This window comes from Gemmatimonadota bacterium (assembly GCA_022560615.1).
GTDB lineage: Bacteria > Gemmatimonadota > Gemmatimonadetes > Longimicrobiales > Gaopeijiaceae > UBA1138.
Genome location: JADFSR010000013.1, coordinates 1 through 57,273 on the forward strand (window position 1 = coordinate 1; position 57,273 = coordinate 57,273).

Genomic DNA, 57,273 nt, shown 5'->3' on the forward strand with positions numbered 1-57,273 from the left:
TGACTACTTCGACGCGATGATGTCGCAGCTCGATGCCGGCGGGGCTGGCAACCTCCTCTACACGCTCCTAGAGCGAGAGATCAACCTCGAACGACTCAAGCACCCACCCACCACTCCGGCACTTGAGCAACAAGCGGCCGAGTCGCTGGCAGGAGAGGAGCTTTGGCTCCACAACCTGCTCGCCACGGGAGAGATTGAGGGCTCGGTCGATGGAGCGGGGCGATGCAGTGTAGCGGTCGCGGTCCTGTACGCCAGCTACCGGGAGTCTCTCTCTTCGCGCGATTACTCCATGAACGTGGAAGCCTTCGCCGGGTTCGTCCGAGATCGCCTCCAGGGGAAGGCCATGGGTCGCTGCCGGGTCACGACATCTCTCCACAAACAGGGGATCCGGTCCACCACATACAAGCTGCCCCCGCTTGCGGAACTGAGGGCCGCCTATAGTCAGCGCGGTCGCGGAGCTTCGCAGGAGTGGGACGAAACCGATGCTTGGATATCGGTGAACGACTGGGAAGACCCGGTCGAGACGTCCGCTGATGAACGGCCCGAGGCATCAGCAGAGGCCACACACGGCGAGTCTGATGTTTCCCGCTGACCTCCCCGCCGAGTGGCGCGACCAGGCTGAAGGGTTGCGGCAGTTCGGAGCCGACGCGCAAGCAAAGGCAGTGGACCGGTGCGCTGACCACCTAGAGGAAGTCCTCCGCCAAGAGGGTGACGCGCTCCTCACGCTCCCGGAAGCTGCCGAGGAGAGCGGTTATTCCTCAGATCACATCGGACGCCTCGTCCGCGAGGGTAAGATCCCAAACGCCGGGCGTCCCGGAGCTCCGCGCATCGCGCGAAGAGACCTCCCCACCAGGGCAACTTCAAGAGGATCGTCGGTGCCGCAGCACAACCGAATCAGCGATACTTCTAATGCGCAGATCGTGCAGTCCATCATCGAACAAGGAGTCGGATGATGGCACGCACGAAGAAGGACCAGTCGAGTTACTCGGCTGGCGAACGAGGCCGGAATCGCGTGAGGATCTTCCGCACGCTGAAGACCGGCAAGATCCAGATGGAGTGGCGAGAAGACGGGCGCCGGGTCACCCGGTCGTTGAAGCACGACGACTGGGGTGCGGCCAAGCGACAGGCAGACGAGTTCGCAGTGAGCTACGTCGAGCCCGATGCGGAGTCGGCACCGGAGCCGGAGCCCGAACCCGAGCCGCTCACGCTGGGCGAGCTGTTTGACATCTACGGTGAGGAGGTGACGCCCACTAAGAGCCGCCGAACGCGGCAGCACGATGCCGTCGCCATAGAGATGTTCAAGAGGTTCTTCCGGGCGGATCGCGATCCATTGACGCTGTCCTACCGGGACGCCGCGCGATTCGTGAGGGAGCGAACGTCGGGTCGGGTCGGACCAAGCGGAGAGCCGGCGGGTGCTCGCACGACCGAGAGGGATCTTCGATTCCTCTTCGCAGTGCTGAACTGGGCGACAACTGCGGGTGACGGTCGGGGCGGCGTACTCCTGGAGCGGAATCCTCTGAAGGGATTCAGACCGCCGAAGGAGAAGAACCCACTGCGAGTTGTGCTCACGGACGACGAGTACGGGGCATTGCTACGCGTGGCCGACCAGGTTGGTTGGCGTTTCCGGGTGGCGCTGATCCTCGCACACGAGACTGGTCACCGCATCGGTGCGATCCGTCAGCTCCGATGGTCGGACATCGACCTGGACAGTGGCAACATTCGCTGGCGGGCAGAGCATGAGAAGACCGGCTACGAGCACGTCACTCCAATGACGATGGACGCCAGAACGGCTCTAGAGGAAGCTCGACGCCGGAATCCGGGGATCGGTGATGCTCCGATTCTCCCAGCGCCGAGGACTCCAAGCAGCCCGGTCTCTCGCTACGTAATGAGAGACTCGTGGAAGGAGGCAGAGGAACTCGCGGGGCTGGAGCGAAAGCGTGGTCGTGGATGGCACTCGCTGCGACGGAAGTTTGCCACAGACCTCATGCACAAGCCCCTGAAGGTCCTATGCCAGCTTGGTGGCTGGAAGAGCCCACAAACGATCCTGATCTGCTATCAGCAACCAAACGAAGAGGCGCTACGGGAAGCCCTGTCGGACCGACGTAGGGTCGCGAACAGCGGGAGTTGAACAGCGGGAGTCGCCCATTTTTCAGAAAGCGAACACCCCGCACAAGGTCGTAACCTCAAGCGGGGCTCAGTGTTACATCAATGGGCGCTGCTGGACTCGAACCAGCGACCCCCTGCTTGTAAGGCAGGTGCTCTAACCAAGCTGAGCTAAGCGCCCTGAAGTACTTCTTCCAACGTTGGCGCGGGTTTCTGGCTGCGCCGATCCATCGCCCCGAACGGGATGTGTGACAAAGTGTGTGAGTTGAAGCCCGAATTACTGCACTTCTCTCAACTTCGCGGGCTCCAGCACGACTCGTAACATAGTCTCGGGGTCGCCCTGCTGGTAGGCAGTTTTCAGGGGTCCCCAACGCCTTCCAACCACCGGCCTCAGCTACGTCCACGTCGGGCAGGTGTTTCCGCTCCTTATTGGTTAGATGGTGGCTCAGTGAGGTAGGATTCGTGGATCAAGGTAGAGCTGCTCGGGGCTTCCGATCTTCAGCGTTCGGAAGTCCGGGTGAAGCGGGTTGATCAGGAAGTTGAACTCTCCTGGGACCAGAGCGCTCGGGACTTTGAGCACGGCTGACGTCATGGCGTCGAACCACCGATCCCCGACGCTCTGCGTGGCGTGTCCCGGCGGACTCGCCATCCATTCGGCGGCGAGCCTCCGCTCCTCGACTTCGGTCACCACGCCTTCTTCGAACTCCAACTTGATGAGGACGTAGGCGGGGATCACCGCGGGACTTCGCAGGCCGGCTAGGATCTCTAGGGTGGCCAAGGCCCGGGACTCTGAGACGTAGACGACCGGGCGCCCCGCGCTGTTCCACCGACCACCATGCAGCCGGGCCCCTTCTCCGTCGAACGCACGATCCGCGTAGCGGCGCTTGACGAGGCGCCAACCGGTGAGCACTAGAGCGGGATTCCGTGCTCCAGCCTGCCGATCAACGCCTCCACCTCGCGCGCTCCGACACCGGTCATTGCGAATTCGACGGGCACCTTATTGCCCAACGCGGGATGAGGCGCAAGGAGCCAAGACCGCGCCTCGGTGAGGCCTCCCTCAAAGAGCTGAAGGGCCAGTCCCACGATCCTCGCGAGCCGAAGCAAGCGGTCCGATTCGTCCGGCCGCAGCCTCTTGGCGTCCTTTCGTCGCGCGAGGGTACGCGGAGCGATGCGAATCAGCGCGGCGAAACGAGACATGGGCAGGTCTAGGACGCGGCGAAGCTTCTCGAGCGCCTCGTACGAGAGGCCCAGTTCAACCCTGCCGTGGAGCTCACTCGTTTCGTAGGTGCTCAACCCTAGGAGCGCGACATAGAAGTGCTCCCGGGGCGTGCCAACGTCGGTGAGACTCTCCCTGCAGCGCTCTACGTGTGCAAGTCTTGGGGTCGCGGTCATTCCGTACTCCATGTCAGCGTATGGCCTAACGTAATAAGCCGTATGGCATGGAACAACCCCGTCCACCCCGGCGCCCCTTGAAACCTGCGGTCATGTCCGTGCATCGGAGCCTCGCCCGGCTCGCCGCCTCATTGCGGCTCGTGGAAGTCGCGGTGAGCGGCGCCATTGCGGTGAGCAGCTTCAGCGTCCTGTCGCTCCTGGGCGGCGCCGCTGAGGGGGAGACGAGACGGTCGCGCGACGATCGGTATGTACGGAACGGGGGTCGGGACCGTATGGTTAGCCGATGCGTGTCCCTGATCTGCTCATCTGCGTAAGCGTGACGGCCCTCTGGGCGGCCGCGGCCCCACTCCACGCCCAGGAGGATACGGGCGAGTCGGTCGACTCGATCACGGTGCGCGGGGAGGTGCTCTCCACATTCGACGGGCGTCCGCTCTCGGGCGTCCTAGTGGCACTCCACGATCTCTGGAAAGTCACGCGCACCGACGAGCTCGGATACTTCGAGATCCCGAACGTGCCCCTTGGACCGCACGAACTCGGTGTGTATGCGCTGGGCTACCTTACTCTGGAGCAGTACATCGACTTCTTCCCGGACGAAGTCCTCGCGGTGAAGCTCGATGTCGCTCCGATTCAGATCGAAGGCATCCAGGTTGCGGTATTGGGGAACACCATACTGGAGTATCGCTCCTTCGGGACGCGGTACGACTTCATCGGTGGCGACCTTCTGGAGGAGTACAAGCGGAAGTACGGCTACATCACCGACATGATCCGTGCCCGCTTTCCTGGCGTCCGTGTGCACGACATGACCGGGACCGGACAAACGCTGTGTGTGCTGAGCACCCGGGAGACCAGCTCGCTGGCCGAAGGTTCGGGTTGCGCCTACATGCTTATCGACGGTCTCCAAGCGACCGGAGAGGAGGTGGCGCAACTCAATCCAGAGTTCGTGGCGTCGATCCGGTACGTCACGCGAATGGAGGGCCGCCTCGTCTATGGAGCCCTGGGTGAGAACGGCGTCCTGTTGATCGAGACCGTGTCGGGAAAGGCTCGGCGGTAGAACGCCTTTCGGCTCCCCCTGGTCGGTCGGACCACCTGTCCCCATACTGCGTCAGCGATCCAAGAGAGCAGGAGAGAGTCACCATGACGCATCCCAATCGCCGCAGCTTTCTCCGTCATGCGCTCGGCGCAGGCGCGCTACTCGCCTCCACACCTTCCAGGTTACCGGCGGCTTTGCGACCATCTCTTCCGCCACGCAACGCGGGAACTGCGCTCGACGAAGCGTACTGGGGCATGGTCAAGGAGAGCTTTCCGCTGGCGCCTGGCCTCGTGCTGATGAACGCGGCCAACCTGTGTCCGTCACCCTTTGTCGTGCAGGAAGCGGTCTTCGCTTGGACGCGCGACGTCGACGCTGACGCCTCCTTCCAGAACCGAGCCAAGTTCGGAGCGCTGCGGGAGGCGAGCCGAGAGGCGGTAGCCCGCCATATCGGGGCCGATCCCGACGAGATCGCGCTGACGAGGAATACGTCGGAAGGCAACAACACGGTGGCTTCCGGCGTCGACCTCAGCCCCGGTGACGAAGTGCTTCTGTGGGATCAGAACCATCCTACGAACTCCACGTCGTGGGATGAGCGGGCCGCGCGGGACGGCTTCGAGGTCCGTCGCATATCCACGCCTCCCCTACCCGACTCCCCGGGAGTGCTGATCGACGCGTTCCGAAGCGCGCTTACCGGCCGCACCAAAGTGCTCGCGTTCAGCCACGTGTCCAACGCGACGGGCGTTCGCGTACCCGCCGCCGAGCTGTGTGCGATCGCTCGGTCCCAGGGGGTCCTCACGCTCGTCGACGGCGCCCAGTCGTGCGGCGCCCTCAAGATCGACGTGCACGAAATCGGGTGTGACTTCTATACTGCGAGCACCCACAAGTGGCTCATGGGACCCAAGGAGGCGGGGGTCCTGTACGTCCGGGCCGATGCCATCGAGCGCCTCCGGGCCGCCGACGTGGGAGTCGGATGGTCGCGGGCGCTCGAGGGCGGGGCTCGGAAGTACGAGTCGCTCGGGCAGCGCGACGACGGCTGTGTGGCGGCGATCGCGACGACGATCGAGTTCCATGAGAGGATAGGAGCCGAGGCGATCGAGGCGCGTATCCTCGAGATCACGGGCGCCCTCAAGGCAGGTTTGAGAGAGCGCATCCCGACCGTGGAGTTCCACACACCGATGCGCGATGAGATGAGCTCGGGCGTGATGGTGTTCCGGGTGCCCGGGGTGGATTCGGGGGCCGCGTACCAGGCGCTCTACGAAGAGCACAAGGTCGCCGCGGCGGGCAGGGGAGGAGAGTTCGAGGGAATTCGGCTCTCACCGCATGTCTACAACACGCTCGCAGACGTCGAGTACGCGCTGGACGCGATCACGGCCGTGATGGCCTGACGGTCGCCGTGGCTCCCTCGACTAGTTGCCTCTTCGAGTCCAGATGAGGAGGACGCCACACGGATGACTCCCATCCGGGTCGAGTAGATTACGGTACTCGATAGGCGCCGCCATCCCTTGGTATACCTCCACCCCCTCGAGGTCCTCCGGGGGGACCAGGTCGAAGTCCCAGTCGAACATCGGCATACCGTCCAAGTACGGTCGCAGACGGCACGAGCGTCCGTCGTCGGTGGAAACAGGCCGCCGCCGCCTGCTCACGGCCTGGACGCCACGCGGCCCACGCTGCACAGTCACGCCGGGGGCACGCCAAAGGAGGTCGGAGACGAACCCGGGGTTGATCACGTCGACGTCCTGCCGCGTGAACCGGCTACCCCAGCCACTTCGGGCTCTGCGGTAGAATCCGTTCCGCTCGAGATAACCGGAGCCGACCACCACTTCGATCGGCTCGAGCTCGATCGGCTGTGCGGACATCGAGAGGTAGACCTCCACCGTTCTCCCGGGCGGGACCGTCAGCCTCGTCGTGCGCGGGGCGTAGCCTAACCGCGTGAACCGGACCTCCACCGATCCTGGCTCCAAGCCGGTCAACGTGAATCGACCCTGTGGGTCGCTGAGAGTACGGACTGGCGTGGGGCTCAGTACCGTGATGTCCACGTCCGAAAGCCCATCGATTCTGCCCGCCTCCGTGACCCGACCGAAAACCCGCCCTAGAGCCAGCGGGTCGGCGAGAGCCGTCGGTTCGAGGAGAATCAGAAACTCGGTATTCCAGGGAACCGGCAGCTCGCCCGCGAGCTTCTCATAAGCGGCCCGCTGGGCGACTATGCGGTGCTGACCCGCCGGGAGGCGTCCGAGCTCGACCCGACCGGTCTCGTCGGAGATCGCCCGAAGCCCGAGTTCGGGAAGGTCCACGATGGCCTCACTGATCGGCTCCCCGGTCTCCGCATCCGCGACCCGGCCGAACCTGAGGAATCCGTCGGTGAGTGCGACGTCTGCGCCACTCCGGCGCATGAGCTCGAGGCGGGTGCAACCCGCGATCACCCCGCGGTCGCAGGCCCGCTGGTAAAGGCTGACTGCGCGGGCCAGATCCCGGATTCCGCCCGCTCCCGTCTCGTACATGAGCCCGAGCACGTTGCAGCTTAGAAGTTCTCCGCCGTCGCACGCTTCTCGGTGCACGCTCTGGGCATCCTGACCCACGACTGGGCAGGTCAATACACCGAGAAAGGCGACGACGAGCAGGGACCTACGTACCATGATTCTTGGTTCGTGGCCGAGTGGATGACCATGGCTGAGAGCAAGAATGCGACCCGCGCGTCGAATGGCGCAAGCGCCCAGGAACCAGCCGAGCCTCCCGCATGTTTGTTGATCAGACGAATCGGGCGTTGACTCATCGTGCTGCCTCTGGCCGGATCATCAGTCTCGATATGTCCGGGGGCTGGCTCAATCGCCATATTCGCACGTAGCACTACGACTCCTCCCGCGGAGGGTACATGCCCTCGTTCTCTCGAGACGTCTCGCCCACGCCGATCGGTACAGCCATGCCGATCGGTACAGCCATTCTGATCGCGGTGCTGGTCGCCTCGCTCTCGGCACCGCTCTCAGCCCAATTTTCCGGCCGGCTGGAGGCCGATCCAAACATGCCGGTGAAGGACGGATTCGACACGGACCGAGCGATCTTCTGGACGCACCCCAACTTCACTCCGCTCCGCGACCCCGAGTGGCAGTCGCTGAGGGGCGCGCGGCGGGCCGGCGACCTCACGGACGAAACGACCGTGTTGACGTTCGACGTGCAGGGAAAGACGCTGGTGCTGGTGTCCAGCCAGATGTCGTACCACCACGTGGCGCAGGGAGAGATGGAGGGTGAGCCGTGGATGGTAACCTTCTGAGTGATCTGTAACTCAGGGGTCAGGATGGCTCCACGCGTCGACGGCGAAGTCCACTGGTTCGCCGAGCATGGCCTGTACGACGGCCTGTTTCTCATGAGGGACGAGGAGAGCGGCACCTACTGGGATCACATGACCGGTGAAGCGGTGTACGGACCGAAGGTCGGCTCCGCGCTCGAAGTGTCCAACTTGCGACAAACAACCGTCGCACAGGTACTCGGACAGGACCCTGACGCGCTCGTGGCGCTCTCGGATCAGGCGCTTCGACGCAATGAGGCGATGACGCTCGGTGGCTTGCTCGGCCGTATCGGCGGGCGTCTGAATCAGATGTTCCGTTCGACGGTGAAAGAAGAAGACGACCGTCTGCCGACCATGGATCTCGGCATGGGGATCTGGACCGGCGAAGAGGCCCGCTACTACCCGTACGAGCGCATTACGGCGAGCGAGAACGCGGTACTCGACGACTTTGCCGGACGCCAGGTCGTGGTTTACCTGGACCCGTCAGCCTACGCGCTCGCTGCGGCGTACATCGACACGGACGGCATAAGCTGGGAAGAGAACGTACTCCGGTTCTCGGATGGCTCCTACATCGAGGGCGGCGTCTTCCACGACGCATCAGGTGAACGTGCGCGGATCGAGCGACCGCTCCAGATGTTCACCCGCTGGTACGGCTTCTCGTTGACGTTTCCGGAAACCGACATCTACGGCCGCTAGTGGGTGAAGCCTTCGACCTCGAGCTCAGGCTCGTGCGGCTCAAATCGGCGGAGCGCTGCTCACCACCCCGCCCCCGAACGGGACCACGAGCCCCAAGGTCTTCACGCCATCAGGCCGATCTCGACACGCCGCTACTACGGAGGCCGACATCGAGTGGAAGTGGTGGCAAACGGGTCCACGTTGGCCGGGGGTGACTTCGAGCTGGAAATGTGATGCTCGCCGTCCACGGCAAAGCGCGGCTGCGCACCTGCGCGAGCACGACCTACTTGATGATCGCCAGCGGCAGCAGGACCACGTACGCGAGCACCAGCAGCAGCGGCGCCGCAGTGATCGATCCCTGGGCGAGCAGCGTATAGCCGAGTGCCAAGCACGCGATTCCGGTGCCGCCCAGCATCGCGTTCACCTTCGTGAACTTCAGGGCCGCGGGCCGCGCGGTTGCCTTCTTCCTCTTGCTCGCCATGGCGGTAACGCTACCCGAGCGAGCCAATCGGGTCAATCGCTCGCCCTCCCCCCTTTCCGATCACCCTTCTAGGTGCTCCTTGAGTGCCTTCTTGCTGATCCCGAGTCGTTTCGCGGCTGACGTCTCGTCACCGTCGACCAGGTCCACCACACGCTTCACGTGACGCTGGATCGCACGGTCCAGAGACAGGTCTCCGTCCGCATGTCGCACCTCCTGCCCCAGCGCGAGATGGTCCGACCCGATGACCGTCCCCCGCGCGACGATTGCTGCTCTCATGAGAGCGTTCTCGAGCTCCCGAACGTTGCCGGGCCAATCGTACGACTGAAGCCGCTCGATCGCCTCGTCGGAAATACGCCGGACGTCCCGATGCGTCTCCTCACGGATGCGGCTGAGCAACGCATTCGCCACGAGCGCTATATCTCCGGGACGCTCCCGGAGCGGAGGCACCGCGATTTCGATGACCTTGAGTCGGAAATAGAGGTCCTTGCGAAAGCGCCCTTGCTCGATCAGCTCTTCGAGCGGCCTGTGCGTCGCCGCGATCACCCGCGCCTCGGTCGTGCGCGGCTGCTCCCCACCCACCGGGTAGAAGCGTCGCTCCTGCAACACGCGCAGCAGCTTCGTCTGGAACTCGGAGCTGGTGTCCCCGATCTCGTCGAGGAAGATCGTGCCCTCGCCCGCGAGCTCGAAGTATCCCTTTCTGGTTCCCACCGCTCCGGTAAACGCACCCTTTACGTGACCGAACAGCTCGGTCTCGAGCAGCGTCTCGGTCAACGCGGTGCAGTTCACGGCGATGAACGGCTGCTCGGCGTGCACCGAGTGCTCGTGGATCGCCCGAGCGATCACTTCCTTCCCGGTGCCGGTCTCACCGAGGATGAGCACGGTGGCCCGGTTTCGGGCCAGCACCCCGATCGTCTTGTAGATCTCGACCATGCGCGCGTCCCGCCCGATGAGCTGGCCGCGTGGCAGGGGGGCTTCGGTCTCGGGAGCGACGTCGTCGTCCGCGGCTTCGACCGCGAGTTCCTGCTCCCGGAAGCAACGCTCGGCGAGCCCTTGCAGAGCTTTCGGGTCGACCGGCTTGACCAGGAAGTCGAATGCACCGGACTTCATCGCCGTGACCGCCGTCTCCATGTCGTCGTGGCCGGTCATCACGACGACGTCGACGCCCTTCATCGCACTCCGCACCTTCTCGAGAAGGTCGAGGCCACTCATGCCGGACATGCGCACGTCCGTCACGATCAGCGCCGGGTCGAAGGCTTTCACCCGCGACAGGGCCTTTTCAGCGCTCTCGGCTGTTTCGACCTCGAATCCGGCATGCGTCAGTCGGGTCTTGTAGACCTCGAGCGCATCGGCGTCGTCGTCGACGACCAGTATTCGTTGACTCATGGTTCCGCTTCTACCCCAGGTGGGCGGTGCCCGGATCCACCCTCGTCCGGATCGTCGGTCCAGAACGCCGGGTCGTCGGGCAGTTCCCCAGCTCGCAGGCGCGCCAGCTGCTCACGGTTGCGGCCTTGGCGCACGCGTACCATGACGAGCAAGACCAGTGCCAGAAGCATCCAGAAAACCATGGAGTGACTGAGCACGAACAGCCATCCGTACCGTTTCCTGATGTGCTTCTTCCAGTCCTCCTCGAACTGGGCGGTTGTTACGCCGAACGTCGAGCGGAACGCCGTCTCAAAGGAACGAAGCCTCTTCCAGCGCTCGATGAAGACCGCGAGTCCCCGTTCACCGCTGCCGGCGAGTAGGTACGTAATCGCGCTCGCGGAGAGCAGGTATGCGACCTCTGCCTGCGGCCGCCCGGATGGCCATCGCAATTCCAACGAATCCATCGGCGGCGTACGACCCAGCGCTAGCAGCACCCGGAGCCGCCAGACCTCCGCGACATCGAAGCCACCCGAGGCCCACTGGGCGTACCCTTCGTTGAACCAGCGTGGCGCGCGCAGCCCCCCCAGCTCCGAGGAAAGTCCGAGGTGAGCCCACTCGTGCCTGAGTGTGCGGCGCCCTTCGATGCTGAGCACGCTGAATCCCCCCCGCATGGGCACGACCAGCATCTGTCGACTCGGGATCGCCACGCCCGCCCGCCACTCCGGCACCACCCCCCCCGTCAGCTCGTCGAAGGCGTCGGGCGTGTGCGCCAAGACTGCGCGAACCTGGTCGGGCACGGAATCGGGAAGGCCGGGCAAGGACCTCTGTGCGTCGAGAAACTCCAACACCTCACGCGCGACCAGTGAATCCGGCCCCGCGTGATACACATCCACACGCACACCCTCGAGCCGCAAGTACCGCTCCCCGTCGAGCGAAGCGGGAACCTCCTGCGCGCCCCCCCACAGCGGGAGGAAGAGAGCGGCGACGAAGGCCGTCCGTGCGGTGGGAGGTGAGCGAAGACTCACTCGCCGGACAGCAACTCCAGATTGGTGCTCACTGCCTCGTTGTGCGGATTGATGTCCGACGCGCGACGCCAGAGCAGGAGTGCGACGTCCCGGTCGTCGTCCTTGTACGCCATCGTGCCCAGTCGCAGATAGACATCGTCTCCGAGCCGCGGCGACAACTTCACCGCCTTCTCGTATTGGATCCGGGCCCCGTCGTGGTCTCCGTGCGCGTATGCCTGGTCACCGAGGTTCTTGTGCGCTTGGGGCGGCGGCGGGTTCACGGCAACCGCGCGCTTGTAGAGCGCCTCCGCCGCCTCCACCTCGCCCCTACGCTCGAGAACAACCCCCGTATTCACTAGGATCGGGCCAGACTCGGGGTAGAGTCCCATGCCCTCGCGGCCCACGGCAACCGCATAGTCCAGGTCGCCAGCGACGGCAGACGCGAGCACGGTGTAGGAATAGTACGCCGCCGACGGCTTCTTCACGCTAGATGAGGTCCGGTACTGGCGCAGAGAGTCGAGTGACCGAGCCGCATCCCGAGCCTTCAGGTACAGAATGCCGCGGGCGAGATGCACGTAGTGGTCTTCCGGCTTCGCCCGCGAGGCGGTGTCGAGCGCCTCGAGCGCTTCGTCGTAACGCCCAAGAAGCTCGAGACAGAGAGCCTTGTTGCGCTGGACCGCATAGCTGTCGCGCTGCGATTCGGGCATCGAGCCGAAGCACTGGAGCGCGTCCTCGAGCCTTCCCTGCCGGAACGCCATCAGCCCGAGCACGAAGGTCGCGCGCGCCTGCCTGGGATCGATCTCGAGCGCCAGCTCGAGCTCGCGCGCGGCGTCTTCCAACATGCCCGAGCGGTAGAAGGCGATACCCAGGTTGAGGTGCCGCTGCAACGCCTCGTCGCCCCCGGTCTCCTCTTGCGTGCTTCGCTCGCCGGCTCGGCTGACGAAGCCCGCCTGGATGAGACCGTACAGCGCCTTGCCGGTCTCGAACTCGACCAGACCCGCCTCGTTCATGATGTCATCGACCGTGCGCACGCCGTCGACGAACGGCAGAATTTTCTTCTGATCCCTGGTCAGTTCGACGTCTTCTTCAGCCTCGTCGGGATGCTTGTCGAGCTGAAAGACCACGTCGAACGACGGGATCTTCTTCTCCACTTGACTCCACTCATCAACGCGCCGGGCGCCTTCCATGAGCAGCGCCTCGGGCGGCACGTCGACCAGGAACATGCCCTCCTCGTCAGGCGCCTGATCGGTGTCGAAGTAGAACGAGCCCTGGTTCCAGGTGAAGAGGTGGTACACCGCCTCTTCGATCTGCATCTGGATGTAGGTGTGGAGCTTCTCTTCGGACATGCTCCCCTGATCCACCAAGATCTCACCGAGGCGCCTCCCCTTCTCGAGCGCCTGCTGCTCCATAGCGGCCGAAAGGTCCTTCCGCGTGATGATGTGGTTGCGGACCAGCAGTTCACCCAAGCGATCCGGGCGGTTGAGTAAAGAAGCGTGGATGACCCGACCCTTCTTGAAGTAGATGTACCCGAAGTTCGACCGGTCCGTGACGCTCAGGCACCCGGTCTTCATTCCCATGCCCAGCAGTTGGCAGATGTCAGCGAGGCTGACGTCCTGGAGTGCGCCCTCGATGGCCATCAGTCGAGCTCTTCGATCAGGAGGTCATCGATTTTCGGCCACATGAGAACCACGTTCTCCGCCGAAGGGAACCAGGCACCGCCCCTGGTGGGCTCTTGCGTCGCGATCGCCGCAGGTTGGGGTGGCGAAGCGCCCTCACCCGGAGTGCTCTCGGCCATCTCGACCAGCTCCAGCTCGCCGGCACCTGTCCCGGCGTCGACCTCCAGGACCAGGCCACCTTCGAAACGCGACCGAAGGCGCTCGTCGATGTTCTCGATGCCCGAAGGAGCGCGGTCACCAACGAGCATGATGCGAGCACCGCGCCGACTGAGCACCTCGTAGAGGTGGAAGAACTCGTCCTGCGCCCGCTCGGTCTCGGAAAGCGCTTCCATGCCGTGCACCATCAGCAGGTCCACGGTCCACCAGCGCTCCCGCCACGCACCCGCCACCCCTTCGCCCAGCGCCCTGATGAAGTCCTCCGCGAATTCGGCGACGGAGGTTACCGCGGCTCTGACCTCCGGGCCCGCACTCTCTTGATGCGTGCGACCGGCCGCGCCGAGTAGCGTGCGCGCGAGTTCGGGCTTGGCGGACCAGACGTACAGAGGGTTGTACTCGGGCTTCTCGGCTGCGACGAGCTGTTGCGCCGCCTTCACGGCCATCGGAGGGAAGTCCTTCAGGTCCTGGAGGGACGGCCCTTCTCCGAGCCTGGGGAACGCGCGCTGGCGCTCGCGCACCGTCCTCAACAGCGCCTCGGCCTCGTCGAGCATCTCCGGGTTCTTGAGAAGCTCCGCCGCGGCCTCCGGCCAAGGATTGCCGAGGCGGTCCAGCTGATCGTCGATGTCGCGCAGGCGCTGCACGTCGGCCTTGAACGCATCGACGATGCCCTGCCACCCGTCAGGCTCGCTTCCTTCTTGGTAGGCCACCAACCGCTTTACCTCGAAGCCTTCCCGCTCGGCGGCGTCGACGGCCTCGCGCATCGCTTTCCACCACGGCGCCTCCTTCTCCTCGACGGTCGCAGCGACGGTTTCCTGTAAATCGTCCAAGAAAGAGCCGAACTCGTCAGAATCCTCAACGGTGCCGGCGTCGAGGTCCTCCAACTCACCGATCATCTCCGCGATCTCTTCGGCGACGACCTCGCGCTCCTCCAGCTCCTGCGTCGCGAGGACCTTGTTCAGGGCTCCCCCGAGCTCACGTACGTTCTTGAACGGATAGCGGGCGACCGCCTCGGCGACTCCCCTCTGCAGGGATTGGCCTCTCTCCTCCACCTTCCTCCGGATGATCGCGACCCGCGTCTCGTATTCGGGAGGACCGATGTCGACGATCAGCCCGCCAGAGAAGCGCGACAGCAGACGTGCGTCCAAGCCGTTGATGTCCGCCGGTGGGCGGTCACTCGCCAGCACGATCTGGCTTCCAGCCGCGGAAAGGTCGTCGAGCGTGCGCAGCAACATCTCCTGTGCCGCGTGTTGCCCGGTGAGGAATTGAACGTCGTCCAGCAGCAGGATGGCGAGATCGTTGTGGCGGTCCTTGAATCCGTCTCTGTCACCCATCTCGAGGGCAGCTATGAGTTCCTCGAGGTATTTCTCGAGGGCCATGTACTCGACGTCGCCCACCGCATCGAGCTTGCGGGCTTGATGCGCGATGGCCGTGAGGAGGTGAGACTTGCCCAAACCCGACGCCGAATACACGAAGAGGGGATTGTAACTCGTGCCGGGAGAATCCGCCGCGCGTTTCGCCGCCGCCGAAGCCAGCCGGTTGGTGGGGCCAACCACGAAGGAGGCGAACGTCAGCTTCGCATCGAGATCCGTCATGAACCGATGGCGCGGAGACTCCTTGAGAGACAGTGGTTGGGGGGCACAAAACAGACGATAAGTATCGGGGAGAGATACTGCGAGAAGAAGGGCCGATCCCGACCCTACAGTCGATCCCGACCCTACTGGGGGTCGCCTCGCGCCCAGGCCGCGGCACGCGCCAGGTCCTCCGGCAGAGGAGCCTCGAAACGCATCCTGTCGCCCGAAATCGGGTGGTCGAAGACTAATTCCGCGGCGTGCAAGAACTGCCTCGGGACCCGCCGAGCGAACTCCTGCGCCCACGCCCGCTGAGGCCCTCCCATCCCCCGCTCCCAACCGACCCCGTAAACGGGATCGCCGACGACGGGATGCCCGATGTGCTTCAGGTGCACACGAATCTGGTGGGTGCGCCCGGTCTTGAGCGCCACGCGTAGGAAATCGACCCGGGTCCAGCGCTCGCTTACGACGGCACGCGAGAGCGCGGCGCGGCCGTCCTCCATGACGGCCATCCGCTTTCGGTCCTTGCGGTCCCGGCCGATGGGGGCATCGATCGTCATCTCGTCATCGGGCAGATGTCCCCACACCGCCACATGATACAGACGCTTGATCTCGTGACTGCGGAGGGCATCTGAGAGCACATGATGCGCCTTGTCGTTCTTCGCGACCACGAGCAGACCGGACGTGTGGCGATCGAGCCTGTGTACGATACCGGGCCGGAGACGGCCGCCCACGCCGGATAGATCGCGGATATGATGCATCAGCGCGTTCACCAGCGTGCCCGAGCGGTGCCCAGGCGCCGGATGTACTACCATGCCCGCGGCCTTGTTCACCACTACCAGCGCGTTGTCCTCGTAGACGATGTCGAGCGGGAGGTCTTCCGCCTCGATCTCGACCGACTCGGGCTCGGGCACCTGGACTTCGACGACCGCACCGGCGGAGACAGCATCGGACTTCTTGGCCGCCCGACCATCCAGCAGTACCATGCCGGACGCGAGTAGCTTCTGCGCACGGGTACGCGAGAGCGCGAGCTGCTCGGCGATGAAGGAGTCGAGGCGACCCACCTCCCCCTCAGGGACGGTGAGCTTGTGTGTCGTGCCCTCCATGGCCCTAGAAGGCTTCCACTAGGAGGAGACCGACCGGAGCGCGATCTTCGCCGGTGTGCCGTCCAGATCGATGTCCCGCACATGCTCGAAGGTGCCGTCGGTGATGTGCTCCTCCACTGCTATCGTCGGGGCGAGCGTTTCTCCCCCAATGAAGTCGCGGTGTGTGGTCGCCACCTCACGGACACGTTCCGAGCCCGCGATCAGCAGGTCGATGCGATCGGTGATCTCGAGGCCCACATCCCTACGGAGCCGCTGAATTCGGTTCACGAGCTCGCGCGCGAGGCCTTCGGCGATGAGTTCGTCGTCGAGCGTCACATCGAGCGCGATCGTGGTCGCACCCTCACTCTTCACGATCAGGTCACCCAACGCTTCCTGGACGATCTCGAGGTCGTCCGGCTCGAGCGTGTGCACCTGACCCTCGACCTCGAACTCGACCTCCTGGCCGTCCCTGTACGCCGCCAGCGCCTCCTGGGACAACGCGCGCAGGACGTTCGCCGCCTCGTTCGTCTTCTTGCCGAAGCGCGGCCCCAGCGCACGGTAGTTCGGCCGCGGCACGAGCGTGACCAGCTCGTCGGCATGGGTGAGGAAGTCGATCTCCTTCACGTTCAGCTCCTCGCGCACGACGTCGAGCACCTCCCCTGAGAGCGTCCGAGACTGTGGCAGTACCGCCTCCGCCCGACGCAGTGGCTGTCGTACACGAATCTGTACCTCTTGACGCGCGGCGCGGCCCAGGGACACGAGCGTCCGGGCAGCGGCCATGTCGGCCTCGAGTTCCTCGTCGAGCAGATCCGACGGCTGGGGATACCGCTCGAGATGAACGCTGTTTCCGGTCAGTGCGCGATGTAGCCAATCGGCCATGAACGGCACGACGGGCGCCGCGAGCAGCGAGACCTGACGCAACGCATCCCACAGCGTGCGGAAGGCCGCGCGCATGTCGTCCGGGTCGCTGTTCCCCCAGAAGCGCGGTCGGCTCCGGCGCACATACCAGTTCGAGAGATCTTCGACGACGAAGTCTTCCAGCATGCGATACGCTCTCGTGATCTGATAGCCGTCCAGCTCTTGCCTGACGCCCCGGATCACCGAGTCGAGCCGCGAGAGCAGCCACCGATCCAGCAGTGGGCGGTCGGCCTCTGCGGGGTCGGTGTCCGATGGCGACCACTCTTCCACGTCCGCGTACAGCCTGAAGAAGTTGTATGTGTTGAAGAGCGTGTCGAAGAACTTCCTCGCGGCCTCCTTCACACTCTCCGAGTCGTATCGCTTCGGAACCCACGGGTTGGATGCCGTGATGAAGTACCAGCGGACGGCATCCGCACCGTGTTCGGCGATCGCGTCCCACGGGTTCACGACGTTGCCCTTGGACTTGGACATCTTCTGCCCTTCGGCGTCCAGGATCAGGTCGTTCACGATCACGTTGCGATAGCATGGACCTCGGCCGAGCAGCGTCGAGATCGCCATGAGCGAGTAGAACCACCCCCGCGTCTGGTCGAGCCCCTCGCTGATGAAGTCGGCCGGGAAGTGCCGATCGAGCTCGTCCTGGTTCTCGAAGGGGTAGTGCCACTGCGCGAACGGCATCGCCCCGGAATCGAACCAAGCGTCGATGACCTCGGGCGTGCGGCGCATCGTGCCGTCGCAGTCGGCGCACCCCCATGTCAGCTCATCGATGAAGGGGCGGTGCGGATCGAAGTCATTCGGCAGCCCGCCGGCCGCCTCCGCCAGTTCCGCGAGCGAACCGATCCAATGCGTATGGCTGTCGTCTCCGTCACACACCCAAACGGGCAGCGGTGTGCCCCAGTAGCGGTCTCGTGACAGCGCCCAGTCGACGTTGCCACGCAACCACTCGCCGAAGCGGTTCTCACCCACTTCGGGTGGATACCAGGCGACCTGCTCGTTGTTGGCGAGCAACTCCTCCGTCAGGCTGGACGTGCGGATGAACCATGAATCGCGGGCCATGTACAGCAGCGGCGAGTCGCACCGCCAGCAGTGCGGGTAGCTGTGCGTGGTCCGTCCGATATCGAAGAGCAGACCACGATCACGCAACGCGTCGACCAAGACCGGGTCCGCGTCCTTCACGAACCGGCCGGCTACGAGGTCGACGTAGTCGTGGAAGCGGCCCGCGTCGTCGATCGGATTGAGCATCGGCAGGCCGTGTTTCTGCCCCGCCGCGTAGTCGTCCGCCCCGAACGCCGGCGCCATGTGCACGATTCCCGTGCCGTCCTGGGCGCTGACGAAGTCCTCGGCGACGAGGGTCCAGCCGTTTTGCGGATCGTCGGGCATCGGAACGATTTCCAGCGGGCGGCGGTAACGCGAGCCGACCAGATCCGCGCCCTTGAAAGTACCGACGATCTCGGCGCCTTCCCCGAAAAGCGCCTCGGCCCGCGCCTCGGCGACGATGTAGCGACGATCATCGCGCGCGACCTCGACGTACGTGAGCTCAGGATGCACCGCCAGCCCGGTATTGGATGGCACAGTCCACGGGGTCGTCGTCCAGGCGAGGATCACGCGACCGTCCGGTGCGCCATCGTCGTCCAAGAGCTCCGCGATGAACGTCAGGGACGGGTCTTCGACATCCTTGTACCCCTGCGCCACCTCGTGCGATGAGAGCGTCGTGCCGCACCGGGGACAGTACGGGACGCTCTTGTGCCCACGATAGAGCAAGTCCTTCTCCGCGAAGGACTTCAAGATCCACCAGACGGACTCGATGTACTCCGGCTCGAAGGTGACGTAGGGACGCCAGTACTCCAGCCAGTATCCGATCCGCTCGCTCAGCTCCTCCCACTCTTCCTTGTAGGTGAAGACCGAGTCCTTGCAGACCTGGTTGAACTCGGCAATGCCGAGCGCTTCGATCTCGGGCTTGCCGCTGATGCCGAGCTTCTTCTCGGCTTCGATCTCTACCGGGAGGCCGTGCGTGTCCCAACCCGCGATGCGCGTGATGCTCCGCCCTTGCATCGCGTGGTAACGGCAGACGAGGTCTTTGATGGTCCGACCGATGACGTGGTGAAGGCCTGGGCGGCCGTTCGCCGTGGGCGGACCTTCGTAGAAGACGAAAGGCTCGCCGTCCTCGTTTGCGGCGAGCGTCTGACGGAAGAGATCCTCCGTACGCCATCGCTCCAGCATCGCCTCTTCGAGGTCGAGGAGGCTCTCAGGTCGTTCGGGATAGCTCATAGTTGTTCGACGACACGAGTGATCAGCCGGGTCAGATCAGGCTCAGCCTTCGTCGCGTTCGCGATGATCTCGGATAGCACGGCGACCCGCAAGGAATCGGGAAAGCACTCGTCGGTGATGATGCTGACTCCTAGCACGGGCATCCCCATGTGGCGCGCGACGATCACTTCGGGCACCGTCGACATGCCGACGATGTCGGCACCCATCGCCCGCAGCATTCGATACTCCGCCCGTGTTTCGAGCGCGGGTCCGGTCCACGCCACGTAGACGCCGCGGTTGAGTCGAATTCCGAGCTCCATGGCCGCAGCCATCGTGATCCGCTGCAGTCCGCGGTCGTACGGCTCGGACATGTCCGGGAACCGCGGCCCGAACGCGTCGTCGTTAGGCCCGACCAGCGGGTTGTCACCCAGCAGGTTGATGTGGTCGTCGATCAGCACCAGCTCGCCGGCACGCCACAGCGGGTTCATGCCACCGGAAACGTTGGTGACGATGAGCGTCTCGGCCCCCAGCCGCTTCAACACGCGAATCGGGAACGTCGCCTGCCGGAGCGAGTATCCCTCGTACTTGTGGAAACGGCCCTGCATGACGACGACCGGCGTCTCGCCGAGCGAACCGAGCACAAGCCGCCCGGAGTGGCTTTCCACCGTGGGATCGGGAAAGCCCGGAATCCGCCCGTACGGGACCACAGCTTCGGCGCGCACTTCGTCGACGAGCCCACCGAGGCCCGTGCCGAGCACGATACCGACACGCGGCTCATGGACAGTCTGCTCGTGCACCGCGGCCACCGCCGCATCCACACGTTGGGTCAGGTCCTGGGGTTCGGTCACGGCAGCAGACGTTGAGAGGCGTCGAGCTTCAGGCCCGATCGTCCTCGTCCGACTTGTCCAAATCGAAAGCGAGACGCAACGCCTGGTCGATGTCCTTTCGAACCCCCTCCAACTCCGCCGCGCGCTCAGAGTCGGGTTCGTCAATCTGGGCATCGACTGAGAAGCGCCCACCGCCGAGGTCGAGATCGAGCGGCTGATCCTCGACCGGCGCCCGCTCATCCTCGACGTCGACCACGTCGAGCTGCCGCTCCAACAGTTGTCGAAACGCCTTCAGGAACCGTGTTCTGCGCCGCTCCATCTCCTCGAGCGCATCCCTGCCCAACTCGAGCCTCCGCTCGGCGTCTCGAAGTAGGTTCCGCACCTTCGCCTCGGCTTCCGTCGCAATCCGGCGCGCTTCGGTCTCTGACTCTCGGACCAGGAGGTCCGCCTCGCGTTGCGCCTGTGTATGAATGTCGGCGCGCAGCTCCTGAGCGGTCACGAGCGCCTCCTGAACCGCCTGTTCGCGATCGGATTGTGCGCCCACCTGTAGCTCCAGCCTCTCAGAACGCTCCCGCAACACGATGTTCTCGCGAACGAGCTCTTCGAGACGTTCCGCGGCGATCTCCAGAAAGACATCAACCTCCTGGGGGTCGTAGCCCCGCATCAGCTTCTTGAAGTCCCCTCGCTTGTTGCGTACGTCGAGTGGTGTCAGGTCGATCATCGTCCGGCTCCCGAAAAGGCCTTCTGGGCTCGTGGCCCGAAGAGCGCCGTGCCGATCCGCACCATCGTACTGCCTTCTCGGATCGCGATCTCCAGATCGTCTGTCATTCCCATGGACAGCTCCGGACCGATTCGGCCGCCCTGAGCTCTCAGCTGCTCGTGAATCTGGCGCAGCCCCCCAAAGGCTCGCGACAGAACGGGCTCTTCGGCGCCGAAGGGTGCCATGGTCATCAAGCCATCAATCTTCAGTCCGGGCAACTCCGCGAGGCGTAACACGTCATCGACCGCGCTCGAGAGATCGAAGCCGCTCTTCGAGGCTTCCCCGGAACTGTTCACCTGCGCCAGCACGTGCACGACGCGGCCCTCTTCGTGAGCCATCCGTGCAAGGCGCTCTGCGAGCTTGGCCGAATCCACGGAGTGGATCAGGTCCGAGAGAGCGAGCGCCTGCCGCGCCTTGCGGCTCTGCAAGTGGCCGATCATGTGCCAAGTCGCAGCCCCTCGCCCGAGAACACCCACCTTGCCCGCGAGCTCCTCGACCCTGTTTTCTCCCAGCTCCGACAGCCCGGCTTGCAGCGCTGCCTCGACCGCCTCGAGCGGGTGTGCCTTGGTCACCGCGATGAGGCGCACGGAGGCTCCGTCGCGCCCCGCGGCATCTAGCGCCTGCGCGATGCGGTCGCGCATACGAGGCAGCGTCTCGGCCAGGCGCGCGGCATAGGCCGCGGTCATCGTTGCATCTGTCGTCGACATGAATCGGTAACATACGAAAGGGACCCCGCCGGAGCGCCGGCGGGGTCCCCAACAAGGGCCTACTCGGGCTCCGTGCTAGCGGACCTGGAAGGTAATCGGGAACGACACCCAGACCGGAACCTTCTTGTCGCGGTTCAGCGCCGGAGAGAACCTGTAGATCTCCGAGACCGCCATCGCGGCGTCGTCTAGCGCCTGGTGGCCAGAACTCGCATCGATCTGCCGTTCCACCACGCGACCGTTTTCGTCGATGAAGAAGTAGACCCGGACCGTGCCACCGATTCCTGCGTCGCGCAGGAGAGGCGGATACTCCCGCTCCATCGCCCGCACGACCTCATCCCGGTTCAAAATGGACGGAGCCACCGTGTACGGCGTGAACGTCGGCGCCGCAGAGATGTCGGTTGCGACCTCCTCGGGGGGCGGCGGAAGATCCTCCACCGGGTTGTCCTCGAAGGTGGTCGGCGCAATCGTGATATCCTCGTCGATATCCGCGGTCGCGATGATAGGCGTCGCCGGACGCGCGATCTGCTGCGGCGGCGGCGGAATCTCAATCTCCGGCGGGAGCTCGATCATTTCGAGTTCCGTGTTCTCGAACGAAAAGTCCTCCGCGGTCAGCTCGGGCCAGAAGGCGAAGATCGAAACATGAAGCACGGTCGAAACGATCATCCCCCCCCAGAACCAAGAGTCGAACGTCCGCTTGAGGCGCTCATTCGCGGTCTCGCCAGATGTGGCCGGTACGGCTTCTGCGGTCATCGTCTCTCCCTCTGCATGCTTTGCTCCAATTGTGTGGCGAAGACCACACGAACCACACCGGCGGCGACCAGCGCGGTCGTCAACTGATCGATGAACCGGTACGGAACCTCACGGTCGCCCCGAATTGAGATTATGAGGGCACGCTCGGACTCGGCGTAGAGCGGTGCGACAACGGTCGTCACCTGCTCCATGGAGTGCGGCTGGTCGTTGATGTAGACCTGTCCGTCCTGCTCCATCCAAATGTTCAAGATGTTCTTCTGCTTCTCGTCGATCTTCTGCGCGGCCTCGGCGCGCGCCCACTCGATCGGGCGGTCGCGGTCGGGCTGGAAGACCGTCGTCACCATAAAAAAGATCAGAAGCAAGAAAGCGATATCGGCAAGCGCCGAAGATGGAATCTCCTCCGATGCCTTCGATTTCTTCTGAAAACCACCACCCTTGATGGACATAAGCTAGTTCACCAGAACCTGAAGCGAGATGCGTTCAGCCTTTGCGAGGTGGAGCGCATCCAGCACGTCGATCATGAACTTGTAGGGCGCGTCCGGATGGGTTTTCACCGCTGCGATCATGTTGGGATTCGCCGCGACTTCCTGCCGCCACAGCGCATCGATCTCGGAAGGCCGCATCTGCACCACCTGCTGGCTCTCGCCACGCTTCACGTCGACGATCCCGGTCGGCTGAATGATCAGGTGCAGGATATTCCTCTGGCTGACCTGGGTTTCTTCACCGGGCTCCGGCAGCACGATCGAGAGGCCCTTGTCCTTGGGGAAGGTGGTCGTCACCAAGAAGAAGATCAGCAGCAGGAATGCGATGTCCGCCGTCGACGCCATCGGGACGCCCTCGTTGACCTTCCTCTTCTTATTGCCTAGAACCGCCATATCCGTGCCTCGGTCTGGTATCCCTGACGTACTGGGGCTGTGTGCGAAAGGTTCCTATTCGGTCTCGTCAGCCGCTTGTCCCTCGGTTGCGTCACTCTCCGCAGTTACTCCGGGCTCGAGTGCCGCGACCGGGAGCCTCTCGTCCGGCTCGGGTCTGACGATCTCGAGTCGACCTTGCTTCTCGAGTTCCCAAGAAAGGTTGAGGATCTTTTGCGCACCCTGCTCCATGAGCACGATGAGCGCATCGACACGGGCGACGAAGACGTTGTAGGCGATGTTGATCGGTATCGCGACGATCAACCCAGCGGCCGTCGTGAGCAACGCCACCTTGATACCACCCGCCACCAGAGTCGCGTCGACCGTTCCAGCCTCCTCGATCGACGCGAAGGCGAGGATCATTCCCGCGACGGTGCCGAGGAAGCCCATGAGAGGCGCCACGTTGGCGATAGTCGCAAGAATCACCAGGCCCCGCTCCAGGAAGCTGAGCTCGATCATCCCGGTGGTCGCTATGGCGGCCTCCAACTCGCCGGCCATCATCTTCCCGTTCCGGATGCGGCGTAGACCCGCGAGGAGAATGGCAGCGGCCGGTCCCGGCGTGTCCCGAGCGATCTCGAACGCGCTCTCGAGATCACCTTGCAGGACGGCCTCTTCGACGTCGTGCAGCACACGTACCGTGCCCCTGTGAGCGATCATGAGAGTCCAGGCCTTGGCGATGATCACACCCAGGGCGACGAGCGAGCAGAGTACGAGCGGATACATCATCCACCCGCCGTCCGCGAAGAGGGTCATCAGTTCATACTGGGTACCCACGAAGGCGAACTCCTGGAAAGTGAATTACGAGATCCGCAGAATCTAGGCGCGTTGTCGTGAAGGTGTCAACGCGCGCGTGCAGTGTGTGTCTACTCTATGGAAATCTGGGGTTTCCGCGCCGGGGCGAGCTTCGGATCGTGTTGGGGCACGCTGCCCACCACAACCTCCCGTAGCCGCTCAGGGTCGATGTCGCGCTCGAGGCGACCTTCGACGGCCAAAGAGATCTGTGCGGTCTCCTCGCTGACGACGATGACGATGGCGTCCGTCTCTTCGCTCAAGCCGAGAGCAGCCCGATGCCGGGTCCCCAGTGAGCGGTCCCCGACCGAGGACTGTGTAAGCGGCAGGATCGCGCCTGCCGTTCGGATCTGGTCCCCCGCGATGAGCACGGCGCCGTCGTGCAGCGGCGAGTACGGCGTGAAGATCGTGGTCAGCATCTCCGCTGAGACGCGGGCGTCCACCGCGCTCCCCGTTTCGGCATACTCTTCGAGCCCGACATCCCGCTCGATCGCGATGATCGCTCCGTGGCGGGCACGAGCGAGCCGCATCGCGGCTTCGACGATCTCCTCCGCCGCTCGGCCGTCTTCCGGGGGCTGGAAGACACGGATCATGCGGCTGCGGCCCAGGCGTGCGAGCGCCGAGCGAAGCTCCGGCTGAAAGACGACGAGCGCGGCGATGGCCCCGTACGCGAAGCTCGCCTCCAGCAGCCTGCGAATCAGGATCAGGTCCAGCAGGCGTGCCAGGCCATAGGTGAAAGCGAGCAGAGCCACGCCCAGCATGATCTGCATCGCGCGAGTGCGCTGGATCACGAGGAGGATCCGGTAGAGCAAGAACGCCACGATCAGGATCTCGACCAGGTCAGTCCATCCCGGGCTCAAGAACTGGAGCTGTTCCCAGATCCGGCTCACCGCTGTGTCTCCGTGGTCGGGCCCCGCTCCCCCAATGTTGCTCCGTGCTCGGCCGATCGCGTCAAGTCAGCGGCTCGTCCTCATCCGCGGCGTACACGCCCGGTGCGGGTCCCGGAAGCGGCCCCTCGGCGCCGGGCAGCGCCAGTGGCGCCGTAGACTTCTTCGGCACCCGTGGCGACTGCGCGGCGACCGGAGCCAGCGACTCCGGCTCCGGTACTTCGAGCGGCGGGAGCTGCTCGCCTCGCTCCAGTGTCTGGATCGCTTCGCGATCGAGCGTCTCGCGCTCGAGCAGTGCCTGAGCAAAGACCTCCATAAGATCCTTGTTCTCTTCCAGAACTTCGCGGGCGCGTTCGTGGGCCTCGTCCAGAATGCGCTTCACTTCCTGGTCTACGAGCCGCGAAGTGTGTTCCGACACGATCCGACGCTGCGAGATGTCGCGGCCGAGGAAGATTTCATGCTCGGGCTCGCCGATCGTCATCAAACCGATGACGTCGCTCATGCCGAAGGCGGTGACCATCCGCCGTGCCATACCCGTGGCCTGCTCGATGTCGTTGCCGGCTCCCGTCGTCACGGCCTCGGGACCGAAGATCATCTCTTCCGCCACCCGCCCACCGAAGAGCATCGCGAGCTGACCCTCCATCCACTCCTTGCGGTACGAATGGCGGTCTTCCTCGGGTAGGCTCGCAGTGATTCCCAGGGCGCTGCCCCGGGGCACGATGCTGACCTTGTGCACCGGGTCGAGCCCCGGAATCTTCAGGCCGACGACCGTGTGGCCGGCCTCGTGGAACGCAGTGAGCTTCCGCTCACCCTCGGTCAGCACCAGGGAACGACGTTCCGCTCCCAACATGACCTTGTCCTTCGCCTCGTCGAAATTATCCATCGAGACCTTGTCGGCGTCCCGGCGAGCCGCCATAAGCGCCGCCTCGTTGCAGATGTTCTCGAGATCCGCACCCGTCATGCCGGGGGTGCCCCGCGCGATGAGTTGCAGCTCGACGTCGTCCGCAAGCGGGAGTTTCTTGGCGTGAACGCGAAGGATGCCCTCGCGTCCCTTCAAGTCGGGCATGTCCACCACGATCTGTCGGTCGAAGCGCCCAGGACGGAGCAGTGCCGGGTCGAGAACGTCCGGACGGTTCGTCGCCGCTAGCAGGATGACGCCTTCGTTGGACTCGAAGCCATCCATCTCGACGAGCAGCGCGTTGAGCGTTTGCTCTCGTTCGTCGTGGCCACCGCCCAGGCCGGCACCCCGGTGGCGACCCACCGCGTCGATCTCGTCGACGAAGATGATGCAGGGAGCATGTGCCTTGCCCTGCTCGAACAGGTCGCGAACGCGCGACGCACCGACACCCACGAACATCTCGACGAAATCCGAACCGGACATCTGGAAGAACGGTCGGGCAGCCTCGCCGGCGACGGCCCGGGCGAGCAGCGTCTTACCGGTTCCTGGGGGACCGACGAGCAAGACGCCCTTCGGCAGCCGTCCACCGAGACGCGTGAACTTGGCCGGGTCCTTGAGGAACTCGATGATTTCTTGAAGTTCTTCCTTGGCTTCGTCCGCCCCTGCGACGTCCGCGAAGGTGACCTTGGGGTTGTCCGGCGAAATCAGCTTCGCTTTGGAGCGGCCGAACTGGAACGCGCGGTTCCCACCGCCCTGCATGGTTCTGAAGATCCAGATCCAGAAGGCGATGAAGAGGAGCCACGGAAGCGCCCCTATGAGGAGTGTGCCCCAACCCGCCTCCGGAGACTCGGCCTGGATGATGACGTCATTGGCCTGGAACGCATCGAGCAGGCCGTCGGTGACGTCGCTCGGTAGCGTGACCTCGAAGCGGGTGACCTCCAACTCTTGCTCCATGATGGGCGCACGTAGCTCGCCCTCGATCCTGCGATCGATCACGGTCACTTCGAACACGTTCCCGCTGTTCAGTTGGCGCATGAAGTTCGTGTAGGTGATCTCCGTGCGCGTCGGCTCCTGCCTGCGAACGAACTGCACTGCCAGTAAGAGCATCAACACCATCATGATCAAGAACGCGGCGTTCTTGGACACACGACCGAGACGGTTGTCGCCGTCGGCTCGGTTCGGATCAGGTTCTGGCATGCTGCTTTCTATCTTCGCGTGGTACTGGAGGCCAATGGCCCTCGTTACAGGCTCGCGATATATGGCAGGTGACGGAAGTCTTCCGCATAATCGAGTCCATACCCCACAAGGAACTCGTTGGGTGCATCGAAGCCCACCCAACGTGTTTCCGGATGAGTCGTGATTCTCTTGTGGAGCAAAGCGCAGATCTCCAACGAGGTCGGCCCGCGGGCTTCGAGCCGGGGAATGAGGCGGGCGAGTGTGTTCCCACTGTCAATGATATCCTCTACGAGCAACACGGCGCGGTCCTTCAGCGAAGCGCCGGGATCGTATAGCAGCCGCACGTCACCGCTCGAAACCTTGGTGGCGCCATAGCTCGACGCCACCAGGAAATCCACGTGCAAGGGAAGCTCGATCGAGCGCACGAGGTCGGCCATGAACAGGAACGAGCCCTTCAACAGCCCCAGCACGAGCAGCCTGTCCGACGCAGTGTACGCCGCCGTAATCTCAACACCCAATTCACGAATCCGGAGCTGAACGTCGTCTTCCGAGAAGACGATACGCTTGAGCTCCTGGCCGCCTAGCTGCGTGTCCTCAGTGAGTGCCGGCATCATCGATTCCAATGTGAAGAACATGCGACGCGTCGTCCCGAGCTTCCGGCCCTACGGCGGTCGCGACGCCCGGGATCCAAAGCACTTTTCCCCGCGCGTCCACGAACACGGGCAACCGCTCCCGCAGCGACTCCGGAATCCTCGCCTCGAGCAGAAGCTTTTTTACCTTCTTGGAGCCGTAGGGAAGTTGAATCCGATCTCCGGCCTCCCTCGCCCGTACCGTCAGCGGAAAGTGCGGCGCCGTCACGGCAACCGAGTCGCGCGCCGAGACGGACAGCTCCGAACCTCCCCAGCGCACGGTGAACGTCCTGCCGCCGAGGGTCACGCTCCCCGAGCCAGCCCGAGCACCGGGGATCCTCAGCGGTCTGTCCGGCTCCCCTTCAGTCTCGCAGACTGCAGTCTCGCCGACTGGAGTATCGCGGCCCAACGGCTCGCGGACCAAGACGATCCGGTCTAGTTCGCGCCTCAGGACGAGACCCGAAGCGAGGTCCAGACGTCGGCCACTTTGGCCCGAGCCAGTGAACTCGGCCGCGGAGCGGGTTCCCACGGTGTCGAGTCGCGCGCCAAGCCGTTCGCTGAGCCAGCGCAGCACGCGCCCGCGAAGGGGCGTCGGCAATCGCCGTAGCCGCTCATGGTCAACGGAGAGAGCGTCGTCGCCCCGCTCCAGATCCAACGTTTCCAAGAGCCGCGGCATGAGATACCGCCACGCTTCGACGTCGTCCCGCGCTTGTTCCGCCAAGCGCACGAGCGAGCGGCGTGCGCCCGGTGCTACCGACGACTCCACTTCGGGAATAATCCGGTTACGGATTACGTTGCGGGCGAAGGCCGATTCAAGGTTGGATGGATCCTCCCGCCACCCGAGCCTCACCGAGTCGGCGTACTCGACGAGCTCCTTCTTCCAGAACGGGAGCAGTGGGCGCCAGAGCCCCGGCTCACGGAACGAAGCCATGCCGGAGAGCCCCACCGTGCCGCTGCCCCTCAGCAAGCGAAAGAGGACCGTCTCGGCCTGATCGTCGGCGTGGTGGCCCGTCACCACGACATCGGCGTCGACCTCCCGTCTGACCGACTCGAGGAACGCGTACCGCGCGTTTCTAGCCGACTCCTCGGATCGCAACGGCTCTGCCGCACGCTCCACGAAGATCGGGAGCCCCCAGGAGCGCGCGACCCCGCGCACCCACTCGGCGTCCGAGAGCGAACCCTCTCGCATGCCGTGATCGAAGTGCGCCACGTGGATAGGGATGCCGGTGGAGGGGAAGCCGAAGCGGAACAAGTGGAGGAGAGCCATCGAGTCGAGTCCTCCCGACGTCGCAACCACGAGCCCACCGTCGTGAAGGATCCCGCCTCGAGCGGCTTGCAGTACCTCGGAAAAGCGGCTTCTCACGTCCCTCGCCACATCGCTCATGCGGCTCCCTCCACCGGCCCCGGGGGTGGCGGCCGACCGGCAACCTCGGTCAGGACTTGGGCGAGTATATCGGGTCGGTCACTCTGGATACCGTCCACTCCCCACGACAGCAACCGTTTCATCGACTCCGGATCGTCGACCGTCCAGACCTGCACGGGAATGTTTCGCCGGTGCGCGGCTCGAACGAAGGCCCGCGAGACGATTCTCAGTCCCTTCCACAGCTCGGGGACCTGAAGGATGTCCGCGCGAGGTAGGTATGGACCGCTTCCCGGAAGTCGGTGCAGTGCCCAGAACAAGAGGACCTGATGGCGGCTCGCACCCCAGGGGCCAGCGTAGCCGCGGGCATCCCTTCGGGACCGCTCGAACTCCGCTGCGACGAGCACGCGGTGCTGCGCGTGATGACTTCGAATGACTTCGACGAGCGGCCCGGCAGCCCGCGGCTCCTTGACTTCTACGTTGATACGAGTCTCCGGGAACGCGGTCAGGACCTCCGCGAAGGTCGGAACGACCACCCCCGTGCCGCGGAAGGAGCGGCCGCCATCGAGATCCTCGAACCGGTACCCGGCATCGAGAGCGTGGATCTCGTCGAGCGTGCTCGCTGCCACCGGACCCTCACCGTCCGTGGTCCGCTCCAGCGTTTCGTCGTGAATGACCACGACGTGTCCGTCCCGGGTGAGTCGAACGTCCAGTTCGAGTATGTCGGCGCGCCACCAGTCGACCGCCCGGCGGAAGGCAGCCATGGTGTTTTCCGGCGCGACCTTCGATCCGCCACGGTGCGCCACGAGCAAGGGGGCTCCAGCGAGATACGTGCGCCCTGGCCGCGAGGTCAACACACAGACGTCACCCCTCTGGTTACGCGGAAGCGCGCCTGCCGGCTTCGACCCGCTCGATTTCCGCGGGAGCCAGTTCGTGGAAGCGATACAAGACGAAGTCGATGAGGCGGCTCGTCATTTCCATCTCCGATCGCGCCTTGTCCGGCTCGTCGCCGCCGCCCGCAGCGAGTCCATCCTCGAGCTCGACGACACGTCCGCACAAGAAGCCCAAAGTGTCCTCGACGACTTGGGGACGTGGCGAAGCAGGTGCAAGCGCGTCGGGCATCACCTCAGTAAGTAGGAGCCCACGCATGAAAGCGAGGAAGCCCGGGAAGGCGAGCTCGGTGAGCGGTCCGCCCTCGAGGGCCTCCTCGAAGGTGATGTTCTCCCACTCGAGCTCGTTCCAGTAGAGGTCCTCCGCCTCCTCGAGCAGAAACTCGCGAACATGAGGCGGGATAGGAGAATTGGGGTCCGTTATGGGAGGTCGCAGCTCCCGCTCCAGGATGCGTTCGAGGCGTTCGCGACGCCCGCTCAAGAGCGTGCTGGCGCGGTCTGTCATGGTGTCCTCGGTCGGCCGAGTGGTCCCGATTCGTGGCGAAAGCTATGTCATCTCTCGCCAGGCCGCATCGAGGCGAGCCAATCGTAGAAGGCTGACGGGAGAATCGGCCCCCCGGGAGAACCCGAGAGGCCGAAAGTCCTTCTCCCACATAGTGCCGGAGGAGGGACTTGAACCCCCGACACGCGGATTATGATTCCGCTGCTCTGACCAACTGAGCTACTCCGGCAATGGGAAAAAAAGCTGATCTGGCCGTCGGGTCGTGTCAACAGGCTTGCGCCCGGATGCTCCGCCCGCGACGCTCACTCCCGACGGGACATGAACAGCCTTTCGAGGATCCCCGTATCCAGGGGCGTCCCTTCCTCTTTGCCCGGAGGATCCATGGATCCCGCGACTATTGCGATCGGTGCAGCGGCCATCGTCGGTGTGTCGCTCCTCACCAGCCTCAGGATTCTGTTGGAATACGAACGCGGCGTGGTCTTTCGACTCGGCAGACTCACGCGCGCCAAAGGCCCCGGCCTCATTTTTCTCGTGCCCTGGGGCATCGAGCGCATGAAGAGGATGGACCTCCGCATCGTGGCACTGGACATTCCGCCCCAGGACACGATCACGAAGGACAACGTCAGCGTCCGGGTGAACGCGGTCGTGTACTTCCGCGTCGCCGACCCGACGACGGCGGTCATCGAGATCGAGGACTACTACTTCGCGACGAGCCAACTGGCGCAGACCACATTGCGCTCGGTCATCGGCCAGTCGGAGTTGGATGAACTCCTCGCCGAACGAGAGCGCATCAACGAGCACATCCGTCAGATCATCGACGAAGGCACGGATTCGTGGGGCATCGAGGTCACCGCGGTCGAGATCAAGGATATCGATCTGCCCCAGGAGATGAAGCGGTCCATGGCCAAGCAGGCCGAAGCAGAACGCGAGAGGCGCGCCAAGGTAATCAACGCTCAAGGTGAGTATCAGGCGGCGGCGAAGCTCGCGGCAGCGGCCGAGATCATTCAGGAGTTCCCCGTGGCGATGCAGCTCCGCTTCCTGCAGACCGTGAGCGAGATCGCCGTAGAAAACAACTCGACGACGCTCTTCCCGATCCCGATCGACTTGTTCAGTCCCTTCCTCAAGCCGGGTCCGCCGGCCAGTGAGGAGGCACGCGCACGCGCGCTCAAGGTCGCTGTCGAAGCGCTTGCGGGGACCCTGTCCAGCAGCGAGGACTCCGGCCAACTCCAGAGCATGGCGAAAAAAATGATCGCTGAGGCGGCGGAGGGTGAGGCCACTGAGGCGGAGGGTGAGGCCACTGAGAAGGTGCCGGCCGGATCCGACGAAGCCGAGTAGCCACGGGCATGATCGAGCCGGAGCGCGCTGGCGTCCCGTGGGGCCTGGCTGTCACCGCATGGCCCCGTTCGTCGTGTCGCTCAACGCGAGCGCGCTGTCCCTAGGCTGTGCGAAACGATAGAGGATCTCGCCGTCCCGAATCATGCCGAAGCGCTCGCGCGCGATGCGCTCGAGCGTCACGGAATCGATCTGCATGGAGTCAGCCCATGCTCGGAGCGAATCGATCTGGCGCTTGAGCTCTGCGAGATCGTCCTCCTCCTGCTCGACCGCCGCTCGAGCGTCCCTGAGCTCGAACCACGAGTACTCGCCCCCGAACACCGCGTAGTACGCGGCGAGCAGCAGAAGGCCCGGCAGAATCGCCTTTTTCAACCTGTGCACGGCTGCTAGTCGCCCCAGAGAGAGCGACCCAGGTACCGAGCCCGACCGCCGAGCTGCTCTTCGATGCGCAGCAGTTGGTTGTACTTGGCGACGCGGTCGGTACGGCTAGCGCTGCCCGTCTTGATCTGGCCGGCGCCCGTGGCGACCGCGAGGTCGGCGATGAACGTGTCCTCGGTCTCGCCGGACCGGTGCGAAACGATACAGTTGTATCCGGCCTCGCGTGCGACGCGCATCGTCTCCAGCGTTTCGGTCACCGTCCCGATCTGATTCACCTTGACGAGGATCGCATTCGCGGCGCCGTCCCTGATGCCTTGCTCCAGTCGATCCACGTTCGTGACGAAAATATCGTCGCCGACGATCTGCACGCGCTCGCCCAAAGCATCGGTAAGCTGCTTCCAACCATGCCAGTCGTTTTCGTCGAGAGGGTCCTCCAGAGAACGAATCGGGTATTTCTCGATCCACTCGGTCCAGAACTCGACCATTCCGGCTGCGTCCCGCCGCTCACCCCCCGACCAGTGGAACACGTACTCCCCGTCCTCGAAGAACTCGGTAGCCGCAGCGTCGAGCGTGATCACGAGGTCCTCCCCCGGGCGGTACCCCGCCTCCTCGATCGCACGCAGCACCAGCTCGATGGCTTCTTCGTTGCTTGCCAGATCAGGCGCGAAGCCGCCCTCGTCGCCGACCGCGGTATTCTTGCCCAGCGCTGAGAGCACCTTCTTCAGGTGGTGGAAGACCTCGACACCCATGCGCAGACCCTCGGAGAACGTCTCCGCCCCCACAGGCATGACCATGAATTCCTGGATGTCGACGTTGTTGGGCGCGTGCGCCCCGCCGTTCAGGATGTTCATCATCGGCACCGGAAGCAGATCAGCCTCGCCGCCGACCGCGAGGTAGCGCCACAGCGGCATGTGGTTCTCGAGCGCCGCGGCCCGCGCCGCGGCCATCGACACCGCGAGGATCGCGTTGGCACCGAGGTTCCGTTTGTTCGGCGTGCCGTCCAGCTCGAGCATCGTGCGATCGATGTCCAGTTGCTCGCGGGCCTCGAAGCCCCGAAGCGCGTCAGCGATCACGGTGTTTACGTTTTCGACAGCGCGCAAGACTCCCTTTCCGAGGAAGCGATCACGATCGCCGTCCCGCAACTCGACAGCCTCGTGGGCACCCGTGGACGCGCCGGAGGGGACCGCGGCCCTGCCCCGGAAGCCGGTTTCCAGGGTGACCTCGGCTTCGACCGTCGGATTGCCCCTCGAGTCCAAGACCTCACGTGCACGCACATCCACTATGGCCGACACCTGGCCTCCTCTCCCTAGAAGGGTGATCGAAAAGGGGGGCGGGCCGCGTTACGGTGCCACGGCCCCAGGTCCTAGGCGGAGCTTCGAAGGCATAGCCGTCGCTACGTCGAGGAGCTCCAACGACGGAGATGGGGCCGTGCCACCGTAACCCACACACTCCTTTGTCCTTTCAGCCATGGTGTTCGGCACATGGCGGTTGCGCGGTTGATCCATCGTCTCTCCTCGTCGCCGTAGCAAGGCTACGACTCCTCGTCGTTCCTTGCCTGAACGCGCGCAAGCACCATGTGCGCGGCCCACCTCCCTTTCCGATCACCCTTCTATGCCCGAGTCGCCGAAGTCTGCAAGTCCCGCAGGGCCTGCCACGCTCTTTCGGCGAGTTCGTCTCTTCGTTCGAAGTCGTATGAATGGACCGGGATCGGAGTCCCGAATCGGATTCGAATAACGCCCGCGCGGACCAGAATCCCGTTTTTCCTCATCACGTCTCTGGACCCGATGACCGCAGTCGGAACCACTTCGGCGCCGGCCTGAATCGCCAGAACGAACGCGCCCTTCTTGAACGGCTGCAGTTCGCCCGTCGGCGAGCGTGTCCCTTCAGGAAACATGATGACGGTTGGACCGTCATCTTCCAACCTCTGACGTGCGATCTCCAGCGATTCCAAGGCGAGGTCACGGTCGCCGCGATCGATGAAGATGTGCCCGCAAGCTCCGACCGCCCTACCGAAGAAGGGTATCCGCGCAACCTCTTTCTTCGCCACGAACACATATGGACCGGGACAGAAACCGGTCAAGGCGAGAGGGTCGAACCAGGACGTGTGATTCGCCACCACGACCTGCGGTGCCGCAGAGTGGATGTTTTCCGCCGCTTCAACCTCGACCCGCACGCCGGCGATACGGAGCATCAGCCTCGACCAGGTGCGCGGGACTTCCGCGCATACACAGTCGGCGTTCGCAGCGTTTCGGTAGACGGCCCATACAATCCGCGTCGCGTACCAGATCGTGGCCGGGATCCCCAACGCCAGCAGCGCGAGCAGGCGGATCAATGGTCGACGCTCCCGAAGTGGTCGAAACCAGCGCGCGCCAGCGGCCGCGGCTCGCCGTCGCCGCGATCGAGCCACACGCCCTCCCCTTCGAGCACATGTCCGACGCGGGTCAAGTCGAGCCCGAAGCGGTCCTCGAAACGAGCCACGTCGACGATCCCCGGGTCGGCGACGAAGAGCAGCTCGTAGTCCTCGCCGCCATGCAGCGCCGCTTCCAACGCGCCCTCGGCTCCGAGGACGACGAGGGCGGCATCGGCGATCGGGACGGCACCCGCCTCCAAGACAACCTTGACGCCAGAGGCGGCCGCCAAATGGCCGACGTCACCGGCTAGGCCGTCGGATATGTCCATGAGCGCGTCAACCCATTCCTGCTCGACCAGACAGCACGCTTCGTCGATACGCGGCGTCGGACGGGCGAAGGCCGCGCGTGCTTGCGGGGACGGCTCACCCCCCTGCCGCCAAGCATGGACGGCGGCGGCGCTCGCGCCGAGGCGCCCGGTCACCCAGATCTCGTCGCCGGCCTTCGCCCCATTTCGCAATACCGGCCACGACGTACGGCCCACGACCACGACGTCGAGCACCAGGGGTCCTGGCGATCGGGAGAGGTCTCCACCGAGAATCGCTCCACCAAGCGCTTGCACGGCTTCCTCAACCCCGACCTGCAGTGCTTCCAGATCGACGTCGCCGGCCTCCGGGACCGCAATGGACACCAGTAACCCGAGGGGGGTCGCCGCCATGGCCGCTAGGTCGGAGAGCGCGGTCGCCGCGGCGCGGTACCCGATCTCACGGTCCGAGAGCCAGCTACGTCGGAAGTGCACGTCCTCGACACACATGTCGGTACTCAGGACCCACCCACCTTCGATGACCGCCGCGTCGTCACCGGGTCCGACCCGGACCGCCGCTGGGAGCTCACCGCCCAAAGCGATCGCCGTGCGGATCAGGTCGAACTCCGCCCCCGGGCCGAGTCGGATCGTGCGCGGCGGGTGATCGCTCATTTCACCGCGCCGGGTCAGCGTCGAAGAGAACAAAGGGCAGGTCGAGGTCCGAGACGCCCTCGCTCCGCTCCCTGAGAGCGTCCGGGAGGCAGCGGATCACGTCACTCGGGGTGAGCGCCAAGCCCCGGCCTGCGAGCCGCGCGGAGCGGCCCGTCAGATACAGCCCGACCGCCCCGGCATCCACTGGACCCAAGCCCTGCGCCATGAGCGACGCGCACACGCCCGTCAGCGCATCGCCCATGCCCGCTGCCGCGAGGTCGGACGAACCCTGGCAATCCACGTGCACCTCGGCTCCCGGTGCGGCGACCAACGACGGCGCCCCCTTGAGCAACAGCGCGTGTCCGTTCGCCTCTACAGCACGGCCGAGCGCCGCGATTCGGTCCGACTGGACCGTGGCCGTATCGGTGCCGAGCAGCCGCGCCATCTCGCCCGCGTGCGGAGTCGCCAGAACCGCTCTCGTCGCCGCCAACAACGGCAAGTCGAGTTTCCCTTGAGACGCCAGGTTGAGCGCGTCGGCATCTACCACCACGGGTCGAGGCGGACCCGTCGCAACCGCCGCGGCGAGCTTCTGTCCGAACGTGCCGGTGCCAAGGCCGGGCCCGAGGCCGACTGCGTCGCACTGATCCATGGCCGCGAGAAGCGCCCCTGGATCGCCGGGATCGACGTAGATCGCCTCCGGTGCGGCGCTCTGCACGATTTCGCGATTCTCCGGCGCGGAGCAAATCGTCACGAGACCGGCCCCCGCACGCAGCGACGCACGCACTGCGAGAACCGCGGCGCCGGCCATGCCCTGCTGTCCCGCGACCACGAGCACACGACCGACGGCGTTCTTGTGTGTGTCCGGGTCCCGGTGCGGGAGACGCGCCTGGGCCCAGGCAGGCGTGACCACTCGAGCGGTCACTTCCGCCGGGCTCGACGGTGGAAAGGCGATCTCGACCGCGATCAACCGACCGGCAAGCGAACGCGCCGGATGCAGAAGGCTTCCGAGCTTCGGCGCGCCAAAGGCGACGGTGACCGTCGCCCGCACTGCGCTGCCCGGCACGGTCCCCGTCCCTGAGTCGATGCCGGACGGCACGTCCAACGAGAGAACCCAGCAACCCAAGGCGTTGATGTTCTCGATCGCGGCGCGCTGCCGCTCCCGGGGGGCGCCCTGCAAGCCCGTGCCGAGCACCCCGTCCACGACGAGACCCGCTTCCCCGAGCAGGTCGCGCCATCCTTCCGCGCCGAGTTCTTCGTCCGTCCGCAAGGCGACGTCCCAGCCGTGCAGCAGCGGGTCCTCCAAAGGCCGGTCGGCCACAACCACCGCAAGGACGTCACGCCCCCACGCGCGTAGAGTCCTGAGCAGCACCAACGCGTCCCCGCCGTTGTTGCCGGACCCCACCACGCCCACCACCCGGCCGCGCGGGCGGAGGCGTTGCACGATCATCGCGGCCGCCCGCCCAGCGTTCTCCATGAGCACGGGCGGAGGCACCCCGATCGTCTCGATCGCCGTGCTATCGAGCGCCGCGGCCTCGGCTCCGGTGGGCGCGAGCACATGCAGGCGTGCGTAGGGGCGGAGTGGCGGGTGGAGACCGGCCATGAGCTAGGGAGCCTCTGCACAAGTAGGGCGCGCCGCGCGACCCACACCTTCGGCGCGGGTGCCCGGTCTCGCGAGCTCAATAGTAGGCACGACGACGAGTCGTAGTTGTTCGGGCACCGCCGCCGAAGGCGGTGGTCCGAGGAGGAGAAACGACCTATTGGGCCGCGACCCCCCTGCGCCCAACATCATGAGTGACATGATCTACCAGGTCGTGGGTTACGGTGGCACGGCCCCATCTCCGTCGTTGGAGCTCCTAGGACCACCGTCTTCGACGGCGGTACCCGCGACGGCTATGGCGTCGTCGCACCGCGACCCGCGCTTTGCGCGGGTGCCCTATGGAGCCGTGGCGCCCGGGGACCCGTGCGTAAGCTCGGGTGGCGGCGTGCCCTACTTGTGCAGAGGCTCCCTGTAGTTGGGCGAGATCCCGGGAGCCACGACGGTCTGGGTCTCGCTTGGATCTGTGGGGGCGTCAGGCTCTACTTGTAGCTCTGCCCGATCGTGCGGCCGATGCTGATCTCGCCGTTGTCGATCCGGATGTTGAAGCCGCACTCCGGCCTGGAACACACCCACGCTTTATAGCGAATCGACGCCCCCTCTCTGCCGTAGTCCGAGAGCGGCAGCAAGAGACCGGCCTCGCACTTCAGACAAGGCGGAAATCCCTGCTCTCCCTCCATGTGCAACCCCTCCCCTCAGCGTGGCAACGATACGGTCAGAATCGAGCTTCCCAGGGATAACTCAGCTCGAAAGCCTCTTCGAAGTCGAACACGTCGGCGAAGTCCTCCGGGCGATCCTCGTCCTGCTTGACGAGGATCCCCTGCTCCACCAACGCGAACACGACACTCCCGACATCCTCGGTGGCGCAAATCCCCCAGTGCTCCAGCACCATCCTCGCCATCGGACCAAAGCGCTCCAGAGCCAAGCGCCTCACCCCGTCCGCAAGCTCGCGCCCGGAAATGTGCCGGGGCTCGTCAAGCGAGTGGATGACCGAATGCAAGGCCGCGAGCACGAAGAAATACGCCCTCGTATCGAACCGAGGGTTTCGTTCCTGGAGCTGGTCCAGGACTTCGTCCGCGAATTGGAGTTCCGTCATGGGTAGAAATGTGGGTTTTAGAAGGGTGATCGGAAAGGGGGGTGGGCCGCGCGACCCACGCCTGACGGCGCGGGTGCCCCGCGCTTGCGCGCGTTCAGGCAAGGAACGACGAGGAGTCGTAGCCGAGCGGGCACCGCCGCCGAAGGCGATGGTCCGACGAGGAGAGACGCAGCATCAACCGCGCGGGCACCGACGCGAAGCGTTGGTCGCCATGTGCCCAACGCCATGGCTGATATGATCCTACGCCTCTGTGGGTTGGGGTGGCACGGCCCTCTTTCCGATCACCCTTCAAGGGGGCCGTTCGCTAGTGGGAGCACCACATGACACGTCTATCGCCCCGCCAATCCCACGTAGAGCGGGAAGGCGGTACAGAGATCCCTGACCTCGCCGCGAACCCCGGCGATCCGGTCTTCGTCGCTCGGTGCTTCCAGAACGTACGCGATCCAAGCCGCGATCTGCGCCATCTCGCTTTCCTTCATGCCACGGGAGGTGAGCGCCGGCGTTCCGATGCGAAGGCCGGACGTCACGAACGGTGAACGTGTCTCCCCGGGTACCGTGTTCTTGTTCACGGTGATTCCGGAAGCCTCGAGCGCCGCCTCGGCTTCCTTGCCCGTCAGCTCGTCGTGGCTCGGCCGGAGATCCACGAGTAATAGGTGGGTGTCCGTGCCTCCGCTGACGAGGTGAAAGCCCCGCTCCACGAGGCCTTCTCCCAGCGCCTTCGCGTTGGCGACGATCTGCTCGGAGTAGTCGCTGAATTCAGGCTGCAGCGCTTCGAGCAAGGCCACCGCCTTAGCCGCGATCACGTGCATGAGGGGACCGCCCTGCATGAACGGGAAGACCGACTTGTCGATCGCCTTGGCGTGCTCTGCGCGGCAAAAGATCAGGCCGCCGCGGGGGCCCCGCAGCGTTTTGTGCGTCGTGGTGGTCACGACGTCGGCGTGCGGAATCGGCGTGGGGTGGTGTCCCGTCGCCACGAGACCTGCGATGTGCGCCATGTCGACCAGGAAGCGTGCGTCGACTTCCCGCGCGATTTCCGAGAAGGCGGCGAAGTCGATCGTGCGCGGGTACGCGCTCGCCCCGGCAATGATCATCTTCGGACGCTCGGCGTGCGCCTGGTCTCGAAGCTCATCGTAGTCGATGCGCCCGTCCTCTTCCCGTACTCCGTACGCGACAACCTCGAAGAGGCGGCCGCTGAAGTTCACCGGCGAGCCGTGCGTGAGATGACCGCCGTGACTGAGGTTCATCCCCAGGATCTTGTCCCCGGCCTCCAGGAAAGAGAAGTACGCCGCCATGTTGGCCTGCGCGCCCGAGTGCGGCTGCACGTTGACATGCTCCGCACCGAACAGCCGTTGGGCTCGGTCGCGGGCCAAATCCTCGGCGACGTCGACGAATTCGCAGCCGCCGTAGTACCGCTTCGATGGCAGACCCTCCGCATACTTGTTCGTCATCACGGTGCCCATCGCCTCAAGCACGGCCTCCGAGACGAAGTTCTCGCTCGCGATGAGCTCCAAGCCGTCGGCCTGCCGCCGGGCCTCGGAGATGATCGAGTCGAAGACGGCTGGGTCGGTCTTCTTCAGGCTGTCCATCATGACCGGCTGTCCATCACGAGAGGACCGTCCATCACGTGCGGAATGTCCGTTGCAGATGCCTGGCCTCCAAGATGCGCGCCTCCGCAACCTTGTTGGCCGCCACGTGCGGAGGAATCCCGTCGGTCCTGGCAAGCTCGAAAATGCGGAGAAGCGTGCCGTAGATCTCCCCGGCCTTCCATTTGCTGCGATCCGCGGTCCAGTCGTTCAGCTCTCCATATACGTTGATGAGTCCACCGGCATTGATCACGTAGTCGGGCGCGTACAGAATGCCCCGCTCGTGGAGCGCCGGCCCGTGAATCGGCCCGCGTGCCAACTGGTTGTTTGCGGCTCCCGCGACGATGTCGACTTGGAGCAAGTCGATCGTGTCGTCATTGACGACCGCGCCCAAAGCGCAGGGGGCGAAGATGTCGGCATCGACGGCATAGATGTCGTCCGCGGCAACTGCCTTGGCCCCGAACTCCTCGGTGACCCGCGCCACGCGCTCCGGATCGATGTCGGCGACCGTGAGCCTGGCGCCTTCCTGCGCCAAATCCTCGCACAGGTAGTAGCCGACATGGCCGAGGCCCTGCACCGCGACGTGACGACCGGCCAAGGAATCGTCTCCGTACTTGATCGCTGCACACGCCTTGATGCCACGGTACACCCCGTACGCGGTAACCGGAGACGGATCGCCCGAGCGTCCGTGCCGGCCGACCACGTATTCGGTCTCCATGCTGATGTATTCCATGTCGTCCGGCGACGTCCCCACGTCTTCGGCGGTGATGTAGCGGCCGTGCAGCGAGTCGACCGCACGGCCGTGCGCTCGGAAGATCATCTCCCGGTCTGCCAGGCGGTTGTCCCCCCAGATGACCGACTTGCCACCGCCGAGGTTGAGCCCGGCGATCGCTGCCTTGTACGTCATCCCTCGCGAGAGCCGGAGCGCGTCGATGACCGCGTCTCGATCGTTCTCGTAGTTCCAGTAGCGGGTTCCGCCCAGCGCCGGTCCCATGGTGGTATCGTGGATCGCGATGATGCCTCTATATCCGAGGTCGGGATCGTTCCAGAACACGAGCTGCTCGTGCTTCTTCTCTGACATCAAGTCGAATATGTCCATTCTCGCTATGCGCTCACGCGTTCCGGGTTTTGGTGCCAGAAGGCTGTTGAAGAGGTACAGCGGGCCGCCACCCGTGCCTAGGCACGGGTCCCCGGGTGGCCACGGCCCCAGAGGGGAACCCGCGCCGCCGGCGCGGGTCGCGGGGCTTCGAAGGCATAGCCGTCGCGGGCACCGCCGCCGAAGGCGGTGGTCCGAGAAGCTCCAACGACGGAGATGGGGCCGTGCCACCGCAACCCACACACTCGTATGTCCTTTCAGCCATGGTGTTGGGCACATGGCGACCAACGCTTTCGCGTCGGTGCCCGCGCGGTTGATCCATCGTCTCTCCTCGTCGGACCACCGCCTTCGGCGGCGGTGCCCGCTCGGCTACGACTCCTCGTCGTTCCTTGCCTGAACGCGCGCAAGCACCATGTGCGCGGCCCACTGTACCTCTTCAACAGCCTTCTAGTCGCTCGCCGCGTCCCGCAGCACTTCGCGGGCGATCACCACTCTCATGATCTCGTTGGTTCCTTCGTAAATCTCGGTGCCCTTGGCATCTCGCAGAAGCTGCTCGACCGGATAGTGACGCATGTAGCCGTACCCGCCAAAAATCTGAATCGCTTCGTCCGCAGACCAGGTCGCGGCCTCCGAGGCAGCGAGCTTCGCGATCGCCGCGCGGCTCGTTACCCCGTCGGTGCCGGTGCGGGAATGCCCCGATCCGCGGTTGGCCGCCTCGATGGCAGCGCCAGCGTGGTGGGCCAGTAGCCGCGCTCCTGTGAGCTTGCGCGCCATCTCCGCGAGCTTCGCCTGGGTCGCGCCGAAGTCCGCGATCGCCCGCCCGAACTGCTTGCGCTCCAACGCGTACTTGGCTGCATGCTCCAGGGCAGATCGCCCGATGCCCACCGCCTGGGCCGCGATGCCGGCGCGGCCGAGGTCGAGAGCTTCCAACGCGTAGGGGAGTCCGCGACCCAAGTCACCCAACAGCGCCTCGGCGCCGAGCTCCACGCCGTCGAGCTCCACACGCACGATTTGGGACGCCCGAAACCCCATCGTCGATTCCCGCGCGCCCACGCTGTATCCGTCGGCATCAGGTGACACCAGAAACGCACTGATGCCGTCCTCCCCGGTGCGAGCGAAGACGACGACGAGCCCGGCGCGGCGGCCGTTGGTGACCCACCGCTTTTCGCCACTCAGCCTCCACCCGGTCTCAGATCGCTCCGCCTTCGTGCAGATCGAGCCCGCGTCACTGCCCGCCTCCGGCTCGGAGAGGGCAAACGCCCCGAGCAACGCACCCGAGGCGAGCCCAGGCAGCCAACGCCGCTTTTGATCGTCGCTGCCGTACCGCCGCAACATGCTGGCTACAGGTCCGTTGTGGATCGCCACCGAGAGCGCCACCGAGGCATCACCCCAGGCCAGCTCCTCGAGCACGAGCAAGTAGCTGTCCAGATCGAAGTCGAGCCCGCCGTACTCCTCCGGAATCAACATCCCGAGGAATCCGAGCTCCGCGAGCTTGTCGAACACCGCCTCGTCGAGGTCACGGGCGCTGTCCCACTCAGCGGATGCGCCTCGCAGCTCACCCTCGGCGAACTCGTGGGCGAGCGCCTGGATCCCGAGCTGTTCTTGCGTCCAAGTCATCGTCGACTACTCATAGCCGTAGAAGCCACGGCCGCTTTTTCGGCCATGCCAGCCCGCCGCGACGTACTTGCGCAGCAGCGGAGACGGCCGGTATCGGTCGTCCCCCAACTCACGGTGCAGCACTTCGAGGATGTTCAGGCAAGTATCCAGCCCGATCAGGTCGGCGAGCTCCAATGGACCCATGGGGTGGTTCAAGCCGAGCTTCATCACCGTGTCGATCGCCTCGGCTTCCGCCACACCCTCCATGAGGGCGGTCACCGCCTCATTGATCATCGGCATGAGGACGCGGTTGGAAACGAAGCCCGGGAAGTCGTTCACCTCCACGGGAGTCTTCCCAAGCTCCTCGGCGAGCTCGAGGGTCGCTCGTGTCGTCTCGTCACTCGTGGCGAGACCGCGGATCACTTCGACGAGCTTCATGACGGGAACCGGATTCATGAAGTGCATGCCGATCACCCTGTCGGGGCACGACGTATGCGCGGCGATCTCGGTGATCGAAATGGACGAGGTATTGCTCGCTAGAATCGTATCGGGCCCCACGGCGTGATCGAGTGTCTCGAAGAGGTCGTACTTAAGCTGCGCCTTCTCTGGCACGGCCTCGATCACGAGATCGACGCCCTCGACGCCGGCCGCGAGGTCCGTGCCTGTCTCGATGCGGGCGAGCGTCGCATCACGGGCGGACTCGTCCAGAATTCCCTTCTCGACCTGCCGGGCGAGGTTCTTGACGATGGTTGCCGTCGCCCTCTCAAGCACCTCTCGCGAAACGTCGAGCAATCGCACTTCCCTACCGTGCTGAGCTGCGACATGGGCGATGCCGTTGCCCATCGTGCCTCCGCCAACCACCGCGATTCGGTGGATACTCATGCCCCGATCGCTCCTTGGGGCCCTCTGGGTCGGTGCAGGTCCGCTACAGCCAACGGCGACGTACGCAAAGCCGCCTCTCCAGGCCGCAGCCAGGGTCCCCACCAGCACGCAGCTGCAGCCGCCAAGACCACGACGGTCGCGAGCGCGCTGCCTTCAGGTCCGAATCCACCACCACCGAGCCAATTCGGGCCCTGGGCGACGCCGTCGTAGAAGGGCGCGTCCAACAGCTCCAGACCACTTACCGGCACATCGGCCAGGTACCCGTGCCCCCAGTTCCAGCCCAGGTGCACCCCGGTGGCCCACCATAGACTTCCGGTGCGCAGGTACACAGCACCGAGCAACAGTCCCGCCGCCGCAATGTTCGCCAGCCCCAACCACGTCACCTCGGGGTTGCCGAAGTGCAAAGCCCCGAAGGCGATCGACGTGACGAGCAAAGCCGTCGATGGGCCCCATGCCTCGGCGAGGGCCTGGAAGGGGTATCCCCTCAGCAGAGCTTCCTCGGCCGCTGCGGGCAGCGCCAGAAACAGCAACGAACTCGCGCCACCCACCAACCAGGCGCCAGCCGTGCCCGGCTGGGCTGACCAACGCAAACCGCCGAGGGCGGCCATTGCGAGCACCACCACCATCGCCACCACCACTCCGAGCCCGAGCCCCACCGCGGCTTCGCGTCCCGCGACCGGACTCAAGTAGAAACCGAGCGCGCCCGGAGCTCGCCCGTCGAGGGCAAGCGTGGCCCACCCTCCCACCAGCGCCCCGGAGAGCAGAGCCACCGAGCCACGCTGGGTCCCCGCCGGAAGAAGCATCCCCACGATCAGCCCGACGAGCGTCGCGGTGACCACGAAGAACAGAAGGCGCCAGCCCAGCCGGAGCCGCCCGCCCGTCCCTGTGAGGACCGCGCCTCGGAGCACTCCTTTGGGCAAGAGTGTTGGGGGCAAGGGTGTTACGCCTTCTCCACAGAGAGCGCCAGCGCGTGGCCGCCGCCGAGGCAAAGCGTTGCGAGCCCGGTCCCCGCCCCCCGATGCTCCAGCGCGTTCAGCAACGTCACCAGGATACGCGTGCCGGACGCCCCGATCGGGTGGCCCAGCGCAACCGCACCTCCGTTCACGTTCACGAGCTCCTCGTCCATTCCCAGCGCACGCATGTCGGCGATCGCCTGCACTGCGAAGGCCTCGTTCACCTCCACGAGCTCATAGTCGCTGATCTCCTTTCCTTCCTTTCGCATCAGGTTGTTCACCGCTGCGATCGGAGCGAAAAAGAGATCCTGAGGCTCGGTGGCACTGACGGCGTACGCCGAGATGAGGGCGTCCACTTGGAGCCCGTGCGCCTCGGCGTACTCGAGCGAGGCCACTACAACCGCCGCCGCCCCGTCATTGAGGCCGGGAGCGTTTCCAGCGGTGACAACGTGCTCGTCGATCCCCTCGGGCGCGTCACGTGCGAACGCCGGCCGCAGCTTGCTCAGCGCCTCGAGCGAACTGTCGGCCCGCGGGCTCTCGTCCGTGTCGACGACCGTCACGCCGCGACGGCCCTTGACCTCGACCGGAACGATCTCGTCCCTGAACCGCCCCTCTTCGATCGCGGCCACCGCCTTCTGGTGCGAGCGCAGCGAGAACTCGTCCGCGTCGGTGCGCGTGACCCCTGCCTTGTCGGCTGTGTACTCTGCGTGCCCACCCATGTGACAGGCCCCGAACGAGCACCACAGGCCATCGTGGATCAGTCCATCCTCGAGGGTTTGGTTCCCCAACTTCACGCCATTCCGCAACCCACGGACATAAAAAGGCACGTTGGACATCGACTCCATCCCACCGGCCAGCACGAGCCGGGCATCACCCGCCCGCACGGCCTGCGCCGCGAGCATGACCGCCTTCAGCCCCGAGCCGCAGACCTTGTTGATCGTCAGCGCAGGAATCGTCGCCGGCACACCGCCGTTCACGGCGGCCTGGCGGGCCGGGGCCTGGCCTGCTCCAGCGGACACGACGTGGCCCATGATGACCTCGTCGAGGTCGGTGACCTCGATGCCGGCGCGCCCGATCGCGGCGCGGACAGCGATGGCGCCCAACTCGGGGGCCGAGAGTGGGCTGAGCCCACCCAGGAACCGTCCGATTGGTGTCCGGGCGCCCCCCTTCAAGATGACAGGGGTCGTCGATTTATCGGTCATGAAAAGCCCAACTCGGTGTCGTTATTTGCCGATGTCGCCGGTGCTGAGTGCGCATAGTCGCTAACCCGAATGATACCGAAATCGGGGGGTGCGGTCACCTCGGCCAGAGTGGCCGTGCCGCAGTCTACTCCTCCCGCAGGCGGGGCCTTTCGGAGTCGGGATCGAGCCGGCCCCAGGGCACGCTGGCATCGTGTTCGAAGACCAACAGCCACTCCTCTTCTCGGGCCTGCTTCCACAGCGAGCGCTTCGACTCGAGCGTCACCAGCGGCTCGAGATCGTACCCCATGATCCACGGGAGCGGCATGTGCGCCGACGTCGGGCAGACATCCGCCAAATAGCAGGCGGTATCGCCTGCGCTGCTCACGAGCACTGAGTGGTGGTGTGGAGTATGGCCGGGGGTACGCACGACGCTCACACCGTCCGTGATCTCGGCGTCACCCTCGACGAAGTCCCACAGGCCGGCTTCCGCTACGGGCTCGAAATTCTTTGAGAGATAGCTCGCTCGCACGCGTTCGTTGCCGCCCCGAGCGAAGTCGAACTCCGCTTTCTGTACCATGTGGCGGGCCTGCGGGAAGGCCGGCCTCAACGCGCCGTCCGGGTCCAAGAAGGTGTTTCCCCCCGCGTGATCGAAGTGGAGATGCGTGTTGAGCACGATGTCGATGTCTTCCGGCTCGAACCCGGCGTCGCGGATCCCGTCCTCGAGGCGTGTCGGCTCACCGGCGTTGTCGAGCCCATAGAGGTCGATAAACTTTTCGCTCTCTTTGCCACCGATTCCGGTGTCTACGAGGACCAGGGCGTTGGGCGCCTCGATGAGCAGACAGCGCAGAGCGAGCGGGATCCGGTTGCGGTCGTCGGACGGGATCCGCCGCTCCCACAGGGGTTTCGGCACCACCCCGAACATTGCTCCTCCGTCGAGCCACTGAAGCCCGGCCTCGATGACGTGGATGCGGATCGATCCGATGTCCGTCGCGCGACTGAGCGGAAGATCCGCGGCGGTAATCGTCATCGGCGTCTTCTCCTCCGGGGCTCGTAGCCGGGAAGTTCCAGAGAGTATTGGTCGGGGTTGAATACTTTGCGCTGTCGTCGGCGCTTGAGGTACCACTGTAGCGTCGCAAGATCCTCGACGCCTCTCCCGCTCGCTTCGTCGAGCAGACGCAGCAGGACCCTAGCCGTTGCAAGCGCATCTCCGTGGGCGCGGTGCCGAGCGTGGATGTCGACCCCGAAATGCCTGGTCACGACGTCGAGATTCCTGTGTCGGAGCACCGGGACCAGGCGCCGCACCATACGCACGGTGCACAGTTTGGGGACGTTCGGTACATCCACGTTCGCGCGCACGAGCTCGGCCGAAACGAAGCTCCAGTCGAAAGTCGCGTTGTGAGCCACGAACGCGCGTCCCTCGAGGCGGCGTGCCACGTCCTCGGCGATGTGGTCGAAGTACGGTGCGATCGCCGTCATGTCGCTCGTGATACCGGTGAGGGACGTGATCATCGACGGAACGCCCTGCCCCGGATTCACAAGCGTCTCGTATTCGTCGACGATCGCCCCGTCCCGCACTTCTACGATGGCGATCTCGACGATGCGGTGACCGTTCCAAGCCCGGCCCCCGGTGGTCTCAACGTCGACGACCGCGAACGGCACCTCGCACAGGGGAGCACCAAGCGGCGCCAACGTGGGGTCGAGGCTCCATACGCCCTCTTCGTCCACCAGGAAGCGGGGGTCGGCACCGAGCATCTGGAAGACTGCCGCCGAAGCGGCTCCGGGGTGTCCGGAGAGCCCGAGCACGTCGCCGGCCAGCTCGAGGGTGTGCGTCGGTCCGTCCCCGAGGCGGCGGACCGCACGCCGGATGAGAGAGGTCCTAGGAGGGTGATCGGAAAGGGGGGTGGGCCGCGCACATGGCGCTTGCGCGTGTTCAGCCAAGGAACGACGAGGAGGCGTAGTCATTCTACGGCGACGAGGAGAGACGCAGGATCAACCGCGCAACCGCCATGTGCCCAGCACCATGCATGACATGAACGTACGCGTCGGTGGGTTGGGGTGGCACGCCCCCCTTTCCGATCACCCTCCTAGACCCTCCGATCACTCCCCGGCCTCACCCCACGTGATCTTGAACGAGAGCGCCTCGAGCTCCATCACGACATTGACGTCCTCGACGGGGATCGAGTCCGGTACCTTGATCTGGACTGGCGCGAAATTGAGGATGCCCTTTACGCCCGCCTGGACCGCCCGGTCCGCGACCTCTTGAGCCGCCGAAGCCGGCACCGCCAGGATCACGAGATCGACATCGAGCTCGTCGATCACCGTCTCGAGCCGTTCCGACGAGTAGATGGTGGTCGTCCCCCACTGCGCGCCGATCTTCTCCGGGTCGGAGTCGAGGATCGCGACGCAGTCGTAACCACGCGTCTTGAAGTCCGGATATTCGTACAGCGCCCGTCCGATGCGGCCCGCACCGACGAGCACCACCCGCCACACGCGGTCGAGGCCAAGAATGGCCCGGAGACGCACACTCAGCTCCTCAACGCTGTATCCGAGGCCTCGCTTGCCGAAGGAGCCGAAATGCGAGAGGTCCTTTCGGACCTGAGCAGCCGTTGTGTGGCCCCGCGACGCGAGCTCTTCGCTCGACACGGTTCCTCCCCCTGCCTCCTCGAGACCTTCGAGGGCCCGGAGATAGTGGGACAACCGGCGTACTGTCGAGTCGGAGATGCGTCTGGACACGGGCACGGTTCAGGGGCCCACGGCGCAAGGAAAGCACCGCTTGTGAAAATCTTCACAAATGTACTGGAGGCTCAGAACGACGGCAACGCGCCAGCCAACCGAATGAAGGCTTCCGGCGAGAGGCGCTCAGGACGGTCCGCTAGTTCGAAGCCGACACTCGCGGCTATGCGTCGGAGTTCACCCGCGGGGACGGAGAGGTCCGGGTGGTCGCGCAGGATCTTTCCTAACTGCTTTCGGCGCCACTGGAACAGTGCGCGCACCACGGTGCGGAGGCGCTCTTCATCCGCAAGCACGAGCGGCTCGGGCTTCAGCGGCTTGATCCGGATCACCGCAGAATCGACGCCTGTTACCGGCCGGAATGCTCCTCTGCCCACACCGAAGAGACGCTCGGCCGTTGCCACACTTCGCACCCCGACGGCGAGGGCACCGTATGCTTTGCTTCCGACCGGAGCTGTGATGCGGTCTGCGACCTCCTGCTGCACCATCAGGACGATCTCACGGGGTCGGGGCCGCTCGAGCAGCCGGAAGATGATCGGCGAAGTGATGTTGAAAGGAATGTTACCGACCACGAGCGCTTCCGACGGGTTACGCACATGCTCCCAGAACGGCTCCTCGAGAACGTCGCCGTGCACGACCCGGACATCGTCGCGGTCTGCCACCTCTGCCGTCCACCACGCAGCCATTTCGTTGTCGAGCTCGATGAGAACGAGCCGGTCTACGGTCCCAATGAGGTGGTGAGTGAGCGCGCCTCGGCCCGGCCCGATCTCGACGACCTCGTCACTCGGCTTGGCACCCAACGCGGCGACGATCTTCCTTTGCACGTTCGGGTCGACGAGGAAGTTCTGACCGAGCGATCGTTTGGCACGTCGCCGGGACGGTTCGCTCATGGCGTGGAACCGTGAAGTCAGACTCTGACGACCAAGACAGTCCGGTCGTCACCCAGAAGCTGGTGTCCGCTGGGCTCGTCGGGTAAAAGCGCGAAGAGACCGTCCACGATGTCCATCGGCTTCCGGTACCGCTGCTTGATCGCAGTCTCGAGGATCAGCCCCTCCCCGTCGCCTCGTGAGTGCGAGCCGAGCATGTCGGAGAGCCCGTCGGTGAACAGGAGGAGCACGTCGCGTTCGGGCTCCCAGGCTACCATCGCCTCGTGATACGAGTCGGGACCTGCAAAACCTACGGGCGGGTCGGTGGCTGTAAGCCGCTCGGCGGTCCCGTCGTCCCGGATGGCGAAGGCATGGGGGTGACCGGCGTTCGAATAGACGAGTGTGCCGGCCTTCGGATCCAGCACGCCATAGAAGACGGTCAGGAACATCTCGGTCGTCTCGAGTTCTCCGGCCAGCGCATTGTCGAGCGAGCGGAGAACTTGAGCCGGGGACGTGAATTCTCGGGCGTAAACGCCCGCGACGCTCAGCGTCAGGGTCATGATCAGCGCTGAAGGGAACCCGTGCAGTGAGACATCGCCCAGCATGACGCCGATGCGCTCATCCGGGAGCTTGAACAGCTGGTAGAAGTCGCCACCAACCTGCTCAGCGGGCTGCACGCGCCCCCCCGCATTGACCCAGTCGAAGCGATCGGCGGCCGGGAGCAACTTCATCTGCAGGTCGTGTGCGAGCTCCATCTCCTTGGCCATGCGCTCCTTGGAGAGACTCAACTCCACGAGCCTGTGGTTCTCGAGAGCTGCCCCGATCTGCGACGCGATCGCCGCCAGTAGCTTCTGGTGGGCGGCGCTGAAGGGGCCCCCGTCCTGGCGCCCGATGAGGTTCACGACGCCCACGGTGCGCGACTCACCGGTCGCCGGCGCATACCGGATCGGCACGGACAGGAAGGAGTCGCCTTCACCCCCGGCGGCACGCTCCACCCCCGTGGGCCGGCGGGACCCAATGATCGGCTGTCCGCCTCGGAAAACCATCGAGGTCACAGGGTCCGGGTCGTCCGAACCGAGCGGTCTCTCACGGCCGTCGTCGCCCACCTCGGCACAGAGGTAGAGCCGATCGTCCTCCGGCTCATAGACCCACAGCGAGCCGCGCATCGCGCCCATGACGTCGGTAACCTCGGAGAGAATCTTTCTTGCGCCGTCGTCGAGATCCAGCGTGGCGCCGAGGGTCTCGCTGATGAAATAGAGGAGGTTGATCTCCTCGAACCGCTCCGAAAGCTCGTACGTGAAGAACTGGACCTCGCGCGCGGTCTCTAGCATACGCTCGAGCACCGGGGCGAGCACGGCTGCGATCGCGTCCGCATCGCCGTTCGGCGAAGCAATCTGCAGCTCGAGCGGTGGTCCCTGCTGCGCGGCAATCGGGCGCCGCGCATTCGATTCAGCGGCGGTTTCGGTATCGAAGGCGTCGCTCGCGTACACGACCTCGCTGGCAGCGCCCGGTTCCGTAGGTGCCACGATGAGCCGCAGGGAAGCGTCGAATACCCTCTCGAAGTCAGCAAGCGTCTGGAGGACCGGCTCGGGTAACGTCGCGAGGACGAGCCGGTCGGGAACCGTCACGCCTGGGCGCCACCCTCGAGGGCGCTGCCCTGCTCAAGCCGAAGAACGAGTGTGACCTGATTGCCCTGATCGTTGTACCGCACTTCGTCGAGCAGTTGACGCATCAAGAACACGCCCCGGCCACCAGACTTGAGAATATTCTCCGGTTCGGTGGGGTCCGGGATCGTGCTCGGATCGAAGCCCCTTCCCTGGTCGGTGATCCGCGCCTCGAGTCGGCCGTTCTCGAACGTTACCTCGACGCGAACGCTCTTGGACTGGTCGTGCGCATTGCCGTAGAGCATCGCGTTCGTGAGCGCCTCGGTGAGCCCCACCCGGAAGTTCAGACGCAGGCGCTTTTCGTACGTCTCACACGTGCGACAACGCCGCAGGACGTAGTCGACGGCGTGCTCGATGGAGCGCACATCCGTCGGGATTTCGAGAACGAGGTCGTTGTCCATCTACGCCTGATCCGACGCTCGAGGGCCTGGGCTACGGGAATCGAGGATCAAAATCCCTCCAGCGCCTCTTCCTTGGTATCAGTGATTCGGAACAGCGTGTCGAGCTTCGTGAGCTCGAAGAGGGTCCGGAGGTCCTCATTGAGGCTCGACAGCCGAAGCTCCCCGCCTTGCTCCCGGATCTTCTTCGAGAGGCTGACCAGGACGCCCAGTCCGGACGAGTCGATATAGCCCGTGCTCGAGAAATCGATGACGAACTTCCGGTCGCCACCCTCGAGCTGTTCCAGCACCCGCTGCTTGAGCTCCTGACGGTTCCCGACAATGAGCTGACCCTCGACTTCGACGAGAGTTGCATCACCGCTTTGCGATACCTGAAAGCCCATGGCTTCGTCGCTCCGGAGTTGGATTCAGGGCCACCCACGCCGCCACGTGCGCGGACGGCACCGCTGACAGCGACTCATATAGTAAAAAGAGAACAAATGTTCAGGCAAGGGAAACATTCAGAAAAAAGAAACTTGGCAGGCGCGAAAAGATCTCCCAGCTATTCGGCTTCCTCCACCATTGCCGCGGTGATGCACGCCACGGAAACGATGTCCGCGGGCGACGCACCTCTGGAAAGGTCGTTGTAGGGCTTCGCCAGACCTTGGAGAATCGGCCCCAACGCTAGCGCCCCCGCCAAGTGTTGAACGAGCTTGTAGGCGATGTTGGCCGCGTTCAGGTCGGGAAAGACGAGCACGTTCGCCGTTCCCCCCAAGACCGAGTCCGGCGCCTTCCGCCGGGCCACGGAGGGCACCAGCGCCGCGTCGACTTGGAGCTCACCGTCAGCCGCCACTTCCGGCGACAGCTCCCGGAAGCGCACCAGCGCCTCCCGCATCTTGCTCACGGCAGGGCCTTCCGCGGAGCCGTTGGTCGAATAGCTGAGGAAGGCCACGCGCGGCTCGTCGCCGACCACGAGGCGGCGGGCACGCGCCGCGGCGAGGCCGATCTGGGCCAGCTGCTCCGACGTAGGGTCGGGGACAACGCCCGCGTCGGTGAAGGTCAGAACAGACGACCCAAGAGAGTGTGTGTGCTCAAAGACCATGTAGAACGAAGAACTGACCGTATCGATACCCTCACCCGTCCCAATGCCCCTCAAGCCGGCTCGGACGACGTCTCGCGTCGTTCGAACCGATCCCGCCACGGAACCCTCGGCCTCGCCGTCGCGAACCATGAGCGCCGCCTGCAGCAAGGGGTCGCGCACGAACTCTCGTGCGTCGGTCGCCGTCATCCCTCGCCCCGCATGCAGCTCACAAAAACGCGTGGCGGCGCGTTCGACACGATCGGGCGACTCGGGGTCGAGGACCATCACCCGCTCCGGATCGATCCCGGCGGCGCAGAGCCCTTCGCGAACCGTCTGCGGAGGTCCGAGAAGGATGGGTTGATAGAGCTCCGAGGTAACCGCCTCGTGCAGCGAGTCGTGCACGCGAGGCTCGGTCCCTTCCGGGAAGACCAGCCGGCGCTTGCCTGAGCGGGCACGGGTCCGGAGTTCCTGGAGGAATTCTCCGGACGTGCCTATCACGCGCCGAGCCTCTCCCGTAGGCGGGCGAGCACGGGAGGCGATACGAAGCGTGAGACGTCCCCGCCGAGTGACGCGACTTCGCGCACCAGCGAGGAAGACAGGAACGAGTACTCGACGTCGGGCACGAAGAAGAGCGTCTCGATCTCAGGCCACAACTCCTGATTCATCTGTGCCATTTGCATTTCGTACTCGAAGTCCGAGATCGCACGAAGGCCCCGAACGACCAAGTACGACCCCATGTCTCGAGCGAAGTCGACGAGCAGACCTTCGAAGGCCCGAGCCTCTACACGCTCGTCGGCACTAAAGATCTCGTTGATCACGCCGACGCGCTCTTCCACCGTGAAGAGATTCCGCTTCTGCTGCGTCGCGCTATGCGCGACGGCCACGACGAGCTTGTCGGCCACGCGGAGGGTCCGGCGGGCGATATCCTCATGACCCTTGGTCATCGGGTCGAAGGACCCGGGATAGATTGCGACGATCGGGCTGGAAGGACTCATGCTTCGGCCGTCAGGGTCGTGAGGGCGGTATCACCGTAGCGCCGCGTAGTAGCGGCGTCCGGCAGACGGAGCGTCTCCCGCGAAGGATGCTCCAACCAAAGTTCGCGCGCAAACGGACCTTCCCGCCACTTGTCCGCAAGCGCCTGAGCGTGGCCGCTCCCGTAAGGGGGATCCGCCACCGCGAACGAGAAGAGCCCCGGGTCGCGGTCCAAGTACCGGAAGACGTCGTCGGCGATGACGGTGCAGCTCTCGGCAACCCCGAGTCGTTCGATATTCGCTTCGATCACTCGTAACGCTCCACGGGCATTCTCGACGAAGGTCACGTGTCCGGCCCCGCGGCTCAGCGCCTCGAGGCCCAACGCACCAGATCCCGAGAAGAGATCGAGCACCTCCAGACCGTCGAAACGGCCACCCATCGCCGACATCCATGCCTCCCGGACTCGATCCGTGGTGGGCCGAACGCCCTTCCCCTTGAGGGGCTTGAGCCGATGGCCACGGAACCGGCCCGCTATGATCCTCATCACGCGCTCCCGGAGGCACGCAGCGCGATCAGGCGAGCCTGAACCCGTGAAGTGCCTCGCCATTCATTCCTTTCGAGGCGAAAGACAACGTCGTGCGGCACGGCCATGACCGCCTCGGGAGGGTGTCGCTCAGCAAGCCCGAAGCCGATGGCGTCGATCCGCCCCGCGCCCTGGCTCAACGTCGCCTTGAGGTGGTTCTCGCCGACCACCTTGGCGCGCTGGAGTGCGGCAGCGCTCACGACGAAGAGGGGCCCTGGATTCCCGATGCCGTGCGGGCCCAGGTAGCTCATCCAGTGCACGAGTTGAAGATCGACGTCCTCGAGGTCGAGCACGACGTCGGTGCGAAGCTGCGGCCGCAAATCCGCGAGATCCAACCGCGAGCCGACTTCGGCGTTGAACGCCTCACGCAGCGCCGACACGGAGTCCCGAGTGACGTCCATGCCAGCCGCGTGTTCATGCCCCCCGAAGCGCAGCATGTGGGCCGAGCATGCCTGCAGCGCCTCGTAGAGATGGAACCCTGGAATGGACCGCGCACTGCCTCTACCCCGCTCCCCGTCGAGCGCAATCAGGACGACGGGTCTATGGATGCGCTCCACGACACGGGACGCGACGATCCCGATCACTCCCGGATGCCAACCCTCGCCAGCGAGAACGACACCGAGGTCGGAGCCCGGGTCGTACTCCCGCTCCAGCATTTCGAGGGCTTCGGCCAACGTGCGCTTGTCCTCGTGTTGCCGGTCCCGGTTCGTCGCATCGAGCTGCTCGGCGAGCTGTCGTGCCTCAGCCTCGTCATCGGTGAGAAGCAGCCGAAGCGCATCCGCGGACTCCCCGATGCGGCCCGCAGCGTTGATTCGGGGTGCCACCACGAAGCCCAACTTGCCCGCTGTGACCTCCGCGACGGGCACGCCTGCGACCTTCAGCAGTGCGTCGAGGCCACGTATTCGCGTACGCGCGAAACGTCTCAGGCCATGGTGAACGAGCACCCGGTTCTCGCCCGTGAGCGGAACGAGGTCCGCGACGGTCGCGAGAGCAACCAGATCCAGGTACGTGACGAGCGCCTCCGAATCGGCAGCGAGCGCGTCGGCGACCAACTCACACAGCTTGTAGACCACTCCGGTACCGCACAGGCGCTTGTCCGGGTACTCGCAGTCGGGACGGTGGGGATTCACCACCGCCACGGCTTCGGGAAGTGACCCCGCAACGGTGTGGTGATCGGTGATGACGACGTCGATGCCTTCGCGACTCGCGCTCGACACCGTCTCATGGGCGACCGTGCCGCAATCTGCGGTCACGATGAGAGTAGCGCCGACGGCCCGGGCCGCGGCCAGCCCGGCGGAGCCAAAGTCGTAGCCGTCCCTCAGCCGGTGCGGCACGAACGGGACGATCTGCCCCCCGAGAGTTCGTAGCCACCGCGTGAGCAGGGCGGTCGCACAGACCCCGTCGACGTCGTAGTCCCCGTGTACGAGAATCGTGTCACCCGCACGTATGGCCGCCGCGATGCGCTCGGCGGCCGCCGGACCATCCGCCAGTCGAGCGGCGTCGTGTAGATGCTCTAGACGAGGGCGCAGGAAGTCTTTGGCCTCATCGGGCGACGTCACCCCACGCGTGACCAGCACCGAGCATAGAGCGGCGGGGAGCCTGAGCGACTGGACGAGTGTCTGGACCGCCGCTGGGTCAGGCGTGTGGGGAAGAATCCAGGTAGGATCGGGCGAACGGAGTTTGCTCGCGAAACCGTGCGGCCCGGCATTCGTCACTCGTCGCCCGTGTCCTCGTCGTCGGTCTCCTCCGAAACGGCTGCACCATCGTCGTCACCGGCTTCGTCATCTGCGCCGTCGTCGGCCTCCGATGCGTCACCGGCATCATCCGCCTCGTCGGCGGCGGCGTCATCCGTCTCGTCGGCGGCGGCGTCATCCGCCTCGTCGGCTGCGGCGTCATCCGTCTCGTCGGCTGTGGCGGCAGCCGCGACGGCTTCTGAATCCGGAGCCGCCAGGATCACGCCGCAACCCTCACAGCGGATGAGCGCGTCCCCGTGGAGAATCTCGTTTCGAACCTGGAGTGGCACGATCCCGAAGCAGTGTCCGCAAGCACCATCCTCCGTGAGGTCGGCAACGGCGATCGACCGGCCACCGCGACGGATACCGTCGTAGAGCCGGAGCTCCGACGCGTCCATGCTGCCGACGAAGCTTTCCCGCTCCGACTCGAAGGACACCAGGCCCTTCCGTGCGTCCGCTCGCTCCGCGATCAAGTCGGCCAACTTGGGCTCGACAACACTCCTCTCCTGGGCCAGCGTCTCGTCCACCTCTACTAGACGTTCCTCCGTCTTGCGGATCTGATCGATCAGCGTGTACGCCTCCTGTTCGTCCGCCTGCAGCGCACGCTTGATCATCTCGAGCTCGGCGCTGACGGCCGCCTCCTCACGCAGATTTCGAACGGAGCCGAGGCGTTCGTCGAGCCGTTTCTCGCGCTCGCGCCTCTCGTCCACGCTCGCCAAGAGACGGCGCTCTTCGAGCTTCATCTCCTTGAGACGCGTACGGGTCTTTTCGGCCTCGCTCTCCAGGACCAGAGCCGACTCCTCGGCTTCGATGAAGCGGGGGTCGAAGTCACGGATCCGCTGGTGCGCTTCCAGGATCCTGAGATCGAGGTCTTGAAGCCCCTTCAGGGCGGTGCGGCGCTGCTGCGTCATGTGCTCGGCTTGTTCAAGTTGTGTCGCCCCGCAGCCTGCGGGCAGTAGTGGTCCAGTCGTTGGGGTTGAGCTCTCGCCGTTCGCGAGAAACCCGCTCCTTCTCCTCGATGAGGGTTCGCTTCTCCCCATCGCCAGCCGCCGCCCCAATCCGCAGATCGAGGTCCTGGCTGCGACGATCGAGCGCCGCCACGTGGATGCGGGCGACAGACTCTTCGAATACCCGCCCCGCGTGTGCCAGCTCTTCGGGATCGGAGAGGATCTCTTGCAGCCGTTGAGCGGCCACAGGATCCATTGATTCCGGCGGAGCACGTAGCCCCGGATCGTCGAGAAGCGCTTGGAAGATGGTGCGGTAGGTGGGATCCATAAAGTCCCCGGCCCCCAGATGCTCCACGGCCCGCTCGACGAAATCGGGATTCTTGGTCATGAGCAGGAGCAGGAAACGCTCAGCACCGAGCTTCGGGACCCTGTGCGCCGCGATGCGAGGCACGTTCGAGGGCGCGCCGACACGCACCGGCCCCGACCCACTCCCCGTTCGTTCCATCTCCGCTTCGAGCGTCTCGCGGCGCACTCCGGTGCGGTCGGCGACCTTGGCCACGTAGATGTCGCGCAGCGCCGGGTCGGAGGCTGCGCGCATCGTTGGCAGCAAGCGGTCGACCGCAGACCGGGTACGCTCGATCGATGAGAAGTAGTCCTTTTCGTCCAGAATCTGCAGCTTGCGGTCTAGCACATCGACCGCCTGATCCAAATACCGCTCAAGCCCCTCGGGCCCTTCAGAGCGCACAAGCGTGTCCGGATCCTCATCGGGTGGCAGAGTGACCACCGCCGGATGCAGAGCCGCCTCGAGCAAGGTGTCTCCTGCCTTGAAGGTCGCCTTGAGGCCAGCGGCGTCCGAGTCGAAGAGGAGGAGCACGCGCGTGGTGTAGCGGGAAAGGAGCTTCGCTTGCTCCGGCGTCAACGCGGTGCCCAGCGGCGCGACCACGTTTTCGAAGCCGTGAGCAGCGAGTGAGACGACGTCCATGTACCCCTCAACGACGAGCGCCGACTCCGCCCGCCGGATCGAATGCCGCGCCCAGGACAAACCATAAAGGTTGCTGCCCTTATGGTAGATCGGGGTCTCGGGCGAGTTGAGATACTTGGGGGCGTCCTTGCCACCACCCTCGAGCACGCGGCCACCAAACGCAATGACGCGCCCCGAGAGACCCTCTATCGTGAAGATGATGCGCCCTCGGAAGCGGTCGTACGGCTCGCGAGACCGCTCGCTGCGCCCCAGCAGACCGACCTCGAGCATCAACTCCTCTTCGA

General features: G+C 64.9%; 55 protein-coding genes and 2 tRNA genes (1 of these 57 only partly in view). 7 read left to right on the plus strand and 50 right to left on the minus strand.

Going from position 1 to position 57,273, the window contains the following annotated elements:
* Both IIB36_09200 and IIB36_09205 read left to right on the plus strand, forming a co-directional pair.
* A partial coding sequence (locus IIB36_09200; GenBank protein ID MCH7531916.1) for a hypothetical protein occupies positions 1 to 592 on the plus strand: 592 nt, incomplete at its 5' end.
* 357 nt (positions 593 to 949) lie between these two features.
* Positions 950 to 2,128 (plus strand): tyrosine-type recombinase/integrase, encoded by a 1,179-nt coding sequence (locus tag IIB36_09205; GenBank protein MCH7531917.1) that lies wholly within the window; start codon positions 950 to 952, stop codon positions 2,126 to 2,128.
* Positions 2,129 to 2,209: 81 nt separating this feature from the next.
* Here IIB36_09205 and IIB36_09210 read toward each other — a convergent pair.
* The 3 genes from IIB36_09210 to IIB36_09220 all read right to left on the minus strand — a co-directional run bounded on the left by IIB36_09210 (position 2,210) and on the right by IIB36_09220 (position 3,495).
* Positions 2,210 to 2,284 (minus strand) — tRNA-Val (locus IIB36_09210).
* A 264-nt stretch (positions 2,285 to 2,548) separates the two neighbouring features.
* Positions 2,549 to 3,013: an RES family NAD+ phosphorylase gene (locus IIB36_09215; protein ID MCH7531918.1), complete on the minus strand. Its 465-nt coding sequence runs from the start codon at positions 3,011 to 3,013 to the stop codon at positions 2,549 to 2,551.
* Complete coding sequence (locus tag IIB36_09220; protein ID MCH7531919.1) at positions 3,013 to 3,495, minus strand: DUF2384 domain-containing protein; 483 nt, start codon at positions 3,493 to 3,495, stop codon at positions 3,013 to 3,015. Before IIB36_09220 ends, IIB36_09215 begins: the two co-directional genes overlap by 1 nt.
* A 283-nt stretch (positions 3,496 to 3,778) precedes the next feature.
* Here IIB36_09220 and IIB36_09225 point away from each other — a divergent pair, with 283 nt between their 5' ends.
* Together IIB36_09225 and IIB36_09230 are read left to right on the plus strand one after the other, a co-directional pair.
* Positions 3,779 to 4,546 carry a carboxypeptidase-like regulatory domain-containing protein gene (locus tag IIB36_09225; GenBank protein ID MCH7531920.1) on the plus strand — a complete coding sequence of 256 codons (768 nt, stop codon included), beginning with the start codon at positions 3,779 to 3,781 and terminating at the stop codon, positions 4,544 to 4,546.
* An 83-nt stretch (positions 4,547 to 4,629) separates the two neighbouring features.
* Entirely contained in the window at positions 4,630 to 5,910 is a 1,281-nt protein-coding gene (locus tag IIB36_09230) for an aminotransferase class V-fold PLP-dependent enzyme (protein MCH7531921.1), read from the plus strand.
* Positions 5,911 to 5,931: 21 nt separating this feature from the next.
* On the opposite strand, the gene IIB36_09235 is transcribed toward IIB36_09230, so the two are convergent.
* Positions 5,932 to 7,158, minus strand: coding sequence for a carboxypeptidase regulatory-like domain-containing protein (locus IIB36_09235; GenBank protein MCH7531922.1), 1,227 nt, complete (start codon positions 7,156 to 7,158; stop codon positions 5,932 to 5,934).
* Between the two features lie 236 nt (positions 7,159 to 7,394).
* Between IIB36_09235 and IIB36_09240 the strand changes: the two genes are divergently transcribed.
* Positions 7,395 to 7,790, plus strand: a complete 396-nt coding sequence (locus IIB36_09240; protein MCH7531923.1) for a DUF3179 domain-containing protein — start codon at positions 7,395 to 7,397, stop codon at positions 7,788 to 7,790.
* 24 nt (positions 7,791 to 7,814) lie between these two features.
* Positions 7,815 to 8,501, plus strand: coding sequence for a DUF3179 domain-containing protein (locus tag IIB36_09245; GenBank protein MCH7531924.1), 687 nt, complete (start codon positions 7,815 to 7,817; stop codon positions 8,499 to 8,501).
* 262 nt (positions 8,502 to 8,763) lie between these two features.
* Here the strand turns inward: IIB36_09245 and IIB36_09250 are convergent, their stop codons facing one another.
* The 20 genes from IIB36_09250 to IIB36_09345 all read right to left on the minus strand — a co-directional run bounded on the left by IIB36_09250 (position 8,764) and on the right by IIB36_09345 (position 30,289).
* Entirely contained in the window at positions 8,764 to 8,997 is a 234-nt protein-coding gene (locus IIB36_09250) for a hypothetical protein (protein ID MCH7531925.1), read from the minus strand.
* 24 nt (positions 8,998 to 9,021) lie between these two features.
* Positions 9,022 to 10,344 (minus strand): sigma-54-dependent Fis family transcriptional regulator, encoded by a 1,323-nt coding sequence (locus tag IIB36_09255; GenBank protein ID MCH7531926.1) that lies wholly within the window; start codon positions 10,342 to 10,344, stop codon positions 9,022 to 9,024.
* Positions 10,341 to 11,348, minus strand: coding sequence for a hypothetical protein (locus IIB36_09260; protein MCH7531927.1), 1,008 nt, complete (start codon positions 11,346 to 11,348; stop codon positions 10,341 to 10,343). Before IIB36_09260 ends, IIB36_09255 begins: the two co-directional genes overlap by 4 nt.
* Positions 11,345 to 12,964, minus strand: coding sequence for a tetratricopeptide repeat protein (locus IIB36_09265; GenBank protein ID MCH7531928.1), 1,620 nt, complete (start codon positions 12,962 to 12,964; stop codon positions 11,345 to 11,347). The genes IIB36_09260 and IIB36_09265 overlap by 4 nt, the downstream gene beginning before the upstream one ends.
* Positions 12,964 to 14,751 carry an ATP-binding protein gene (locus IIB36_09270; GenBank protein ID MCH7531929.1) on the minus strand — a complete coding sequence of 596 codons (1,788 nt, stop codon included), beginning with the start codon at positions 14,749 to 14,751 and terminating at the stop codon, positions 12,964 to 12,966. Before IIB36_09270 ends, IIB36_09265 begins: the two co-directional genes overlap by 1 nt.
* Positions 14,752 to 14,873: 122 nt before the next feature.
* Entirely contained in the window at positions 14,874 to 15,833 is a 960-nt protein-coding gene (locus IIB36_09275) for an RluA family pseudouridine synthase (protein MCH7531930.1), read from the minus strand.
* 18 nt (positions 15,834 to 15,851) lie between these two features.
* On the minus strand, positions 15,852 to 18,995 hold the full coding sequence (locus IIB36_09280; GenBank protein MCH7531931.1) for an isoleucine--tRNA ligase: 3,144 nt from the start codon (positions 18,993 to 18,995) through the stop codon (positions 15,852 to 15,854).
* On the minus strand, positions 18,992 to 19,975 hold the full coding sequence (locus IIB36_09285; GenBank protein ID MCH7531932.1) for a purine-nucleoside phosphorylase: 984 nt from the start codon (positions 19,973 to 19,975) through the stop codon (positions 18,992 to 18,994). The genes IIB36_09280 and IIB36_09285 overlap by 4 nt, the downstream gene beginning before the upstream one ends.
* 543 nt (positions 19,976 to 20,518) lie before the next feature.
* Complete coding sequence (locus IIB36_09290; protein MCH7531933.1) at positions 20,519 to 21,247, minus strand: YggS family pyridoxal phosphate-dependent enzyme; 729 nt, start codon at positions 21,245 to 21,247, stop codon at positions 20,519 to 20,521.
* A 96-nt stretch (positions 21,248 to 21,343) separates the two neighbouring features.
* Positions 21,344 to 22,018, minus strand: coding sequence for a TonB family protein (locus IIB36_09295; GenBank protein MCH7531934.1), 675 nt, complete (start codon positions 22,016 to 22,018; stop codon positions 21,344 to 21,346).
* Positions 22,015 to 22,464, minus strand: a complete 450-nt coding sequence (locus IIB36_09300; protein ID MCH7531935.1) for a biopolymer transporter ExbD — start codon at positions 22,462 to 22,464, stop codon at positions 22,015 to 22,017. Before IIB36_09300 ends, IIB36_09295 begins: the two co-directional genes overlap by 4 nt.
* 3 nt (positions 22,465 to 22,467) lie before the next feature.
* On the minus strand, positions 22,468 to 22,893 hold the full coding sequence (locus tag IIB36_09305) for a biopolymer transporter ExbD (GenBank protein ID MCH7531936.1): 426 nt from the start codon (positions 22,891 to 22,893) through the stop codon (positions 22,468 to 22,470).
* A 54-nt stretch (positions 22,894 to 22,947) separates the two neighbouring features.
* Positions 22,948 to 23,703 carry a MotA/TolQ/ExbB proton channel family protein gene (locus IIB36_09310; GenBank protein MCH7531937.1) on the minus strand — a complete coding sequence of 252 codons (756 nt, stop codon included), beginning with the start codon at positions 23,701 to 23,703 and terminating at the stop codon, positions 22,948 to 22,950.
* Between the two features lie 89 nt (positions 23,704 to 23,792).
* On the minus strand, positions 23,793 to 24,608 hold the full coding sequence (locus IIB36_09315; GenBank protein MCH7531938.1) for a TIGR00159 family protein: 816 nt from the start codon (positions 24,606 to 24,608) through the stop codon (positions 23,793 to 23,795).
* 61 nt (positions 24,609 to 24,669) lie between these two features.
* On the minus strand, positions 24,670 to 26,622 hold the full coding sequence (gene ftsH / locus IIB36_09320; protein MCH7531939.1) for an ATP-dependent zinc metalloprotease FtsH: 1,953 nt from the start codon (positions 26,620 to 26,622) through the stop codon (positions 24,670 to 24,672).
* A gap of 122 nt (positions 26,623 to 26,744) precedes the next feature.
* Positions 26,745 to 27,290: a hypoxanthine phosphoribosyltransferase gene (gene hpt / locus IIB36_09325; GenBank protein ID MCH7531940.1), complete on the minus strand. Its 546-nt coding sequence runs from the start codon at positions 27,288 to 27,290 to the stop codon at positions 26,745 to 26,747.
* The gene (gene tilS / locus IIB36_09330) at positions 27,274 to 28,692 is read right to left on the minus strand and encodes a tRNA lysidine(34) synthetase TilS (GenBank protein MCH7531941.1); all 1,419 of its coding nucleotides are present in this window, start codon (positions 28,690 to 28,692) and stop codon (positions 27,274 to 27,276) included. Before tilS ends, hpt begins: the two co-directional genes overlap by 17 nt.
* Positions 28,689 to 29,432: a glycerophosphodiester phosphodiesterase gene (locus tag IIB36_09335; GenBank protein ID MCH7531942.1), complete on the minus strand. Its 744-nt coding sequence runs from the start codon at positions 29,430 to 29,432 to the stop codon at positions 28,689 to 28,691. Before IIB36_09335 ends, tilS begins: the two co-directional genes overlap by 4 nt.
* Positions 29,433 to 29,544: 112 nt before the next feature.
* On the minus strand, positions 29,545 to 30,063 hold the full coding sequence (locus IIB36_09340; protein MCH7531943.1) for a hypothetical protein: 519 nt from the start codon (positions 30,061 to 30,063) through the stop codon (positions 29,545 to 29,547).
* Positions 30,064 to 30,215: 152 nt separating this feature from the next.
* Positions 30,216 to 30,289, minus strand: a tRNA-Met gene (locus tag IIB36_09345).
* 152 nt (positions 30,290 to 30,441) lie between these two features.
* Here IIB36_09345 and IIB36_09350 point away from each other — a divergent pair.
* A complete protein-coding gene (locus tag IIB36_09350; GenBank protein MCH7531944.1) occupies positions 30,442 to 31,395 on the plus strand; it encodes a slipin family protein in 954 nt (317 codons plus the stop codon).
* A 51-nt stretch (positions 31,396 to 31,446) separates the two neighbouring features.
* On the opposite strand, the gene IIB36_09355 is transcribed toward IIB36_09350, so the two are convergent.
* The 26 genes from IIB36_09355 to IIB36_09480 form a co-directional block, all read right to left on the minus strand.
* Positions 31,447 to 31,773, minus strand: a complete 327-nt coding sequence (locus IIB36_09355) for a septum formation initiator family protein (GenBank protein ID MCH7531945.1) — start codon at positions 31,771 to 31,773, stop codon at positions 31,447 to 31,449.
* A gap of 5 nt (positions 31,774 to 31,778) precedes the next feature.
* Entirely contained in the window at positions 31,779 to 33,062 is a 1,284-nt protein-coding gene (gene eno / locus IIB36_09360) for a phosphopyruvate hydratase (protein ID MCH7531946.1), read from the minus strand.
* A 317-nt stretch (positions 33,063 to 33,379) separates the two neighbouring features.
* Positions 33,380 to 34,102: a 1-acyl-sn-glycerol-3-phosphate acyltransferase gene (locus IIB36_09365; GenBank protein MCH7531947.1), complete on the minus strand. Its 723-nt coding sequence runs from the start codon at positions 34,100 to 34,102 to the stop codon at positions 33,380 to 33,382.
* Entirely contained in the window at positions 34,099 to 35,094 is a 996-nt protein-coding gene (gene thiL / locus IIB36_09370; protein MCH7531948.1) for a thiamine-phosphate kinase, read from the minus strand. The genes IIB36_09365 and thiL overlap by 4 nt, the downstream gene beginning before the upstream one ends.
* Before the next feature lies 1 nt (position 35,095).
* A complete protein-coding gene (locus IIB36_09375; GenBank protein MCH7531949.1) occupies positions 35,096 to 36,673 on the minus strand; it encodes an NAD(P)H-hydrate dehydratase in 1,578 nt (525 codons plus the stop codon).
* Positions 36,674 to 37,149: 476 nt separating this feature from the next.
* A complete protein-coding gene (locus tag IIB36_09380) occupies positions 37,150 to 37,347 on the minus strand; it encodes a hypothetical protein (protein MCH7531950.1) in 198 nt (65 codons plus the stop codon).
* 35 nt (positions 37,348 to 37,382) lie between these two features.
* A complete protein-coding gene (locus IIB36_09385) occupies positions 37,383 to 37,763 on the minus strand; it encodes a hypothetical protein (GenBank protein MCH7531951.1) in 381 nt (126 codons plus the stop codon).
* A gap of 329 nt (positions 37,764 to 38,092) precedes the next feature.
* Positions 38,093 to 39,349, minus strand: a complete 1,257-nt coding sequence (locus IIB36_09390) for a serine hydroxymethyltransferase (GenBank protein ID MCH7531952.1) — start codon at positions 39,347 to 39,349, stop codon at positions 38,093 to 38,095.
* A gap of 34 nt (positions 39,350 to 39,383) precedes the next feature.
* Positions 39,384 to 40,445, minus strand: a complete 1,062-nt coding sequence (locus IIB36_09395; protein MCH7531953.1) for a Glu/Leu/Phe/Val dehydrogenase — start codon at positions 40,443 to 40,445, stop codon at positions 39,384 to 39,386.
* A 444-nt stretch (positions 40,446 to 40,889) separates the two neighbouring features.
* Positions 40,890 to 42,059, minus strand: a complete 1,170-nt coding sequence (locus IIB36_09400; GenBank protein MCH7531954.1) for an acyl-CoA dehydrogenase family protein — start codon at positions 42,057 to 42,059, stop codon at positions 40,890 to 40,892.
* A 6-nt stretch (positions 42,060 to 42,065) separates the two neighbouring features.
* Complete coding sequence (locus tag IIB36_09405; protein MCH7531955.1) at positions 42,066 to 42,920, minus strand: 3-hydroxybutyryl-CoA dehydrogenase; 855 nt, start codon at positions 42,918 to 42,920, stop codon at positions 42,066 to 42,068.
* Entirely contained in the window at positions 42,917 to 43,855 is a 939-nt protein-coding gene (locus IIB36_09410) for a CPBP family intramembrane metalloprotease (GenBank protein MCH7531956.1), read from the minus strand. Before IIB36_09410 ends, IIB36_09405 begins: the two co-directional genes overlap by 4 nt.
* A 5-nt stretch (positions 43,856 to 43,860) precedes the next feature.
* On the minus strand, positions 43,861 to 45,075 hold the full coding sequence (locus tag IIB36_09415; protein ID MCH7531957.1) for an acetyl-CoA C-acyltransferase: 1,215 nt from the start codon (positions 45,073 to 45,075) through the stop codon (positions 43,861 to 43,863).
* Between the two features lie 124 nt (positions 45,076 to 45,199).
* A complete protein-coding gene (locus tag IIB36_09420; protein MCH7531958.1) occupies positions 45,200 to 46,081 on the minus strand; it encodes an MBL fold metallo-hydrolase in 882 nt (293 codons plus the stop codon).
* The gene (locus IIB36_09425; protein ID MCH7531959.1) at positions 46,078 to 46,857 is read right to left on the minus strand and encodes a hypothetical protein; all 780 of its coding nucleotides are present in this window, start codon (positions 46,855 to 46,857) and stop codon (positions 46,078 to 46,080) included. The genes IIB36_09420 and IIB36_09425 overlap by 4 nt, the downstream gene beginning before the upstream one ends.
* A 294-nt stretch (positions 46,858 to 47,151) precedes the next feature.
* Positions 47,152 to 47,787 carry a redox-sensing transcriptional repressor Rex gene (locus tag IIB36_09430; protein MCH7531960.1) on the minus strand — a complete coding sequence of 212 codons (636 nt, stop codon included), beginning with the start codon at positions 47,785 to 47,787 and terminating at the stop codon, positions 47,152 to 47,154.
* 71 nt (positions 47,788 to 47,858) lie between these two features.
* Complete coding sequence (rsmA, locus tag IIB36_09435) at positions 47,859 to 48,674, minus strand: ribosomal RNA small subunit methyltransferase A (protein ID MCH7531961.1); 816 nt, start codon at positions 48,672 to 48,674, stop codon at positions 47,859 to 47,861.
* 17 nt (positions 48,675 to 48,691) lie between these two features.
* Positions 48,692 to 50,278 carry a SpoIIE family protein phosphatase gene (locus IIB36_09440; protein ID MCH7531962.1) on the minus strand — a complete coding sequence of 529 codons (1,587 nt, stop codon included), beginning with the start codon at positions 50,276 to 50,278 and terminating at the stop codon, positions 48,692 to 48,694.
* On the minus strand, positions 50,275 to 50,715 hold the full coding sequence (locus tag IIB36_09445; GenBank protein ID MCH7531963.1) for an ATP-binding protein: 441 nt from the start codon (positions 50,713 to 50,715) through the stop codon (positions 50,275 to 50,277). The genes IIB36_09440 and IIB36_09445 overlap by 4 nt, the downstream gene beginning before the upstream one ends.
* 47 nt (positions 50,716 to 50,762) lie before the next feature.
* Positions 50,763 to 51,095 (minus strand): STAS domain-containing protein, encoded by a 333-nt coding sequence (locus IIB36_09450; GenBank protein MCH7531964.1) that lies wholly within the window; start codon positions 51,093 to 51,095, stop codon positions 50,763 to 50,765.
* Positions 51,096 to 51,253: 158 nt separating this feature from the next.
* Positions 51,254 to 52,270: a phosphotransacetylase gene (locus IIB36_09455; GenBank protein MCH7531965.1), complete on the minus strand. Its 1,017-nt coding sequence runs from the start codon at positions 52,268 to 52,270 to the stop codon at positions 51,254 to 51,256.
* Complete coding sequence (coaD, locus tag IIB36_09460; protein ID MCH7531966.1) at positions 52,267 to 52,767, minus strand: pantetheine-phosphate adenylyltransferase; 501 nt, start codon at positions 52,765 to 52,767, stop codon at positions 52,267 to 52,269. Before coaD ends, IIB36_09455 begins: the two co-directional genes overlap by 4 nt.
* On the minus strand, positions 52,764 to 53,288 hold the full coding sequence (locus IIB36_09465) for an RsmD family RNA methyltransferase (GenBank protein MCH7531967.1): 525 nt from the start codon (positions 53,286 to 53,288) through the stop codon (positions 52,764 to 52,766). The genes coaD and IIB36_09465 overlap by 4 nt, the downstream gene beginning before the upstream one ends.
* Positions 53,288 to 55,042, minus strand: a complete 1,755-nt coding sequence (gene recJ, locus IIB36_09470) for a single-stranded-DNA-specific exonuclease RecJ (GenBank protein ID MCH7531968.1) — start codon at positions 55,040 to 55,042, stop codon at positions 53,288 to 53,290. Before recJ ends, IIB36_09465 begins: the two co-directional genes overlap by 1 nt.
* A complete protein-coding gene (locus IIB36_09475; protein MCH7531969.1) occupies positions 55,039 to 55,971 on the minus strand; it encodes a hypothetical protein in 933 nt (310 codons plus the stop codon). The genes recJ and IIB36_09475 overlap by 4 nt, the downstream gene beginning before the upstream one ends.
* A gap of 13 nt (positions 55,972 to 55,984) precedes the next feature.
* On the minus strand, positions 55,985 to 57,273 hold the 3' portion of the coding sequence (locus IIB36_09480) for a DNA primase (protein MCH7531970.1). It continues 514 nt past the right edge of the window; 1,289 of the gene's 1,803 nt are visible here — the last part of the coding sequence; its start codon lies off the right edge, out of view — the gene reads right to left on this strand; it ends in the stop codon at positions 55,985 to 55,987.

Excerpts from the sequence above, each read along its gene's own strand:
- IIB36_09205 (MCH7531917.1), top strand. The coding sequence starts at position 950 with ATGATGGCACGCACGAAGAAGGACCAGTCGAGTTACTCGGCTGGCGAA.
- IIB36_09220 (MCH7531919.1), bottom strand. The coding sequence starts at position 3,495 with ATGACCGCGACCCCAAGACTTGCACACGTAGAGCGCTGCAGGGAGAGT.
- IIB36_09225 (MCH7531920.1), top strand. The coding sequence starts at position 3,779 with ATGCGTGTCCCTGATCTGCTCATCTGCGTAAGCGTGACGGCCCTCTGG.
- IIB36_09230 (MCH7531921.1), top strand. The coding sequence starts at position 4,630 with ATGACGCATCCCAATCGCCGCAGCTTTCTCCGTCATGCGCTCGGCGCA.
- IIB36_09235 (MCH7531922.1), bottom strand. The coding sequence starts at position 7,158 with ATGGTACGTAGGTCCCTGCTCGTCGTCGCCTTTCTCGGTGTATTGACC.
- IIB36_09240 (MCH7531923.1), top strand. The coding sequence starts at position 7,395 with ATGCCCTCGTTCTCTCGAGACGTCTCGCCCACGCCGATCGGTACAGCC.
- IIB36_09245 (MCH7531924.1), top strand. The coding sequence starts at position 7,815 with ATGGCTCCACGCGTCGACGGCGAAGTCCACTGGTTCGCCGAGCATGGC.
- IIB36_09255 (MCH7531926.1), bottom strand. The coding sequence starts at position 10,344 with ATGAGTCAACGAATACTGGTCGTCGACGACGACGCCGATGCGCTCGAG.
- IIB36_09265 (MCH7531928.1), bottom strand. The coding sequence starts at position 12,964 with ATGGCCATCGAGGGCGCACTCCAGGACGTCAGCCTCGCTGACATCTGC.
- IIB36_09270 (MCH7531929.1), bottom strand. The coding sequence starts at position 14,751 with ATGACGGATCTCGATGCGAAGCTGACGTTCGCCTCCTTCGTGGTTGGC.
- IIB36_09275 (MCH7531930.1), bottom strand. The coding sequence starts at position 15,833 with ATGGAGGGCACGACACACAAGCTCACCGTCCCTGAGGGGGAGGTGGGT.
- IIB36_09280 (MCH7531931.1), bottom strand. The coding sequence starts at position 18,995 with ATGAGCTATCCCGAACGACCTGAGAGCCTCCTCGACCTCGAAGAGGCG.
- IIB36_09285 (MCH7531932.1), bottom strand. The coding sequence starts at position 19,975 with ATGCCCAGATTGACGAACCCGACTCTGAGCGCGCGGCGGAGTTGGAGG.
- IIB36_09290 (MCH7531933.1), bottom strand. The coding sequence starts at position 21,247 with ATGACCGCGGCCTATGCCGCGCGCCTGGCCGAGACGCTGCCTCGTATG.
- IIB36_09295 (MCH7531934.1), bottom strand. The coding sequence starts at position 22,018 with ATGACCGCAGAAGCCGTACCGGCCACATCTGGCGAGACCGCGAATGAG.
- IIB36_09300 (MCH7531935.1), bottom strand. The coding sequence starts at position 22,464 with ATGTCCATCAAGGGTGGTGGTTTTCAGAAGAAATCGAAGGCATCGGAG.
- IIB36_09305 (MCH7531936.1), bottom strand. The coding sequence starts at position 22,893 with ATGGCGGTTCTAGGCAATAAGAAGAGGAAGGTCAACGAGGGCGTCCCG.
- ftsH (MCH7531939.1), bottom strand. The coding sequence starts at position 26,622 with ATGATGGTGTTGATGCTCTTACTGGCAGTGCAGTTCGTTCGCAGGCAG.
- hpt (MCH7531940.1), bottom strand. The coding sequence starts at position 27,290 with ATGCCGGCACTCACTGAGGACACGCAGCTAGGCGGCCAGGAGCTCAAG.
- tilS (MCH7531941.1), bottom strand. The coding sequence starts at position 28,692 with ATGAGCGATGTGGCGAGGGACGTGAGAAGCCGCTTTTCCGAGGTACTG.
- IIB36_09335 (MCH7531942.1), bottom strand. The coding sequence starts at position 29,432 with ATGGCTGCCTTCCGCCGGGCGGTCGACTGGTGGCGCGCCGACATACTC.
- IIB36_09340 (MCH7531943.1), bottom strand. The coding sequence starts at position 30,063 with ATGACAGACCGCGCCAGCACGCTCTTGAGCGGGCGTCGCGAACGCCTC.
- IIB36_09350 (MCH7531944.1), top strand. The coding sequence starts at position 30,442 with ATGGATCCCGCGACTATTGCGATCGGTGCAGCGGCCATCGTCGGTGTG.
- thiL (MCH7531948.1), bottom strand. The coding sequence starts at position 35,094 with ATGAGCGATCACCCGCCGCGCACGATCCGACTCGGCCCGGGGGCGGAG.
- IIB36_09375 (MCH7531949.1), bottom strand. The coding sequence starts at position 36,673 with ATGGCCGGTCTCCACCCGCCACTCCGCCCCTACGCACGCCTGCATGTG.
- IIB36_09380 (MCH7531950.1), bottom strand. The coding sequence starts at position 37,347 with ATGGAGGGAGAGCAGGGATTTCCGCCTTGTCTGAAGTGCGAGGCCGGT.
- IIB36_09385 (MCH7531951.1), bottom strand. The coding sequence starts at position 37,763 with ATGACGGAACTCCAATTCGCGGACGAAGTCCTGGACCAGCTCCAGGAA.
- IIB36_09390 (MCH7531952.1), bottom strand. The coding sequence starts at position 39,349 with ATGGACAGCCTGAAGAAGACCGACCCAGCCGTCTTCGACTCGATCATC.
- IIB36_09395 (MCH7531953.1), bottom strand. The coding sequence starts at position 40,445 with ATGGACATATTCGACTTGATGTCAGAGAAGAAGCACGAGCAGCTCGTG.
- IIB36_09400 (MCH7531954.1), bottom strand. The coding sequence starts at position 42,059 with ATGACTTGGACGCAAGAACAGCTCGGGATCCAGGCGCTCGCCCACGAG.
- IIB36_09405 (MCH7531955.1), bottom strand. The coding sequence starts at position 42,920 with ATGAGTATCCACCGAATCGCGGTGGTTGGCGGAGGCACGATGGGCAAC.
- IIB36_09415 (MCH7531957.1), bottom strand. The coding sequence starts at position 45,075 with ATGACCGATAAATCGACGACCCCTGTCATCTTGAAGGGGGGCGCCCGG.
- IIB36_09420 (MCH7531958.1), bottom strand. The coding sequence starts at position 46,081 with ATGACGATTACCGCCGCGGATCTTCCGCTCAGTCGCGCGACGGACATC.
- rsmA (MCH7531961.1), bottom strand. The coding sequence starts at position 48,674 with ATGAGCGAACCGTCCCGGCGACGTGCCAAACGATCGCTCGGTCAGAAC.
- IIB36_09445 (MCH7531963.1), bottom strand. The coding sequence starts at position 50,715 with ATGGACAACGACCTCGTTCTCGAAATCCCGACGGATGTGCGCTCCATC.
- IIB36_09450 (MCH7531964.1), bottom strand. The coding sequence starts at position 51,095 with ATGGGCTTTCAGGTATCGCAAAGCGGTGATGCAACTCTCGTCGAAGTC.
- coaD (MCH7531966.1), bottom strand. The coding sequence starts at position 52,767 with ATGAGTCCTTCCAGCCCGATCGTCGCAATCTATCCCGGGTCCTTCGAC.
- IIB36_09465 (MCH7531967.1), bottom strand. The coding sequence starts at position 53,288 with ATGAGGATCATAGCGGGCCGGTTCCGTGGCCATCGGCTCAAGCCCCTC.
- IIB36_09475 (MCH7531969.1), bottom strand. The coding sequence starts at position 55,971 with ATGACGCAGCAGCGCCGCACCGCCCTGAAGGGGCTTCAAGACCTCGAT.